A 57,217-nucleotide genomic window follows, 5' to 3' on the forward strand; every position below is an offset into this window, starting at 1 on the left:
GTTTAAATTGTTAAAGAGCGCTAGCGTTTTGTGATTCACATCTCAGTCGCTAGGGGTGCGTACTATACCTGCACCACTTTGAGAGTCAAGGGTTATTTTCAAACTCTTTTTCTCTACCGATTTCGCTGTGTGACTTTCGTCTCACTCCGTGTCGGTGAGGCGGCATTATAGAGAGATTGAGATGGAGCACAAGGGCTTTTTGAAATAAAAGTTTTGTTCGCCTAAAAAGCCACCAGATCCGCATTTTTCGAATAAAAACTAAACATTTGAGACGTATCACAGCAATACATTGGAAAAATGGAAGCCATGAACGTAAGATTCATGTGTCTATTTTGTTAATGGTAGATGCGTCTATTTCGTTTATTAATATGTAGTATTCCGATATGAACTCAAAAAAATCGATGTTGTTAATTGTCGCACTGGCTGTATTAGGCGGCATTGTTTTCTCTCAGGTAGATATATCGCCTGCAATTACCTTTATCCTTGGTGTCTTGGCTTCCGCTTTTGTTGTTAACTTTTCAAGCACCGACTCAAAATCAGATTCAGAACCTAAGGCTTCAACCAAAACACTTTATGTGGGTAACCTTCCATACAAAGCGAACGAATCACATGTACGTGAATTATTCTCAGAGCATGGTGAAGTATTTGCAGTACGCTTAATGAAAGACAAACGTACTGGTAAAAGAAGAGGCTTTGGATTTGTTGTTATGGCAAGTAATGATGTGAATCATGCAATCTCTGCACTTAACGATAAAGATTACATGCAACGCACTTTAAAAGTACGTGTTGCAAATGATCCTAAACATCCTGAAACGGACGAATCTGAACTGAGCTAAACCCTAACTGCTTTAACATACTATTTAGTGCACTTTCTTTTTTAGGAAGTGCACTACAAAAAACCTCACGCACTCCCACTTCTTTATTAATGCTTTCCAAACCCAACAAATCTTGAACTCGCTTCGCTATTGCTTTACCAGAATCTATCAGCATTACACTTTCACCTAGTACTTGTTGAATCTCAGATTTGATAAGTGGGAAATGAGTACATCCTAAAACAGCCACATCAATCGTGTTGATCATCGGTTGAAGGATTTTCTGTAACTCTTCAAGGCTAATTTCCTCACCTCTGAGTTTATCTTCGGCCATATCCACTAGCCGAGTAGAACCCAACAGCTCTACTCTTTTATTACTCGAGAAGTTTTTGATGAGCTCGTGTGTGTATTCACGAGTAATCGTCGCGGGAGTCGCAATAAGGCCAACCGCTTTATTAGCCAGTAACGAAGCAGGTTTGATTGCCGGGACTACGCCGACAATAGGGATAAGGTTATTAGCGCGAAGTGTCGGCAGGACTATCGTACTGGCCGTATTACAAGCTATCACCACGATATCAATAGCGTGACTCGCCACAAAACTGGCGACGATACTTTGGACTCGCTGAATGAGGACTTGCTGATCGAGCTCACCATAAGGGTAAGCCTCGTTATCGAATACATAGATATAGTTGTGATTGGGTAGTAACTGGCTTATCTCTTTATATACAGACAGACCGCCAACTCCAGAATCAAAGACCAATATGTTTTTTTGTATGCTTTCCGACACAACCATTACCTGTAATAAGTTCCGCAGCAATGATACCCCTTCACCTAGTTTTCGCCAATCATCACTCTACATAATGCAAGCTCGGTAGCGTTGATGCCCAAAGCGCTCACCCTGCTCTACATTTTCTAGCTCTATCTTAAGCTTACCTTTAAAGCATGGCGCTGACGTGACTAAGGTATGGAACTCACCATCTTCTCCACATGGGTCGACGTGACTTGGCAAACTGTCTATTAGTTCAGGCGTGTATTCTTTCCCGCAATAGCTCATGTCTAATGCATCGCTATCAACTGTGACGAGAAAGGTTTCGATTCCTCTATTTATGATTTCTTGAGCCAGAGTTTGGCTACTCTCTCCCAGTAGAGGAAATACAAGCTCCCAACCCGCAGGTTCTATATAACTTCTTCGGTAATCAGCAATACCATTGCAAAACATATCGCCGAATGCCACGGCATCAATTGATAAACCCGACCCTTTAAGCGCCGTAACAATCGTACTTTGATAGATCTCGTTACTTGGGAAGACTTCCGGCAGCTCAATCGTTATTAATGGCAAGCCGATCAATGTTGCCTGCATTTTGACAACCTCGATTGGCGTGACTTGGAAAGGAACCTCATCTCCAACATACGTAGTATAGAGAGCAACAACTTCATACTCGGTGCTTTCAAGTAGACGTTCTAGGGTTAATGTAGAGTCTTTGCCTGACGACCAACTTATGACGACTTTCTTTTTCATTGATATATCCAATAAGAAAAAACCGCCCGAAGGCGGTTTAGGTGAAAATTAGAATTGGTAAGTAGCATTTACGTAATATGTACGCTCTGGAGATGGGTATCCACCAGCTGTCTCGTACTCTTCATCAGTAAGGTTCTCGACTCGACCATTTAAAGTAAGATTTTCATTTGCATAGTAGTTAACTGAAACATCAAACAAACTGTATGCAGCCAACTCTTCAGAGAAATCTGGTCGTGCTCCTACGTATTGGTACCCCAATGACAGATCAACATCATCGAAACTAGCTACCGCGTTATACTTATAAATCTTCTTTGCGCGGCGAACTAACTGCTCACCAGATTGATCTTCGGGGTCTTGAAAGTTAGCGCTCACTTCATGATTAATAAAGCTAGTATCAAATCCTACGACCATTTCCACACCACGTAGTTGGCTTTCGCCATCAGTATTGTAGTACTTGCTTGTCGCGTAGTTATAATCTATTAAGTCTTCGACGTTCGTATCATAGCCAGTAATCGACCAATCAACATCCTTGATTAAGCCACCAAAAGTCAGTTCAAATGAATCTGCCTTTTCAGCTTCTAACTGTGCATTACCGTAGTAGCTATATAGTTGATACAAGTTAGGTGCTTTGAAGGATGTGCCATAAGCTGCTTTTACAACAAGCCACTCAGCATAACGATAGCCTAACCCTGTGTTGTAAGTAGTTTCTGTACCAAACTGCTCATTGTCATCAACACGAAGACTCAGTTCTCCGAACACTTTATCCGCATCTGCGTTTAATGCAGCGAAGTACGCAACATTCGTTCTGTCGTATTCAGTATTCGAAGGCTTAACAATATAAGCCTCATCACGCCAATCTACACCACCACTAAGAGTCAGTGACGACGTTAGTTTGTATGAATTCACCCATTGAACATTTAGCTGTTCAAGCTCATCAGATGTTGCTGACGCTGAGTTCTTGCCTAAAGACTGTTCGTAGTTCCAGTTATCTTGATTCTGATAGTTAACTAAGAAATCAGACTTAAGTTCACTGCCACTATATTTAACACCAGTAGCAAAGGTCGAATTTTGAACTTCAGCTTCTTTGTAAGAATGGTCTGTACCAAATGAACCATCGTACTGAGAAATGGTTTCAAACATACGGAAATTCGCGAAGCCACTCCATTGCTGATCAAAATTATGAACATAACCAATTAGAGCATTGCGTGATTCAAAACCATGGCGATCACCATCATTAACACCTGGTAATGGATGAACGTTGTATCCCTCATCGGAATCGTAACCAACAGATACGTTCAAGTGACCATTTTCACCGACCTTAGTACCACTAACAAAGCTCAGCTCTTGGTAATCTAAGCTTCCTAAACCTGCACTAACTGCCGTTTTTTCATTGTCAGAGTTTGCAACAGTAATAATGTTGATAACACCGCCGATAGCTTCTGAGCCATACATAGCGGCACGAGCTCCTCGAACGTATTCCACTCGGTCAACGAATGTAATTGGTAACTGGCTAAAATCGACACCACCCTTTGCAGCTCGCGCAAAACGAATACCATCAATGAGAACAAGCACTTGATCAGAATTAGCACCACGAACAAAGATCGAAGCTTGCTGTCCTCGGCCTCCATTTTGTGAAACCTGAATACCCGTCAATCGTCTAAACACATCTGTTAGAGACTTAGCTTGAATTCGATCGATATCTTGGCGTGTTACTACTTCAACTTGAGCGACAACACTTTCCGTGCTTTGCTCAAAACGGTTAGCCGTAACCACCATGGTTTCGTCGGCAGATGCTTGTTGGGCGTGTAAATTGGAGATAGGTGAAAGCAGCGATGCTACAGCAACCGCTAAAAGGGATTTGTTCATGTTGTGATCCTAAATCGCGTAAATTCCTACCAAACCACATGTCATGGTTTAGCCGCTGGCAGGTATTCGGACTCAAGAGCACAACCTTATGGTTACCTGATATTCGACTTCCCACAAAAAGCTATTTGCAGTGTCTTATGAATACTCGTTCTCTTTTACCGCTGCGCGTCAGTTCTGGATTCACACCAGATTCCCTCTTCAGCCATCTATACATCTAAATGGCACCAGCTTGCCGGAGATAGTATTGACCTCTGAATCATTTGTCTAGTCTAAGATAGTTATAAGCTATAGTTTTCATGGTCGATTTACATTGAATGGCGCTCAACACTGGACAAGCGCCTGTGATTGAATAAAATCTGCGCTCTTGATTTAAAAGCACGACAGCAAAAGGCATAACCATGGCGAATTTAGATGTAAACCCGCAACGCTACCAAGAACAACTGGCAGAAAAGACAGAGCGTCTTACAGAAATGTTCTCAGAATATGATGTGCCTGAACTGGAAGTGTATGAATCTCCAGAACAACACTACCGCATGCGTGCTGAGTTCCGCGTGTGGCATGAAGGTGACGATATGTATTACGTCATGTTCAATCAAGAGACTAAAGAAAAATACCGCGTAGACCAGTTCCCTGCAGCTAGCCGTCTTATCAATGACCTAATGCCTCTATTAACAGATGCAATGAAGGACAACCACTCTCTGCGCCACAAGCTATTCCAAGTAGACTTCCTTTCTACGTTAAGCGGCGAAATTTTGGTGTCATTGCTTTACCACCGTCAATTAGGTGAACAGTGGATTCAAGATGCTAAAGCACTTAAGCAGCAATTAAACGATGAAGGTTTTAACCTAAACCTGATTGGCCGTGCGCGTAAGATGAAAATCGTACTGGACCGCGACTACGTAATTGAAAAGCTAGATGTGAATGGTGATAGCTACATCTACCAACAAGTAGAGAACAGCTTTACTCAACCCAACGGCAAAGTGGCAGAGAAAATGTTGGAATGGGCTGTCGATTGTACTCAAGACAGCAAAGGCGACTTACTTGAGCTTTACTGTGGTAACGGTAACTTCTCATTAGCGCTAGCACAAAACTTCGAGCGTGTACTGGCAACTGAACTGGCGAAACCGTCAGTAGAATCTGCGCAATACAACATCGCTGCGAACAACATTGAAAATGTTCAGATCATCCGTATGTCTGCAGAAGATTTTACTGTAGCAATGGAAGGCAAGCGTGAGTTCCGTCGTCTACAGCAAGCGAACATCGATCTTAAGAGCTACAACTGCAACACTATCTTTGTTGATCCACCGCGTTCAGGTATGGATGTTGATACTTGTAAGATGGTTCAAGGCTACGAGCGTATCATGTACATCTCTTGTAACCCTGAAACATTGAAAGAGAACCTAGACATCCTAAGCGAAACGCACGACATCACTCGTTTTGCTCTGTTTGACCAGTTCCCTTACACGCACCACATGGAAGCTGGCGTATTCCTAGAGCGTAAAGCGTAAGTATCGCTTTCAGGTCTAAGCCAAACAGCAGATACAAAAAAACGAGCCCATTGGCTCGTTTTTTTAATTTCTAAATCAGCTTAAGCAGTTTTGCCGATAAAGCCGAGTTTCTTACCTACCCATGCAAGAAGCAACATCGCGACAATAATCGCAAAGAAGTTTGAGCCAGCATCAGGGTGTTGTGCCTTCACAAAAGCCGAGTGGCCAAATGCACCTACAAAGAAACAAGCCAAACCTACTAGTGGAATATCTTCAGATACTGGGTTAGTTAGGTACTCTTGGTAAAGTGCTTGTACAGCCAAGACTAAAGCAATCAGTGGGAAAATAGAGAAGCCCACTTCGCTCATTGTTACCCAAGATAACAGAGCATCACCACACACACCGGCAATAACAGCAAGTACGAGTGTCTTTCTTTCTGAACCACGGTTTACAGTATTATTTTCATTCGACATTATTCAATCCCGCCTTTTAATCGGTTACGTTCACGTTCTTTACGATACCAAAAAGCCCCTTTGGCCATCATTCGCAATTGCATGATCAAGCGTTCAGCCAGTTCATCTCGCTGACGTCGATCTAAATCTAATGCTTCTGCCCCTGAGTTGAAGACCAAGATAACGGAGGCTTCAGCTTGAGTAAAAGCTTCGTCTCGTGTCATGCCAGTCGTTATCAAATATTCGGTTAACTCAGCAGAGAAGTGCTGTATCTCACGAGCTACCGCTGCACGAAACTCAAATGAAGTTCCTGAGCGCTCTCGCAATAACAGTCTGAATACGTTAGGGCTGCTTTCAATGAATTCCATAAAGGTTTCAACCGATGTACGAATCACACTGCCTTCTTTTACTATGCGTTGCCTAGCTTGACGCATTAACTGGCGCAGCAGTAAGCCACCTTCATCAACCATGGTTAAGCCAAGCTCATCCATGTCTTTGAAGTGACGATAAAAGGAAGTCGGTGCTATTCCAGCCTCACGAGCGACTTCTCTCAAGCTTAGATTGGAAAAACTACGATCGGCGCTGAGTTGGCTAAATGCTGCATCGATTAAGCTGCGACGAGTTTTTTCTTTTTGCTGTGCGCGAATGCCCATTGGTTTCATACTTTATCAATTTCTTCTTTTACAGCCTAAACAGGCATGTCTAATACTCTATTCAATATAACGCGAATCACTTATTTATATAAGGCACTCTGGTTATATAAGACACTAAACATACCTCTTTGTTCACGTACCGAAGTAAATACGTTCGAAGAAAAAATTTCAATATCCACGCTGTCATTTGGAGACATACGACATACCAAATATTATTTTTTCGATAACACTGCGTGATCCCACCGACTCTCTGATGCCCTTTTCATGTACCCGAGAACAGAATCGGTTAAAATCTCGCTAAAGCAATGTTAATCAAATATAACAAGGAAGATATCTATGCCGCACTCCAACCACTTTGATGTAATCGTAATTGGTAGTGGCCCCGGAGGAGAAGGGGCAGCGATGGGATTAACCAAAGCCGGGTTGAACGTTGCAATCATTGAGAAAGAGAGCAGCGTTGGTGGTGGTTGTACTCACTGGGGAACAATTCCTTCAAAAGCACTGCGTCATGCCGTAAGTCGTATTATCGAATTCAACAGTAATCCGCTGTTTTGTCAGAACAACAAAAGCATACACTCAACGTTTTCTAACATTTTGGGGCATGCCAAATCGGTTATCGACAAGCAGACTCGATTACGCCAAGGCTTCTACGACCGCAACCAGTGCACGTTGGTCTTTGGTACTGCACGTTTTATCGATACCAACACTGTCTCGGTAATGCAAAGCGATGGCACTGAAGAACATTACAGTGCAGACAAATTTGTTATCGCGACAGGCTCTCGCCCTTACCAACCAGATAACGTCGACTTCCTGCATGAACGTATCTACGACAGTGACTCGATTCTTTCTCTTAAACACGACCCGCAACACATCATCATCTATGGTGCTGGCGTTATTGGTTGTGAATACGCGTCGATTTTCCGCGGTTTGGGTGTAAAAACCGATCTTATCAATACTCGTGACCGTCTGTTGTCATTCCTAGACAATGAAACCTCAGATGCACTTTCTTATCACTTCTGGAACAGCGGTGTCGTGATTCGCAACGATGAAACCTTTGAGAAAATTGAAGGCACTGATGATGGCGTGATCATTCACCTAGAGTCAGGTAAAAAGATGCGCGCTGATTGCCTACTGTATGCCAATGGCCGAACGGGTAATACCGATAAACTGAACCTTGGTGCTGTTGGCTTAGAAGCGGACTCGCGTGGGCAAGTCTCAGTAAATACCAATTACCAAACCAATGTTGACCATGTTTACGCTGTCGGTGATGTGATTGGCTACCCTAGCCTAGCAAGCGCGGCTTATGACCAAGGTCGATTTGTGGCTCAAGCAATTGTGAAAGGTGAAGCTGAACGCCACCTTATCGAAGACATTCCAACCGGCATCTACACCATCCCGGAGATCAGTTCTGTTGGTAAAACCGAGCAAGAACTTACCGCAGCTAAAGTACCGTATGAAGTAGGACGTTCTTCATTCAAACACCTAGCTCGTGCTCAAATTGCGGGTAAAGACATTGGTAGCTTGAAGATTCTGTTCCATCGCGAAACCAAAGAGATTTTAGGTATCCACGTGTTTGGTGAGCGTGCCGCTGAAATCATCCATATCGGACAAGCGATCATGGAACAGAAAGGTGAAGCAAATACCATCGAGTACTTTGTGAATACAACCTTTAACTATCCAACGATGGCGGAAGCTTATCGTGTTGCAGCACTCAACGGGCTTAACCGTTTATTCTAGATAAAGAACCAATAGGAGTATTTGACCACCCATAGGCCAAATACATAAACAGCAAGCCACGCGCTTGCTGTTTTTATTTAAAACACTGAATATTAAGGCATTGATAGTAATTAGATCATGATGTTCTAAATACCCCTTTACCTGTACAGCCTCATTTACTCTCCACAAACAGAGCCCTCAGAGCTAAGCGAGAAACTCCCCTTTCTTCCACTGAGAAACAAACAACACACCAAGACCAATTCCGCGCATTGCCATAAAGCTCAGCATCGCTAACCACAGTGCATGGTTCTCTAAACCTGATGCTAAATAGAAAATCGCGAAGAAACTACAGGTCGCAACAAACATACTATTGCGCATATCCTTGCCCTTGGTTGCTCCAACAAAAATACCATCCAACAAGAAGCACCACATAGACACCAATGGCATTGCGACTAACCACGGTAAATACACCTCGGCTTGGTTCTTCACGTCAGGAATGGTAGTGATCATATTAATCAAACTCGAGCCAGCGAGTGCGAACGCTATGGTCAGTACCAAACAAATATTAAAGCTCCAGAAGAAAGTACCAATCAATGACTGGTTCAGTTCATCTTTGTCTTTCGCGCCTATCGCCTTACCGACCATCGCTTCCATTGCGTAGGCAAAGCCATCCATCCCATAAGAGATGATCATCAAGAAACTCATCAACACTGCATTGGCCGCAACAACATCATCGCCAAAGCTTGCACCTTGGAAAGTCATGAAAGTGAAAGTCGCTTGTAGATACAATGAACGAAGAAAGATATCGCGATTCAATTTCACGAAACGACTCAAACCTTGGCTGGTTTTCTTAAGCAGATCCCATGGCGATGGTAACTGCTTCTTCGCCCAGATTCGGTAAACACAAATCAAGCCAAATGTTAGACCGGCATAATCAGCCATTACAGATGCCAATGCTGCACCTTCCACTTGCCATCCTAAGCCGATAACAAAAACAATATCCAAAACGATATTGGTGATATTGGTGATGATGACCATCCACATGGGCGCTTTGGCATTTTGAGTCCCGAGTAACCAACCTAGAATCACAAAGTTAGTTAGCGCAGCAGGCGCACTCCAAGCGCGGATTGAGAAATATTGCTGACCATAGTGCTTAACTTGATCACTGGCGCTACTCAATGAGAAAACTAAATCGGCGACTAGACTGTGTAAAAGCAAAAAGACACCAGCAAACCCTAAGGCCATGGTCACGCCTTGCACAAAGACTAAACCAAGTTGCTTGCCATCATTCGCACCATAAGATTGTGCGGCTAGCCCTGTTGTCGACATGCGCAGGAAACCAAGCAACCAAAAGGTCACGCTGATCATTGTGCCGCCCAGCGCCACACCACCTAAATACCAAGAGTGCTCGAGGTGACCGATAACCGCCGCATCGACTAAGCCCAGCAGTGGAACAGTAATATTAGAGAGAACCATCGGGATCGCGAGCAGCAGCACTTTTTTGTGCATCGCCTGATTGGATAGCGTTTGAAAAATAGTTTGGGGATTAAATAGCTTCACGATCACCTCTTAGATTAGAGGCGATAGTTTAACCTAGTGGGTGGGCTTTCACTATGTTGTGGAATTTTACTTATACCGGCTATGTACTCAGTTACTCGAAATACAAAACACCTAGGATTACCACTTAACGAGCACTAACTGCGGCGTTAAACGCTTTTTGACCTGAGAGATCTTACAAAGAAGTCGCTGCCACAATTTCCAACGGTTGCATTTTTGGTCTAGTGGAGAAAACGCTTTTACCCATTGTGCCCATGGCAGCCAATTAAGAACGCTGTCTATTGGTGAAGACAACCCATGAGCATACTTTCCTGAACCAAGCTTTTGTCCCAACGTACTTGAGCTTTTATCTCCAGCTAAGACTAAACACGCATGTGCATGAGTAAAGTAGCGGCTCAAAGACTGAATGAAGTTCGCGGTCTGTTGTTCATTACAATCCAGCAAAGCATGTTCACACACCACCATCACCGAGGCTTGTTCTGGAATATTAAGTTCATCCAACCAAGTTAGGTCATCGACAGAGCCACACTCCAAGCGATAGCGTTCATTTTTGTGGAACAAGCGTTGTCGCCAAAGCAGATTCTCGGTTACATCTAACTCAACCCAATGACAGCGGCCATTATCTAAACGGTAGAAACGGGTATCGAGCCCTGCTCCCACGTTAATAATCCAAGCATCTGGGTTATGAGATAAAAACTGTTGAACTTGAGAATCACAAAGTTGAGTCAGTGTCGCGTAAAGGAGTTGCTGTTGGTCGAGTTCACCGGTAAGACATTCTGGTGCGAGCTGGCAACGCTTGCAGGCTTGAGCTGCGATAGGATCATAAACGAGACCATCATCAGCTAGGCTTTCACGGCTACGAAACCAAAGATGCTGAACGAGGTTCGTCGGAACTTGGAATTCTTGATGTGCAGACCCTTGTTCAGAAGAAGCCTTTTGAACAGAGGAGCGCGGCTTACGAGTAAGCGGCTTCATTTGAGGTTTGGTTGGGTTTGGCATCATCATCTTCCTTGTATCTCGACAAAGAAGATGATAATGAATATCAATTACAATGACAAGTTATTGAGAATAAATATCAATAAGCTGTTTGTACTGACTACATCCAGTCGGTGTTGCGAATAATACCAACCGCAAGCCCTTCAATAGACAAGTGTTGAGATTCTAGATCGACATGGATTGGAGAAAACTCTTCATTTTCAGCATGTAACAGAACCGTTGAACCTTTACGTTCTAGGCGTTTTACCGTTACATCATCATCGACACGAGCCACTACAACCTGACCATCGCGTACATCTTGTGTTTTATGAACAGCTAATAAATCACCATCCATAATACCGATGTCTTTCATACTTTCGCCATTTACACGAAGTAAGAAGTCAGCTTGTGGTTTAAACATGCCTGGATCAACTTGGTAATGCATTTCTACATGCTCTTGAGCCAAGATAGGCTCACCAGCGGCAACCTGACCGATTAATGGTAAACCTTGCTCTTCGTTTGCTGCATCTTCAAGCAAAATACGAATACCGCGAGACGCACCCGGGATAATCTCAATCGCTTCTTTACGAGCAAGAGCTTTCAAATGTTCTTCTGCAGCATTAGCAGAACGGAAGCCTAGTTCACGCGCGATTTCTGCACGTGTCGGTGGCATACCGGAATCTTCGATCTTACCTTTGATAAGGTCAAAGACTTGTTGCTGGCGGGGCGTTAACGGCTTCATGATTCACCTGTCTTTTTATACAGTTGACTGTGAGTATATCCAGTAACTGAACAAAAGCAAAGCAATTGGTTGTTTTTAGTTCATTTTTAGCAAATTACAAAAACAGGATCTCTAGCCACACATAACCTGCGAGTGCCAAACAGATGAAAACTGCTGCCGAACCGACATCTTTAGCCATCCCAGAAAGCTCATGATGTTCACTGCCGATTCGGTCGACAACCGCTTCAATCGCGGTATTGATTAGCTCGACAACCATCACCAATACCACCGATGAGATCATTAAGATTCGTTCAACTTGGCTTACATCTAGGTAAAATGCCAACGGAATAAGCACGACCGCCATGAACACTTCCTGTCGAAATGCAGCCTCATTTTTAAACGAACTCGTAATGCCTTGCCATGAAAAGCCTGCTGCTTTGATGATACGTTTGAATCCGGTGTTTGATTTTTTGGTCATTTTTAACCCTATACTCAATCAGTCGATGAATGATTTTCCACAAACTTAACGGCAATATGACTATTTCCATTAAAAGGTTAGACCAGTTTCTGGTATTCTTGCATCGATTAAATTTACGCCTAGGCTTATCCCTATTTCACTCATAGGATTTATCCTTTTTATCAGAGAAATAGAGATACGCTTCAGCACATTGAAATAACTATTGAGGCAGTGAACCTATATGTCTTCTGGACAATCTTTTTCACGTTCATTAATGAAGCTACCTTTATCCGTATTGGTAAAGGGCACATCAATTCCTTCAAACCCTGTTGAGGATTTGAACATTGATTTGAGCAAACCGATTGTATACGCCTTACCGTTTCGCTCAAGTGTCGACATTCTTACATTGCAAAAACATGCACTTGAATTAGGCCTACCTGATCCGTTGAGCAAGCTTGAAATCAACGGCAAATCACTGCAACGCTACGTTTTCATCTCTTCTCGCAAAACTCTGCTGCAAGACGATGATTATGTACCAAGCTCTTCAATTGAAGTGTTCTCTGAATTGCTTTCACTGCACGCCGACGACTCTGAACTCGATGTTCAAGTTATCCCTGCTACCGTTTTGTGGGGGCGCAAACCTGGTAAAGAGAATAACCAGAAGCCTTACCTACAGGCAATGAACGGCTTAGAGAAATCAAAAGCGGTATTGCTAGCCGGTCGTGACTGCTTGGTTCGCTTTAGTCCTGTGGTTTCTCTGCGTTACATGGCCAACTCACACGGCACCGACAGCACCATCGCGCACAAACTGGCGCGCGTGGCACGTATTCACTTCTCTCGCCAAAAGCTTGCAGCATCAGGCCCTAACCTGCCAAGCCGCCAAGCTCTGTTTGATCGCCTGTTAAAATCAGAAGCGATCAAAAAAGCGATTGAAGACGAAGCACAAGCAAAGAACATCTCGATCGAGAAAGCGAGCAAAGAAGCTCAAGACATCATGGACGAGATTGCTGCGAACTTCTCTTACTCGCTGATCAAGCGTGGTGAAAAGATTCTTGGTTGGCTGTGGAATAAGTTGTACCAAGGCCTGCATATCAGCAACGCTTCAACGGTTCGTAAGTTGGCTCAAGATGGTCACGAGATTGTTTACGTGCCTTGTCACCGTAGCCACATGGACTACTTACTGCTTTCTTATGTGCTTTACCACGAAGGCATGGTGCCTCCGCACATCGCTGCGGGTATCAACCTGAACTTCTTCCCTGCCGGTCCTATTTTCCGTCATGGTGGTGCGTTCTTTATTCGTCGTAGCTTCAAAGGCAACAAGCTGTACTCGACGATTTTCCGTGAATACCTAGCGGAGTTGTTCGCTAAAGGTTACTCAGTAGAGTACTTCAGTGAAGGTGGTCGTTCTCGTACAGGTCGTTTATTGCAAGCGAAGACCGGCATGTTGGCGATGACTATTCAAGCGATGCTGCGCGGCATGAATCGCCCGGTGACTTTGGTTCCTGTGTACATCGGCTACGAGCACGTGATGGAAGTGGCGACTTACGCAAAAGAACTTCGTGGTAAGCGTAAAGAGAAAGAAAACGCGAGCTTAGTGATTCGTACCATTCGTAAGCTGCGTAACTTTGGTAAAGGCTACGTGAACTTCGGTGAGCCAATTCAACTGAACCAATACCTGAATGAACACTCACCTGAGTGGACCAAAGACATCGACCCAATGGGCACTAGCAAACCACAATGGATGAACCCGGTGGTTAATGACTTGGCGACCAAAATGATGACGCACATTAACGATGCGGCAGCGACCAATGCCCTGACCCTTTGTGCAACGGCACTATTGGCTTCAAGACAGCGCGCATTGTCTCGTGACTCTTTGGTTTCTCAGATTAATTGCTACCTGTCTCTGCTTAAGAATGTTCCATATTCGGCAACGTTCACTGTGCCAAAAGACAGCGCTGAAGATTTAGTAAAACATGCTGAATCACTGAACAAGTTCTTGATTGAATCAGACTCAATGGGCGACATCATTTCGCTAGACCGTCACCAGTCAATTCTGATGACCTACTACCGAAACAACATCATTCACTTGTTTGCTCTGCCATCGTTAATTGCACAGATGACTATTCGTCAACGCGGTTTATCAATTGACGCGATCCAAGAGAACGTTGCTGCTATCTACCCGTTCTTGAAGAAAGAGCTGTTCCTAAGCTACGACGAAGACAAGCTTGAAGGCGTGGTTTCTAACATCATTGAAGAGCTGGTTAACCAAGGTATGCTTGTGGTTTCTGATAATGAAGTCACCATCAACCAATCAAACAGCCAAGCACTGATGCTGTTAGGTCGTACGATTTCAGAAACGCTACAACGCTACTCTATTGCTTTGAACCTGTTAGCAGAGAACCCTGATCTGGATAAATCCGATCTTGAACAGAAGAGCCAAGACATTGCACAGCGACTTGGTCGTCTGCAAGGCATCAATGCACCAGAGTTCTTCGATAAAGGCGTGTTTGCGTCGATGTTCGCAACTCTGAAACAACAGCAATATCTGGATAACGATGGTAACTGTGATTTAGACAAGACTCAGCAATTCGCTAAGCTTCTCTACTCAATGCTTTACCCTGAAGTACGTTTGACGATTCAAGAGAGTATCCACCAAGCGGAGTAATCATCAGCTTAGAATCTCTTGAATAGCGAGACCGAACACGATCAAAAAAGGCACCCAATGGGTGCCTTTTTCTTTAGCGTTCGTTAACTCGAAAAGCGGATGCTTACCAGAAGGTAATGAACAAGCCCGCTGTCACTGCCATTCCAACATAGTTGTTGTTTAGAAAGGCTTGGAAGCATAGGTCTCGATCACGGTGGCGCATCAGGTGTTGTTGATACACAAATAAGCTTCCCGCTACCAACAGTGCCCAATAGAAGGTATCTCCTAGTTGGTAATGCATGCCTAACGCAATCAGCATCGCTAGGGTGACGAGTTGCAAAGAGCCAACAATCAGTTTATCGAAGCGACCAAATAAAATAGCCGTCGATTTAATACCAATCTTCAAGTCATCATCTCGGTCAACCATCGCATATTGCGTGTCGTAAGCAATCGTCCACAACGCGTTAATCACGAAGACAAACCACACAATGCTTGGCAGTTCATTGGTTTGTGCCGCCCAAGCCATTGGTATCGCCCAACTAAACGCTAAGCCAAGAAACAACTGTGGAAGATGCGTAAAACGCTTCATGAAAGGGTAAATGAACGCCAGACCCACACCAATAAATGAGAGCTTAATGGTCAGTGGATTCATGGTGAGTACCAGCAAGAATGAAACTACGGCTAGCACTAAAAAGAGCAGAATCGCTTCCTTACTGGAAACCAAACCAGACGGCAGTGGACGCTGCTTGGTACGTTTAACATGACCATCTACTTTACGGTCCGCAAAGTCATTGATCACACAGCCAGCTGAACGCATCAACACCACGCCGAGTACAAAAACAACCAAGACATCAAAATCAGGCATACCTTGTGCGGCGATAATCAGTGACCACAAGGTCGGCCAAAGGAGTAATAGGGTACCAATCGGGCGATTCATTCGCGTTAATTGCCAATACGCCTTCGCTTTGGTGGCAAGCATTTACACACTCTCCTTAGAGTAAATGGGTGATGTTGGTAAAAACAGTTCTGCCACAAGCATCGGTTTATGGTTCATCCATAATCGAGAACGACGCGCGAGTAATCGCTCATCGCCTGCGATAACCCAACCAACTTGCAGCGCATCTCGCTCCACGTTCTCAGCACTAAAAACGGTCAATCCAAGCGGGACATTACCTTGTTGAGAAAGGTCTGAGTGCTGATGATCTTCTAATGTGACTCGGGGAATCAAGGTTCGACCTAACACCCACGGTTCGTCATCACCCTTTAAAATCACTTTACGCAGTAAGCAATCAAACGATGATAAAAGATGTTCCTCGTCTTGTTGCAGCATTGAGCGTTCTACAACTTGATTATGAAGCAACTCAACAGACAGGTGCTGACAGCACTTCCCCAACTTGCGGGAAAGAGAACCTTGCTCCATCAGCCACTCTTTGGTGGTTTCATTAGGAAAATCAAATGTTTCTGTACTTTGCCAATCTACATTCATTAACGAATTAAGATACAGCGATATTGGCTGATTCATACTAGTATTCAATAGGTGACTTTACACGTACAATAAAGCTTCAACTTTCGAACAAAATTAAAGCGTTCTTCGAATTGTAAACGTATTTAGATTTAGACCGCTCATTGTAACAAGACTAATGCGTTTCGAATATCGCGAATAAACTAAAGAAAAGTCACAAATATGCACAAACGTTATGTAGCCCAAATATTTCTTGCGATTACCCTACTCTTTTCAGCATCAAGTTTCGCGGAAGAGGAGTCGGCAGCTAAACTCGCCTACTTCACGCTAGAGCCAGACCTGACCACCAATTTTTACACTAAAGGTAAAAAACTGGGCTACATTCAGGTTCGCCTCGACATCATGGTGGCAAATAGTAGCGACTTGGCCGCTATTGAGCATCACCAACCACTGATTCGCGATGCGGTGATTGAATTGCTTGGCAAACAAAACGAAGAAACCATTAAATCTCTATCTGGCCGTGAAGACTTAAGAAAATCCTTAGTTGAACACCTCAACAAGATTTTGCTTCCAGAGACAGGTAAAACCCTGATTGCTGACTTACTGTTTACCAAATACCTTTATCAGTAATGATGTAAAACGAATCCCAATAAAAAAGCGGCTCATCTGGCCGCTTTTTTTGTCTCTATCGTTTGGCTACTCATTAGAAGATATGAATTAGCTTCTTGCCGAGCTTGGTGCTTTCATCGCATCGATAAAGCCAATAATCACACCAGCGGCTAGACCAGCTAAATGCGCCGTATTGGCGATAGCCATAAATGGCTGCATGTACCCAAGCACCAACCACACCAACATAAAGCCGACAATCTGTCTTGGGATACCTAAACCAAGTTGTGGCGCCTTCGCACCAACCACCCATAAGTAACCAACCAAGGCATACACAACACCAGACAAACCACCGAAGTTCGCCCCTTCAACCCAATACTGCCCAGCACCTGAAAGCGCAGAAGAGACAGCAAAGATCTGAAGTAGCTTGAGGCTGCCAAGTTTCTTCTCAATGTCTCCACCTAGCTGCCACCACCACAAAATATTAAATGCGATGTGCATAACAGAGAAATGTAGAACGGCATGACTCAACCAACGCCACAGCTGCCATTGCTGTCCATCCACCGCTGGGAAATGTAGGGCATTGAAAATAGCTTGGCCAAAACCGATCTGTTGCAGCGCAAAAATCACCACACACACCAACATCAGGCTTAGTGTCACTGGGCCTGCTTTGGCTTTGATCATGCCCATGAAGCTTGGCGTGTGGTAATGGAAGTTGCTCTTTCTGGTCTCTGCCATGTCCCAAGATGCAGCTTGATAGCGCTTATGATTGGGCTCAGCCAGAAAACGATTCAGCTCAGCTTCGGTTTCAACCTGAAATTGGCCATCAAGAAGCCAAAGAGCAAAACGCCCTTCTCCCTCTGGAGACATCTGAATAGGGATCTGACGAGAGGCCATATAATCAATAAATGCTTGAGCAAGACGTGGATTGTCTAACACCATCAATCTAATCATTGTTACTTCCTATTCATCTATGAGGGATGCTTGAGGCGGTTCAGGTGATGAAAGTCATTAACCTGCGATCACTGGAAGTTCAGCACGATGCCAAGCTTCGAAACCACCATCAACACTATATACCTCTTCAAAGCCTTGGTTCACTAAATATTGTGCCGCACCTTGGCTACTGATGCCGTGGTAGCACATCACTAAGATAGGTTGTTCGAACTCAACCTCATCCATGAATGACACCATCGTATCGTTAGTCAGGTGGTAGGCTGTTTTTGGGTGGGCAACCGCAAAAGACTGCGGGTCACGTATATCGACAAGTCGAGCTTCGCCTTGTTCGATGAGGGCTTGAGCGCCTTTAACATCGATATGTTTAAACTGGTCCATGACTTTCTCTTTTTATACTGATTTACTTTGCTGCCATTGTAACCTATCCCAAGGCTAACATTCACATCCACTTAATAAGGTTATCCACCAGCGATCACTTTTACACCATTTGTGGATAAATCTGTGAATTGCGTGAATAAAGTGTCTTTTCAAAAATAGATCCACAACATGTAGTAATGATCCTGATCTAACTGTGGGTTAACTGAAACATATCCCCACTCGAAAAACCCCGTCAAAGCCTTACTACACACTGCTTTTAGATAGCTGACGAATAAACTTCTCACAGAGTTATCCACAAAATCATTTTGCAAATTTCGATCGCAAAAGTTGAGAAATCGATCCAAAACAAAAAGGCCGAGATCTCTCGATCTCGGCCTTTTCAAAATTCAGCTATTTGTTAGCTCTACTAGAAAGTAGAAGCTAATAGAAACTAGATGCTATTAGAAATCACCAACGGCTTGTTTCAATTTCTTCATCGCATTCTTTTCTAACTGGCGAACACGCTCAGCTGATATACTGTAGGTATCCGCTAAGTCTTGCAGGGTTGCCTTGTTGTCGTCTAACCAACGTGAGCGAACAATGTGTTGGCTACGCTCGTCTAAGCTTGCTAGTGCTAGCCCTAGGCGATTATTGGTGTGTGACTCCCAGTTAGCCGCTTCAACCGTCTCAGCAACGTCTGACGCCTTGTCTTCTAGGTAGTAAACTGGAGCAGTGTAAGCAGAACCGCCATCGTCATCGTCCATAGGCGCTTCAAACGTCGCATCTTGTGCTGCTAAGCGAGATTCCATCTCACGAACTTCTGAAGGCTCAACACCCAGTTCACGAGCAACCGTCTCAACTTCACCGTTATTGAACCAACCCAAACGCTTTTTAGACTTACGAAGGTTAAAGAACAGTTTACGCTGTGCCTTAGTGGTCGCAATTTTAACGATACGCCAGTTACGTAGAACGTATTCATGGATTTCAGCTTTGATCCAGTGAACAGCAAACGAGACGAGACGAACACCAACTTCTGGATTGAAGCGCTTAACAGCCTTCATCAAGCCGATGTTACCTTCTTGGACGAGATCAGCCATTGGTAGCCCGTAGCCAGAGTAGCCTCTTGCAACGTGCACCACGAATCTTAGGTGGGAAAGGATCAAGCCTTTCGCAGCGTCGATCTCACCTTTGTAATGTAATCGCTCTGCAAGTCCACGTTCCTCTTCAGGAGTCAGCATAGGGTAGCTGTTCGCTGAGCGGATATAGCTATCTAAACTATCTTGTGTGACTAAAGCCATTTGATACGCTTGGTTTGCCATTCGGTTCCTCATCAATCTCTGATCTGGAGTAATACATCTATTAAAACCCTACAATCTTGAACCTAAAATGAACAGGTTTCAAGGAGGGGGAAGTAATTATGCATAATCAATTCGTCTATACAAGGCAAAAACTGGTTAAGAAGTGCCTATTTTTCGTCTAAATATGACTCTATTCACCTAAACTGGTTCAATTTCTTTTAGGTGACGCTGTGCAGAAAGCTTTGCAGCCACACTACCAAGCAGAGTTCCGACGATCAAAAGCAGTAAAGATTCATCCCAACTCAGGCCAATTAAACGGAAGTGGCTGTCGTATAGCTGAGCCAAATCATCCACCGCGCTGTTCAGCAATACGGTAATCAATGCCGTCATTACCCAAGCGCTAATCGAACCTAAAACGCCAAACCACATCCCAGCATAAAGGTATGGTCGAAGAATGTAGCTGTCGGTCGCACCAATCAGCTTCATGGTTTGAATCTCTTCTTTATGCGCCAACACATTAAATCGTAGTGTATTGCCGATAATCAGAAATACCGCGCCCAGCATCAATACCGTTAAGGTAATCACGATGACAGCCGCTAATGCTTTGATCGCATCTAATCGCGCTAACCAATCTTCGTCTAGGCGAACATCGGTCACTAATTCTTGTTGTTTAACTGTGCCTGCCAGCTCTTTAATTAAGGTATCGCTGTGCACGCTTGGCGTAATCACCAGCACACCTGGCAGTGAATAATCGTCGAGAATGGTTAGGGCGTCTTCAAAACCAGAATACTGGCTGAGGTCTGCAAGCCCTTGCTGCGGAGAAATGTACTCCACGAGCTCAACTTGATCCCAACTTTCGATTTCATCCTTAAGCACCATTACTCGTGGCTCAGGAATACCATCCTCTACATAAGCACTTATTTGTGACGGGCTAGTGACATCTTGCGCCACTTCCCCTACATTTTTACCTAATAGGTACAAACAAGCTGGCATCGCCAACGCCATAGAGATCACCGCAAGGGTCAGTAAGTTGCCTAACGGGCGCTGCCACATTTGCGAGAACGATGACTTGGCTTGTTTCCAGTGAACAACAAAGAAGCCGTCGCTTGAAGCGCGGTTTGCTGCTCGATTAGATTGAGGTTTTTTGATGCGCTTATTCGCGGCCATAGTCTTCAACCTCACTCAAAAATCCTTGGTTTAATTCAAGATGGCGGTACTGAGGGCGAGTGTTCACTAACCCGATATCATGCGTCGCTAGGATGATCGTCACACCTGCGCGGTTGAATTCTTCAAATAATCGCAACACACGGTTAGATAATTCAGGGTCTAGATTACCGGTAGGCTCATCGGCTAAAAGCAGAGTTGGACGGTTAACCACGGCGCGAGCAATACCCACGCGTTGTTGTTCACCACCAGAAAGTTGGCTTGGCAAACAACGGGCTTTATCTAATAAACCGGTTTTATCCAACGCAGCACTGACTCGGCGTTTTATTTCGTTTTCAGAAATAGATTCAATACGCATAGGCAGAGCGACGTTATCGAAAATCGAACGGTCCATCAGCAGGCGATGGTCTTGAAAAACAATCCCAATATTACGGCGTAAGAAAGGAATGTCTTTGGCTGGGATACGAGTGATATCGTGATCGTTGAACCAGACACGTCCATCAGTTGGACGCTCTATCGCGCAGATCAACTTCAGCAAGGTACTTTTACCAGCCCCAGAGTGCCCACCCAAAAAAGCCATCTCTCCACGTTTCAGGTGAAAGTCCACTTTTTGGAGCGCTTGTCTTCCACCTCGGTAGGCTTTACTCACTTGCTGAAATTTGATCACCGAAAATTCCTCTTACGATCACTAATATCAAATTTAAAAACGGTAGCAGATTAAGGATAAACCACTTTGCTACTCGCGTTACTCTTCGCGGCTAAATAGTGCTTCAATGAAGTCTTTAGATTCAAATGGACGCAGGTCATCAATACCTTCACCCACACCAATGTAGCGGATTGGAATCTGGAACTGGTCAGCAATTGAGAAAATTACACCACCTTTCGCCGTACCATCTAGCTTAGTCAGTGTAATACCCGTAACTGGAGCCACTTCACTGAACAACTTCGCTTGGCTGATAGCGTTCTGACCTGTACCTGCATCGAGCGTTAGCATGATTTCGTGTGGCGCAGAGTCATCAATCTTCTTCATTACACGAACGATCTTGCGTAGCTCTTCCATCAGGTTGCTCTTGTTCTGCAAACGACCGGCTGTATCAGCAATCACAACATCAACACCACGAGCCTTCGCTGCTTCAATCGCATCGTAGATAACAGACGCACTGTCCGCACCAGTGTGTTGAGCGATAACTGGCACATCGTTACGCTGACCCCAAACCTGAAGCTGTTCAACGGCTGCAGCACGGAAGGTATCACCCGCTGCTAGCATCACTTTCTTGCCTTCATTTTGGAATTGTTTCGCCAGCTTACCGATCGTAGTTGTCTTACCTACACCGTTCACACCCACCATTAAGATAACGTAAGGTGTTTTAGTGGTATCAACAACCAGTGGCTGTTCCACTTGGCTTAAGATGTCTGCCATCTCTTCTTTGAGCAGACCATAAAGCGCTTCACCGTCTTTTAGGTCATTGCGAGATGCTTTTTCTGTCAGGTTTTCAATGATCTTAACCGTGGTATTCATACCCACGTCAGCAATCAGAAGTTGCTCTTCTAGCTCTTCAAACAGGTCTTCATCGATTTGCTTGCCTTTGAACAGACCAAAGAAACCAGCACCGATGTTTGCTTTAGTGCGGCTTAGGCTGCGCTTAAGACGAGCAAAGAAGCTTTCTGTCGGCTTCTCTTGTACTTCTTCAACCTTAGCTTGAGGAACTGCCACTTCTTCCTGTTCTGCTTCTGCTTCTGCTTCTGCCTCTGCTTCTGCTTCTGCTTCTGCTTCTGCTTCTGCTGCGACAGGTTGCTGCTCTTGTTGAGCTTCTTCAAGCGCTTGCTCAGATTCAGTTGGCTTAACTTGTTCAGCTTCAGGCGCGACCTGTTCAGCCTCAACTTGTGATTCAACTTCAGTTTGATCTTCAACGCTTTCTACGTTCGCTTCATTCTGAGTTTTTGGGCTTTGTTCTTCTTCACCAAAACCAAGCCACGATAATAATCCGCGCTTCTTTTTTTCCGTCATCAGAGGAGTTTCCTAGATCTACTAATTAGCTGTATTGACTTAATACACGTCGACTCTTTGCTATTGTTATACAATACAAGCTTGTACAAACGAATAGTAAAGAAAAATGACAAAGCAGTGATAAGTTTGCTTTTAGCTTGATACACTTTGTCATTGCAAATTTATTTAATACACGAACCCACTTAAATTGGGCTCGGTATAGTATCACTTTATTAGCGGTCAAAAAATCTATGGTAAGACGTCGCCAGCAAAACACATCACAAAAAAAGCCATCCGGAGGCTTTGTTCGAATTATTAGTGGCTCATGGAGAGGTAGAAAGCTGCCTGTTCATGATTTAGAAGGATTACGCCCAACCATTGACCGAGTAAAAGAAACACTCTTTAACTGGGTGGCTCAAGATATCCCACATTCAACTTGCTTGGATGTATTTGCCGGTTCTGGCGGTCTAGGTTTTGAAGCAGCTTCTCGCCAAGCCAAAATGGTGACACTGCTCGAAATGAATCAAAAGGCGGCTAAACAGCTTTCTGATAACGCGAAAGAGCTCAAGGCAGACAACATTAATGTCGTGAATACTGATGCTATCTCTTTCCTTAAGAAACCAGGCACTCCTTACGATATGGTTTTCCTTGATCCACCATTTCGCAAAGGCTTACTGGCAGAAACAGTACAACTGCTTGAGAGTAACGGTTGGCTTGCAGACAATGCCATCATTTACGTCGAGACAGAGAAAGAACTGAAACTCGAAGCTATGCCAGAGAACTGGGAATTGCATCGCGATAAGACCACCGGACAGTCAAGCTACCGACTGTTCAATCGAATTACTGAAGAATAGGAGTTATTGAATGAAGTTCTTGCTTCCACTAGCAAAAGCAGCCATCGCCTTTGTTTGGTTTATCTTGATCGTAAATATTTTCTACCCGTTCCCGGGTAATGCTGCGATTGCGCTTTATATCATGACAGCATTCTTGTTCTTCATGCACGGCCTGCAGATGCTGATTTTCATCGGTGCTTTCGGCGACAAGATCGAGATGTCACGTTGGGAGAAGTGGTCAATATTGATTTTCGGAGTCTTTGCCCTACTCGATATCCGTCGTAAGCACATGATGTAATCGAAATAAAAACCGAAGAAACAGATACAAAAACGCCGCTCAGTAGAGCGGCGTTTTTTTATTGAGTAATGGTAGCAACACTAGCCCATGTAGCCCTTCACGCCATCCAAGAACATTTGAGTCGATAGCATCACAAGTAACAAGCCCATCAAGCGCTCGATGGCTTTAAGCCCTCTCTCACCTAGTACTCGTAGGAAGAAGCCATTAAACATCAGAATGAAGAAGGTAGCGCCCCAAGCCAGCATCACAGCCGCTGAAAGCTCTAACATGTTGTCTGGATGCTGGGTCGACAGCAGAATCAGTGCAGCAATCACTGACGGACCTGCAATCATAGGAATCGCCATCGGCACAATAAACGGCTCTTCACCCGCCGCAAGGCCAGTAATGCTGCCTGCGCTTGGGAAAATCATCTTAATCGCGATGATAAATAGAATGATACCGCCAGAAATACTCAAGGTTTCAGGCTGTACGTGCAGGAAGTTCATGATGCTTTGACCCGCAAATAAGAACAGCAGCAAGATAACCAGTGCGAACATCAGCTCACGAATCAGAACAATACGGCGACGCTTCGGGTCAATATGCTTAAGGATAGAGAGCACGATTGGCAAGTTGCCAAGCGGGTCCATGATAAGAAACAGCATGGTTGCTGCAGATAAGATTTCCATAAGTTTGTCTCGAAAAGCGTAAGTGCGCGGAGTATAGCAGCCTCAACATTGATTTTCGAACGCAGTGATAAGCGGGTTAACTGATGCTTTTAAAAGGGGATGCTATAAGAAGGCAAATTAGCGAAAGCAGATTGAAAGGTAATGAAAAGAGTGGAGCCGAAACATGCACCCACTCTTTATTCACGAATAAAACAAGCCACTAAGAATTAGTGATTACACACACGTTCGCGGTTAGTGCAAAGCTTATCATCGACAACGACAACCTTTTCCATCTTCAAGAAAAACTTCAACAGGCTATCTAAATCCAGACCATTGAGCTTACAAGTATAGAAGCGAGCTTCTTCGCCATAGGTTTGAGCAAGCGCTAATGTTAGCTCTTCGCGAGTCAGTGGCTTTTCACTAAGCAGGTTTAAAACGTTGTGTGCGTGAATTTCAGTCGTCATAACTCAATCTCATGTTTAATGAATTACACGTAGAGTACCGAGTTTTAGCAACGCCGTTTTGATGTAGCTCAGGCTTGAGAGAGCTCTACCCTAAATAGTAATCGATGCGACGATGAATGCGTGTGCGAGAAAGTAACTGCCCGTTACCCAAAAGTAAGCGCCCTTGATTGGGCTGCGGTAACTGTTTAGCGCATAAGCTAAGGCCGAAAGGAGCAGCACGCTACAGCCAGCAAAACCGACCGCGTGTGATAACTGAGGATCCAGCAGCCAAACCTCACCAGAAGCCCATGCTAACTGAATAAGCACAATGCCCATGATGACCACGGGAAAAACGAGTTTGTCTAAGCGTGGCAGCAGTAAAAAGAAAGCAACAACGCAAGCTGCCAATAACAGCGCGAACAACCACCAAACCATTTCACCTGATAGCTGTAACCAAAAAGCTTTGCTGTAACAGAGTTGAGCCAATAAGAAGCAGACAAAATGCAGAGGGCGTTTTTGAGTGAGAGTATGAAGCACATCTGCGATCGCAGAGATAGCCAACCCCGCAACTATCCAATAGGTAAAGTCAGCCACAACCGACTGAGTTAAAGCAATTGTCGCTAATAATACAAAGGTAAATACCTTATACGATAAGGCCTGACCGATATGTCCATGTTTCGTTCCTGCTATTGCTCCGATACCAGATAAGGAAACCGCTAACCAACTCCACATACCACTTGCCCTATTGCTTTAAATCGTCGCCAGTCTAGGCACACGAGTGTTGATGTAAAGCCTCAGCCCCTCAAAATTGGATCTTGATTACGCTTCCACTAAAAAGAGTCTCTTTAGATTGAAGTCGTAACAATTACCACCATGACAATGGCCATTCGTTTAAAACTAGAACGAATCATCATAAAACCCATTCAAACTGGCATTAGAGTCGCCATACTTGAATTTTGGCCAATTCTAACCTATCGACCCCACCAAAACCGGCCTAATTCCGTCAAATACCACACTTAAAAAATTAAAATAACCACATTTAAAGTAAATAATAACAATAACTTAAATAAACAAACTCAAGATTAATAGGAAAATAAAAACGCCAACCAAGCCTAGACTTGTAAAGTAGCCAGTTTTCTTTTTTAATGCCCAGTTTTGTCAGGTTATTTCAAGCCTCCGGTAAAAATCGCCACAAAAACCAAGCCGAAAACTTAAAAAACCAACCAAAACCAACCTAGCCACCACCAACCTCTATTAATACAGTTTAACAACCTTTAACAATATAAATTACACAAAACAACCATTACAAAACAACAAGTTAAATCAAATCAGAACAAACATAAATCACAACGAACAAATTAAGAACACACCATAAAACACAGTTAAACACTGCCAAACAAGCCAAAAACTCATAGTTTTCTACTACTTTTAAAGCTTTCGAAAGTAATTCTTGATCTAAGGCCATAAGTAGTGCTATTCTTTAAAACATAGCGAGAGACAACCAAATTTAGGAGTAGTGTTATGATTTCATCTTCGCAAAGACAAGGACTTGTAATGATCGCGGTAGTTGTAGGTCTAATGACACTACCGATGATGTACTAAGCAAGTTACAGATAAAAAAAGGGACGCCATGAGCGTCCCTTTTTTTGTTCAATTTTTTCACTTCGAAAACAGATGCAGTGTTAGCACATCCCAGTTCGCATAATAGAAACCTGCGGCAGCTAAAGTCATTGCCATCATCAGTAAGATCGCAACTCGCCAGATAAAACGACCACTACGTGGAGTCAGCTCCTTCTCACAGTCGTTACACATCATGATGAACTTATGTTGGTCTTCCAACTTAGCCTCATGTTCATTGACTACCTTATTACGACACGTTGCGATATAGCGCAGCTTGCTCACCATATCGTGCGGTAGCCTTTCTTCACAGCTTGTTACAAGCTCATGCAATCCTTCGCCTTCGGCATGATATTGAAGCCTCAATAATTTCTCTATATTGCGAGTTCTTGTCACCACTTTTTCAATATCGGTCATCTTAGCCCTCCCACTCCACACTATAATTCTAGTCGAGCATTTCCCTATTCTTATACAAAATCACTGTTATTTACGAGAGAAAGAGACAATAAATAACAATGCTTTATCCCAAACTGACCATTAAATGTGATGTCTGCCGAAAAATAATCAGCTTGGCTTACAACAGTTCACGAATAACGGCTTTAAACACATATCCCTATTGCCTGAAAGACTAGAATAACCATCACGACTACATGGAGGTTATATGCCTAATTCACTCTTTTTTGCCATCTTTGCTCTCGCTGCTCTAGCGGCTTGGGTATTTATTGGTTTCTATCGAAAACACATGCAAGGCGAGAACGCACCAGAAAAGAAAGTGAACGTCACGGTATTAGATAAACAATCCATCGACCTTCCTGATGCAGAACCAGGTCAAGAAGACCAAGAGTATTGGATTTATGTTCAACGTGGTGTGGTTGGTCCGAAGCGAGAATTCCAAGTCGGCATCCACTATTTCCACGCCCTTAACCCTGGCGACAAAGGAACCTTAACCTACCAAGGCGATAAGTTCTTACACTTTGCGTTGAAGCGCTAAACGTCAGCCGCTTCAACTGTCGTCCCTAAGCAATCCATCAGAAAGCCTTAGCAATCACCGCTAAGGCAATAACCAACGCGTTTTCTCTGACTTAGACACCAACCAGCTCATCCATAATGCGCCAGCTCCGCTGATCACAATCCATAATGGAATAAACCATGCCGGATGTCCTTGGTACCAACCAAACTCTTTCATCGGCCACAAGAAAATCGGGTGCAGCAGGTAAATACCTAAGCTGTGCTTACTGATAAAGCCAACCACTTGGTTACTCTTCTCAGACAGGCCTTCACCATAGTAACGGCATACCATGAACACCATGCTCGCGGCTAATACGGTATTCAACGTTTTGTAAGATAGCCAGCGCCCTACCGTGTACTCTTCTGCTACCAAGCTTGCATCAACCACCATGTAAACCGTGGTTAGTAACGCTAGCCCACCCAGTAACACACTCACGCCAACGGTCATCTTGTTAAGTGGCACAATCTTATACAGCAAGTAACCCAATGGTAAGTAACCGGTGTACAACCACAATTCGTGACTCCAAGGGCCATCGATTTTCAGTAAGAACAGCAATGTTGTGAACAACCATACCGCCGTAAAGGCATAGACCGATCTATCACCGTACTTTCTAACCATGATCTGCAAGAACGGAATCACAAAATAGAGTGGGATGAAGTAATAGAAGAAACCAAGGTGGTAATAGGTGTAATGATGGTAGCTATTAAGCAACACGTCCCAACTGACGTCGGCATCAAAGCCCATTGCCGACCAGCCCGACAGATAGGTATAGAAAAGCGACCAGACAATGAAAGGTATCAGTACCTTGCCCAAACGACGCTTGAGGTAGTATTTGGCGTCAAACGGGCGCTGATCACTGAGCATCAGTGCGCCAGTAATCAAAATGAACACAGGTACTGCCCAGCGGCTGAAACCGTTTACCGTAATGGCAGTAAGCCATTCACCAAAAGGAATAGTGCCCAACTCATTGCGATAAGGCGCCAAAACATGAATCGCGATAACCGCTACGGCCGCGACACATCGTGCTAAATCAAAAAAGAGAATTCGCTGCTTCATGTAAATGCCTGATTAATATTCAATCATTCTACTATAGCAATAAAAAAGCTGACCGGAATAAATACCAAGTCAGCTTAGTGTTAAAGGAGATACTTATCGCGAATTTAGCTCATACGACTCTAGCTTCTGCGACTTGAGCTCTCACAAATGAGGCTCATGTGGCTGAAGCTTATGCCGCTGAAATTTGCGGCACTTTCGGTAAACGCAGAGAGATCACCGTCGTTATCGCCAAGAATGCGAAGGAAACCCACAGACACGCAGACAAACCTGCCATTTGGAATACCAAGCCCGACAATATCGTGCCAATCAAACGGCCCATCGCGTTTGCCATGTAGTAGAAACCGACATCAAGAGAAACGCCATCGCCTTTCGCATAACTCACAATCAAATATGAGTGAAGTGATGAGTTCACCGCAAAGATGACACCAAACACCATCAAGCCACCGATAATAACTAACTCGGGTTGCCAGCCAATCTGTACCGCATAAGCGATAGCAGCGGTCACTATAGCCAGCGCACCAGCCCATAACAGCGCGGCATGGCCATCTGGCACCTTACCTTGAGCTTTACCAGTAATCTTCGGCGCTATGCCCTGTACAAAGCCATAAGCGATAGTCCAAGCAGCTAAGAAACCGCCAACCCATGAGTGATCCCAACCAAACACACTGCCTAGGTAAATCGGCAAAGCAATCACAAACCACACATCACGAGCGCCAAACAGGAACATACGTGCTGCGGATAGGATGTTGATGGATTCAGACTTAGAGAAGATCTGTTTGAACTTAGGCTTGGTTTTCGCTTTGCCCATGTCCGCTTCTAAGCTCAACACACTGCCAACGAAGACCAATGCCAACACGGCTGCCATCGCGAGCACGGCGTATTGGAAGCCAATCGTTGAAAGCAGTAAACCACCAATAAAGAAGCCTGCCCCTTTAAGCGCATTCTTAGATCCGGTCAGAATCGCAATCCACTTATAAAGCGCGCCTTGTTGTTCATCAGGAACCAGAGTCTTAATTGAGCTCTTGGCACTCATCTTATTGAGGTCTTTAGCGATACCAGACAAGGCTTGCGCCGCCATGACCCAAGGAATGGTCAGCATTGCCGTTGGCACCGCGAGCATACCCAAGGCGACGACTTGCATGCCTAACCCAATGTTCATGGTCTTATTGAGGCCAAGACGCGCCCCTAACCAGCCACCGATTAGGTTAGTCACCACACCAAAGAATTCATAGAAAAGGAACAGTGAGGCGATTTCTAACGAACTGTAGCCAAGGTCGTAAAAATACAGAACCACCAACATGCGAAGTGCACCATCAGTAATGGTGAAGTTCCAGTAGTTAAAAGTCACCAACATGTATTGGCGAACGCTCTTACTTAGATTTGAAAACATAACGCTATCTCTGCAATCTAAACAAAAAGAGCTTTTGGATCATGATAAGTTCAACACTCCAGATACCAAAAGCTCCCTGTCTAACACTGATGACTATTAGCTATTCGCTACGCCATTAATGTATTCAACCTGGATAGGTTTAGTGAAGGCACCTGGACGCAGTGCCTGCACCTCTTGAACTACCTTGCTCAAATCCCAGCCTTTTTCTAACAGTAGGTGAGCTGCGAACAAACCAGTGCGACCAGAGCCGCCCATACAATGCATTGCAACCTTGCCGCCGTTATCGACGATGTTATGTAGCTCAGGGCTAGCTGCTTGCCACTTCGCAGCAAAACCAGCACCCGGTGCACAGTCGTCTTCAATTTCGATCTGGAACCATTGCATACCTAACGCACGTGTTTTTTCACCAAGTGCCGCCACGTCTTTGCTTGCAAGCTCATGGTCATCAAGTGCTGTCACGATAGCTTCAACGCCTTGCTCTTTTAGCTGAGCCAGTGATGCATCAAGCGTTGCTTCTTTTGTGCCTGGGCACGGAGTAAGCACTAGCGCACCTTGCTCTAGGTCTAGTTGCCATGTTGGATGTATCATTATATCTTCTCCAGATTCTTATTAAGCAAGGCCAACGGTACGAACAAGCTCAGCGGTACGTGTTGCGTAACCCATCTCATTGTCGTACCAAGCGTAGATCTTAACCATGCGCTTACCGACCAACATCGTTGATAGTGCATCCACGATTGTTGAGCGTTGGTCGCCTTTGTAATCGATAGAAACCAGTGGACGCTCTTCAAAGCCAAGAATACCTTTTAGTTCATTCTGAGACGCTTCTTTCAGCATCGCGTTAACTTCTTCTGCCGTGGTGTCTTGCTTCACTTCGAAGATGATGTCTGTCAGAGAAGCGTTCGCTAGCGGTACACGAACTGCGTGGCCGTTGATGCGGTTTTCTAGCTCAGGGAAGATCTCAACAATCGCTTTGGCGCTGCCCGTCGTTGTTGGGATAAGACTCATGCCACATGCACGTGCGCGGCGTAAGTCTTTGTGCGGCGCATCAAGAATAGTTTGCGTGTTAGTTAAATCGTGAATAGTGGTGAAGGCTGCGTTCTCGATACCAAGCTTCTCGTTGATCACCTTAACCACTGGCGCGATACAGTTCGTTGTACAAGACGCTGCCGTTACGATTTTGTGTACCGCAGGGTCGAAGATATTGTCATTCACACCAACAACGATGTTTGCGATGCCTTCTTCTTTCACTGGCGCCGATACCACAACACGTTTCACGCCCTGCTCTAGGTATTTGTTTAGGAAAGAGGTCTTACGGTGAACACCTGTCGCTTCGATAACCACATCACAACCAGACCAGTCGATCGCATCGATGTCGCGCTCTTGTGTGGTCTTGATGCGCTGGCCATTAATGATCATCTCATCGCCTTCTGCAGTTACTTCGTGGTGAAAGCGACCTTGAACTGAATCAAATTCTAGAAGGTGGGCCAGTGTTGTTGTGTCGCCAGCAACATCGTTAATTTGAACAAATTCTAGCTCATCCCAATCGAATGCTGCGCGAAGTGCTAGACGGCCGATACGACCAAAACCATTAATACCTACTTTGACTGTCATTTTCTGTTCTCTCAGTTAATTGCCTTCATATTTGAAGCCGCAGCGTTGTTGACTACGTTCACTTACCGGATCGCCAGCCTCCCTAATCACATAGAGCCACTATGCCCATAGGGATAAGTTCACTTGTCGCCTAGCTGCAACTCCAACTATTTCGGCATTAAGTTTTAATGTATTTAAACGCAACATACTGGGCGTGAGTTCATCGACTCTAAGCGCTCAATATCTTGCTGGTATTCAGTTTTCAAACAGTTCGATGCGATAAGGTCGTCAATTAACTTTAGCATCCAACCTGGTAAATCTTGTGACAGGCGGTAAAACACCCACTGCCCCTGGCGAACATCAGTCAAAATGCCATTTGAACGCAACTGCGCAAGATGGCGTGAAACCTTTGGCTGACTTTCTTGCAATGCCTGAGTCAACTCACCAACCGATAAGCACTCATTGCGAACTATCAACATTAAGCAACGCACTCGCGTTTCATCGGACAGTAATTTAAAAAATTGGTGAGGAAGCATAAATACATACTCATATATGGATATGCATATATATTAGATATAAAAAAACGCACGTCAAGGCGTGCGTTATAATTGTCATAAAAGTTTAACGAAGATAAATCAGAGCTGATTGGTTACGTTATGACTCCAGCGTCGAGCTTCGGTGAGCTCAGTTTTAACCTGTTCCACACTCAATCCTAAATGAGCACAGTGCTCATCCATCTGCTGCCAATCGGCATGTTCAAAGCTCTCTTCAAGGGCCAGCAAGGTTCCATATGGCCCTTCTCTACGTAGCAGAGCCACCTTGATACTTTTACACAAAGGCAGTTGCTCAACTAAATTCTCTAACGACAAGTCGAGCAGCGCATCAAGCAACGAGAACAAACCAATCATAAAGGCTTGCTCGGCATGCCCTTCAAATGCCTGATAACGAGACATACGTTGGCAGAACTGAGCTCGCTGAAGCGATAAGCCATACAGCTCTTTAGGCTTTTTATCGGACACATAAGAGGCGACGGCTAACGAGACAAACATTTTCAGTTTCTCTTGACCTAGATATACCAAAGCCTGACGAAAAGAAGAGATGGTAACTTCAAGGCGCGGCGACATAGTATTCACAAAACGCAGCAGCTTATATGAGAGAGCCACATCTTTCGCGACAATGCTCTCCACCCGTTGAAAGTCCACATCGGGCTTACACACTTCTTGAAACAGCTCCATAGCAATCACTTGCTCAGGGCTAATGTATTTACTCTTGATGATTTCCGGTTTATTGAAAAAGTAACCTTGGAAAAACTTAAAGCCAGCCTCTTTGGCTTGCTGGAATTCTTGTTCGGTCTCAACGCGCTCCGCCAAAAAGCTAAACTTTTTCCCTTGATGCGCCCTAACCAAATCACACGCTTCATCCAAACCCATCTGCATAATATCGAGCTTTACGATATGCGTGTATTTAAGGAAACGTTCCCATTCTGGGGTCGAAGTAAAATCATCTAGGGCAATCATGTAACCCGCTTGGTAAAGGTCTTTAACCGCTTCCAACAATTCATCTGTTGGTTTACAGGTTTCCAGAATCTCTACCACCACCTTATCTTTCGGCAAACTTAAGGGCAGTCGACGAATCAAACTTTGATAAGGGAAGTTGATAAAGCAGCGTGAAGATGGAATAGAAGGGTTAAGACCAACAGACAAGAAGTTCTCAACAATCAGACGATACGTTGCTCGATTAGACTCAATATGCGCTGGGTACGCATTCTTTTCTCCATCGCGAAATAACAACTCATAGCCGAGTGTATTCCTCTTGCGATTTAAGATAGGTTGTCGAGCAACGTATGTAGCGGTCATTTCTTGATAACTCTGATTGGTTTAACTATAACTCAGTCGCTTAATCTAAGCTTTCGCGGCAGCTAGCAAAGCACCGCAGCCCATGAACATACCACCAAATATTTTATTTATCTTACCCATTATGCGATCAGAGCGAATAAAACGTCCCATTTGTGACGCTAATGAGGTGTAACCCAACATAACAACGCTATCAATGAATACTGTCGTCACACCTAGCACTAATAACTGAGGTGCTTGAGGTTGTGTAGGGTCAATAAACTGAGGAAACAAAGCCACCAAAAACACGATTGATTTCGGGTTAGTTAGGTTGATAAGCACAGCGTTTCTCAGCAGTTTGCCACTCGACAGAGTAGAGCTTTCTTCAGATGCTACTAGGCTCGAGCTATCACGCCACTTTTGAATACCTAACCAAAGTAAGTACACCACGCCGACCCACTTAATGATGGTGAACGCCAACGCAGACTTAGCAACGAGTGCACCGATACCCGCGCCCACCAGCATAATGTGAAACGCAAGACCAAGCTGTAAGCCAACAATTGATGCGAGTGACTTTTTAGTGCCATAGCTAAGCCCATTACTGATTGAGTTAACGGTACCCGAGCCCGGAGCCAAGCTAAACAAAATCGCTGTGACAACATAAGCAAGCCAAACATGAGTATCCATTTGCATTTCCTTACTAGTTCTTTAATCTAACAACATTAGTAGCAATAAAGCTCTCACACGCATCAGTTCAGGTAATTTCCCATGGAAAACCACAGCAAAGCCACCTTCCCTTACACTCAAGAACCTCAGTTCGATCATGCGATTAAACACCCGATCAACGCTCTTTGGCAACAAAGAAAAGAGGGGTTTTTAACATCGTCTGGTAAAAAGAAACTGTACTGGTGCAGCCTCACCTCAGAAAAGCACAGCAAAGCTATTGTGATTTCAAATGGCCGTATCGAATGCTGCCAAAAATACCAAGAAATCTTTTATGATTTTTATCAACAAGGCTATGACGTTTATTCATTTGACCACCAAGGTCAAGGCCAGTCTGAACGTATGGTAACAGACTCTGACATTGGTCACATTCATGAGTTTGATGATTATGAATCTGACATGTCTGACGTCATTGCCAGTTTTGATCTCAGTAAGTATTCCAATCGCTACCTGCTCGCACACTCAATGGGCAGCACCATAGCCACTCGCTACCTACAAACCCATCCAGACCACCCGTTTGATAAGGTGACTCTGTGCGCTCCGATGTTTGGTATCAATACCGAGTGGTACCTGAAACCTATCGCGATGATCGTTGGACAAGTGCTTACCGCTTTTTATGCCAAGCCAACTTACGCGCCGGGCCAGCAAGCATATTATTCGAAGCCTTTTGAAAACAACTTACTGAGCCACAGTAAGGTTCGCTATCAGTGGTTCCGCCGCTTATATGACGAGTCTCCATCTTTGCAGGTGGGTGGACCAAGCACGCGTTGGGTGTGGCAAGGGTTAATGGCCGCCAAGCAAGCAATTCAACAAACTCGTCAAATCAAGATCCCTCTGCTATTGATTCAAGCTGGGGATGAAAAGATTGTCAGTAACAGTGCTCAAGTAAAGTTCATCTCTAAGCTGAAGAAAACCAACTCTGATTGTCAGTTTAAGTTGATTGAGGGTTCTAGGCATGAGGTGTTGTTTGAGCAGGATGAATATCGCAATCAAACACTGGATGCGATCAATCAGTTTTTCGCCTAGAGCTAATAGGCTAAGCAACCTACCAAGAAAATAAGCGCTAAAGAGGAAGAGAAGTAAGTGAGCTTTGCCCTCTTTTCTTGCATGAATTTGGCATACAATTTCTACCTAGAGATATTGTAGTTAAAACGATTCTAGCGCTGGCTAGCGTCAATATTGGTTAAGCATTTTGCAATGAGGGTTAAATGAGTATTCCTGCACTAAAAGATTCCGTGAAAATTGTTGCTTCTGATTTAGATGGTACGCTTTTGGCTCCCAACCATCAGCTAAGCGACTTTACCAAGCTAACGCTTAAGAAATTACACGACCAAGGTTATACCTTCATCTTCGCTACGGGTCGTCACCACGTCGATGTGGCGGGTATTCGTCAGATAGCAGGTATTCCGGCGTACATGATCACTTCAAACGGTGCACGCGTGCATGACCAAAACGATCAACTGATGTATAGCCAGAACGTACCTCAGGAACTCGTTCAGCCAGTTATTGATATTGTGCGCCAAGATCCAAACCTCTTTATTCACATGTACCAGAATGAAGATTGGTTACTAGACCGTGAAGATGAAATGTTGGCTAAATTCCACAGTGAGTCTGGCTTTAGCTACAAGCGCTTTGAAGCTGAAAACGCACCAAGCGAAGGCATCGCGAAAGTCTTCTTCACACATCCAGAACAAGACCACGAATATCTCGTCACGTTTGAACAAAAGCTAAGAGATGCTTTTGGCGACAAACTGAACATCGCCTTCTCTACACCTTGGTGTCTGGAAGTGATGGCAGCTGAAGTCTCTAAAGGCCACGCTCTAGACGCTGTTGCAAAATCACTAAACCTGACTCTGGATAACTGTGTTGCCTTTGGTGATGGCATGAACGACGCTGAAATGCTGGCTATGGCGGGTAAAGGTCTAATCATGGGTACATCACATGAGAAAGTGATGAAAGCACTACCTGACAATGAAGTGATTGGCAGTAACGCAGACGATGCCGTTGCTCACTACCTAGAAAAGCATCTGCTCTAATCTCGCTCGTTGAACAGATCTGAATAAATAAAAAGGCAGCCAACTGGCTGCCTTTTTTGAACCTTACGTAAAAAGCTCTCTCTAACGCTATCGAGAACCTAACACTTCTTTGCTTAAGATTGCCTGCCACTCTTGTTCGGTAACCGGCATGATCGATAAGCGATTACCGCGTTTCACCAAGGGCATTTCGGAGAGTTCAGGCATGGCTTTAAGCGTAACCAAAGGAATCAAGCGCTCAGTCACTCGCACAAACTCGACATCCACCATGATCCAGCGTGGGTTATCGGGTGAAGACTTAGGATCGTAGTAATCACTCTCAGGGTCGAACTGAAAGTGGTCTGGGTAGGCTTCTCTGGTTACTTTAGCGATCCCCGCTACGCCAACTTTTTTACATGATGAGTGGTATATCATCACCAGATCGCCAAGCTTGACGTCATCACGCATCATGTTTCGAGCCTGATAGTTGCGTACACCCTCCCAACAAGAGGTTTTTTGTACTCTAAGAGTCTGAATAGAGAAGGTGTCGGGTTCTGTTTTAAATAACCAATATGCCATAATAAATCCAATTAACGGTTGCTCCGAGGAAGATATAACATGAAGGTAATGAAAAACCCAGTGACATGGCTAGTCGCGTTCGCTCTACAAGGCTGTGTTACGGCACCTGATACGCCGCAACAACCTGAACAGCCCCCAGCAAACTTGGATGAGCCACTGAGCATTCAACCGCAAACCTTCATCATGCGTGGTCAGGTGGTGGTTGGCCATGAAAGCCGAACCTTCACTCCTTGCGGTAGCCAACAACAATACTGGTTAGACTTATCTCCAGAGTTAGCGTTAGAAGCACAAGGGCTCTCAACGAGACCTTACCAAGCCTTATATGGCGAGCTGATTGGTCACCTAACCGTGCCGAGCCAAACGGGTTATAACGCAGATTTCACAGCGCGTTTCGTGGTTGACCAAGTGAACATCCTAACCGCAGAGAACCCAGATCGCTGCGTCCAACCGCTGCGCTCAACACGAGTATTTGGTAATGAACCCTTCTGGTCAGCAACCTTCGATAAAGACCAGCTGAAATACACCAAGATGGGCGAACAGCCACAGACCCTCGATATTGAATCAAGCCGCACCACATCGAGCAGCCGTGACTACCAATTAGAAGGTAAAGCTGCACAAGGCAAACTCAACCTTACGAAAGAGAGCTGTAGCGACGGCATGAGCGATTCTATCTATGGATGGCATGCCAAGCTTAACCTCAATGACAGTAACTACAATGGCTGTGCGACGGTCTCTAACCAAGATCCAACGCTGGACTGGAGCGGACTCTACTTCGCTAGCTCAACGCAAAACTCAGGGTTCTCTATCAACCTTGAACTCAACAATGACCACAGTGCTATCACGACTTATTCATACAGCAATGGAGACCCTTCTATTGTTGAACAAGGCTTCTGGCAGCAACTGAACCAAAATCAGGTACAAGTGGTTATGACTCGCCACCAGCAACAATATTTGATCTCCGAGCGCATCTTCACACTCGATAATGGCAAGCTAATCGCTGAAAAAGAGAAAGTGGGCAACGTGGTGTATCCGATTGCCAATGGCGGTCTGGTGCTATTCGAAGCTAAGAGTGCGCAAGCACAAGTAAACACCACCACTAACGTTGATCTAACCGCAAAGCAGGTGAACTCCAGCGATCAACTTGATCCAAAAGTCGACCAAGCGATCCGCGAATACTTTAAGATCAACAACAGCTCACCTGACGACACTAAATACCGCTGGTTAACCTACGACCTCAACGGCGACGGTAAAGAAGAGCTGTTCGCCCAACTCGATTGGTGTGGTTCTGGTGGCTGTACACTGCTAATTTTCGAAAACCATCAAGATAACTGGCGCTTCAATAGCCGAGTGACACTGGTTAAGGGCGACATACGCTTAGGTAAATCGCAAAACCACGGCTGGCAGGATCTGATCTTCAATGTCAGTGGCGGCGGTGCAACACCGGCGAAACACACACTTTCATACTCTGGTGTCAGCTACCCGCTAAACCCAAGTGTCGCTCCAGTTGCAGATGATGCTGATATCAGCGACGTGGTTTTGTTTGCTGATGGTATCTCACCCGCACAAAGTGGAGTTAAGTTGTAAACATGAGTAACCAACAAGCTTGCCATGGTTGTAGCTTCACTCACCAATGTATTTGTCACCTGATACCTAGTGTCGCAAGCCAAATCGATCTTGTACTGCTCACTCATGAGAATGAACTGTCACGCGATACCAATACAGGGAAGCTGCTTCAGCAATCCCTTGATCAGTGTCAGTCCGTTGTATGGCAAAGGAAAACACCACCAGCGGAGCTCATCGCACTGCTTGACGATGAAACACGACAACCGTTTCTTTTATTCCCAAGTGATCAAAGTGTCGAGTGCCAGCAAGCTGTAATGACCCAAGCCCAGAGCCGTAAGCCGCTATTCATCATCTTGGATGGCACATGGCAAGAAGCGAAGAAGATGCTTAACAAGAGCTCGTGGTTACAAGCCGTTCCGCAAGTTCACCTCGATATTACCAGCGAATCTTCATACACCTTGCGCCGCAACCAAGACAGTGGCCATTTGTGTACTTGTGAAGTGGGTATTGAGTTACTCAAATCTTTAGGTGAAAGTGAATCTGCCAAGCTCATTGATGACTACTACCAGCATTATCTAAAAGTGTTCCACGCCGACAAGTGTGGCCACGCCCTCAAATAGACCAAGCAGGCGCGCGGGAAGGTAAAAACACATTTCGGGACGAGACAGACACTAAAAACAAAAAGGGTGAGCCATAAGCTCACCCTTTTTACATCGTATTTTCGTTATTGAGCCAACCAGTGTTTCACGTGAAACGCTCGCTCCATCAAAACAAACGCTGAGGTTGACCAAAGTAATACCCTTGCAAGTAATCGACCCCCATGTCTTCAGCAATACGGCACACCTGCTCATTATGAACGAACTCCGCCACCGTCTTAGCATTCAGAATCTGGCATAAGCTCACCAACTGCTGAGCGATCTTGCGCTGCTTTTTATCTTTATCAATATTGCGAATCAAACTGCCATCAAGCTTGATCACCTGTGGTTCTAGCTTCAATATCTCATCAATGTTCGAATAGCCCGAACCAAAGTCATCAACAATAATATTCACACCAAGATCGCGGAAGTGATTACACACCTCAATCAAGCGACCGTAATCCTGAATTTGTTCCGTTTCTAACACCTCCAAGCCAATACGCTGTGGGTGACTGATTTTCTTGATCGCTTGTTCAAGGTGAAGAATGGTTTTCTCATTGCTGAAATCTTGTGGCGCTAAATTAATTGAGAACGAATCGGTTCGCTGACTCATAAAATCGAAGGTGCGCGTTATCATCTGACGACTGAGGCGTGTATAGAGATGGGTTCCTTCAATGATTGGCAAGAACTTACCCGGTGCAATTAACTGACCGTCCTCTTCAATTCGAACCAAACACTCGTAGCTCTCTACCTGATGACTGTGTGCTGAAACTATGGGCTGAGAGCACGCCACAATATTCTGATTAAGCACCGCGCGACTCACGCACGACAGCCAACCAAGTTGCTCTTGGCGATGCTTCTCCAATTGAATGAGTGCCTTGGCGCTCACTAGGTGCTTGTTCTGGCTGACAGCGCTGCGCCTCGCATCAATCGCCTTCAACAATAAGTCATCAATAGAGGTAGTCGGGAAATCTCGACGGCTGGCGATACCCGCACAGATAGACACCGACAAGTAATCAATATCGGGTAAACCGGTAGGCTCAAAATTCACATGCTCGGTTTGATCGGCAAATTCCGAGAATCGCTGATGAATATGTTCTTGGCTCGCCCAGCTATCGAACACCACTGCCCACTCACCAATACCGATACTGTAGAGCTGACATCCCTCATCAAAGAACTGCCACAGCGCCTTTTGAAAATACTCACTCAAGTCATGCAGAAGCTTGTCACCCACTCGATAGCCGTACTTTTCATTGATCTGACCAAAGGTCGTGACCTTCAAAGCTAACAAGTGGCTATCACTGCTCATCTTCGACAGCTTCTCACGCAATACACTTCGATTAGGCAAGCCAGTACGGTGATCAATTCGGCAGCTCGCAGTTAACGCGGTGGCTTGTTGCTGAATCTTACTCGCCATGCTGTTGTTCATGTCATCGACATCAAGCAGTGCATTTCGGATCAATGAAAACAGAGGGGATATATTGGTCGCGGGTTGTGTATCTAATGGCAATACTACCTTACCCTCGCCTTCTCTTAATGCGAGGTAAGTAAGGCTATGGTGCAAGATTCGCTGTTGGTCATTCTCTTGATAGAGTTCTCCCATGCAGTACACGCCATAGCTGTCGGCCAGCTTCTGGAAAACCTCAACCTCTTGGTTGCCATCAATAAAGTCGATGCGAGAGATACAGTTATAGATAAAAAACTGTTCCGGCTTATGAGAGGCAAGCTGTTGAACCCCCAGTCGGACCTGCTCCAGGGTCAATGAGGGATGGTCATAACAAAACCGGACCTCATCACCCACTTGGAATTGGCCACTGAACTCTATCTCTCCATATTCCGTCACCTTGAGCGGTAAGTGAATCCTTTGCTCTTTCGGATCACCAACCATCAAAGGAAAATTATGCAGTTGCTCAAAAGGCAATTCAAGGCCATCAGCGAGGTAACGATTGTAGAGCTCACGAACAGGTATACCATCCAATTCAACCAACCAGTTATCTTGGGCTCCTGTCACTCTGAAAGTCCGGCCAATAGGGTTCCATTCAGTGAAATAACCTTTAGTGATGGATAGCTCTGCACTGTGCAGCGCCAACATCACATAGGCATTTTCATAGCAAATACCGTTTAGCATCACCCATCGTCCATTATCTGTGATGGTCGATGCACCGCCACAGATAGGTAATAAATATCTCGACTGCTCAAACGCTGAAAATAGAACTCGGTTATTTATCTGCAAGCGGTCTGCGAAACAGATGATGCTTTGAGTATTATCATTGCACTCAAGCTGTTGCCACATAGCGTGGCTATCGACCAATGGTTGCTCGCTATATTCGACAACACCACAAGAGTAAGACGTCGCGTCAAAGCGGGTAACAATCAGATAAAGACCTTGGTGCAGGATGACGCCTTGGCTGATGTAGTGGTTAGCACTGCAACCAATCAGTTTGGCATTGGGGAAAGTCGATTGAATCACTTGGCAGGCAGCCGCAACAGAACCTTTCTCGAAAGACGAAAACACCTGAATTAGTAGGTTTTCGTGTTGATGAAAATCTATCTTTTCCAATTCACGTTGGGTTTGCTCAATGTCTTGTATCAGGAGAGAAGTCGACTGCATATTCACATTAATCGCTAGGTTAATGATTTATTATTGTGCTTATTATAGATAAGGCTTGCACGGAATACTTACAATCGTCTTATAAATAATGTGACGTTAGTTAGACATCACTTATTCCACCACAAAGCAGACATCAATGGTGATTGAGCATTTTCGAAACCAGCCGGCATGATAATCCATGAGTTTTAATAACTAAAACAATCGCTTAGGCTCACCAAAGTAATAACCCTGCAGATAATCGACACCCATTTGTTCTGCTATCTCACAAACCTGTTGGTTATGGACAAATTCAGCAACCGTCTTAGCATTGAACACTTGGCATAAGCGAACCAACTGAGAAGCGATATTTCTTTGTTTTTGGTCTTTGTCGATATTACGAATCAAGCTACCGTCGAGCTTAATAATCTGTGGCTCAAGCTTAATGATCTCATCAATATTGGAGTAACCAGAGCCAAAATCATCAACAATGATTCTCGCCCCGAGTGCACGGAAGTGATCACACACCTCTATCATGCGGCCATAATCCTTGATTTGCTCAGATTCCAAAACCTCTAAGCCAAGTCGAGTGGGATCGTTCATACCACTGATCGCAGCCTCGAGTACCTCAAGCGTCTTGTCACTCAACAAATCTTGTGGGGATAGATTGATAGAGAACGAACTCTGTTTATCCGCCATATAACCGATAGTGCTCTTAATCATATGTCGACTAAGGCGTGTGTAGAGGTGCGTGTCGGCAATGATAGGTAAGAACTTTCCTGGTGCCACAATAGTACCGTCCGACTCCATGATTCTGACTAAACACTCTTGGCCAATCATTTCGTGAGTGCCCGATTCCACAATCGGCTGAGAGTAGGTAATGATGTTCTGATCTAAAATCGCACGGCTCACACAGCTCAACCAACCGAGCTGCTCTTTGCGGTCCTCTTCGCTCACCTGAATGTCTTTGGCATTGGTGATGTGGGTATTGTTCCGCACCCCATAACGTCGAGCTTCGATCGCTTTCAATAAGATCTCGTCACCGCTGTCGGTTAAGAAATCACAACGACTAGCAAAGCCGCCACACAGAGAAACTGACAGGTAATCAATATCAGCCAAACCATACGGCTCAAAATTTATGTGTTCGATGTCATCGGCAAACTCAACGAAACCTTCTTTTATTTTTGTACTACCAACACTGGCGTTAAAGATAATCGCCCACTCTCCGACCCCAATACTGAACAGCTCAACCTTCACGCGAGGCTCCTTCACGACACGAAGCTGCAATCGCTCAATAAAGTGATTAGACAGGTCAAGCAGTAACTGGTCACCCACCTGATAGCCGTATTTTTCGTTAACTTGATGGAAATTCGTGAGCTTTAACGTGAGTAAGTGTTCACTAAATAGAATCGTATTGAGGCGCTCCTTCAGTACAATACGGTTCGGTAAGCCAGTGCGTGAGTCAATGCGATAGCTCTCGGTTAAGCGACGCGCTTGTTGATGGAGTTTTTTCTCCATCTGGGTATTCATACTGTCAAGATCAGCGACTGCATTTCTGACCAAGTTAAGCAATGGCGACACTGTTGAGCCACACTGAAAATCTTCACAACGAAACTCTTTAACCTCGTCAGACTCGCGCATAGCGATATAAGTCAGGCTGTGGTGCAGTATCTCTTGGCGGTCTTCATTGCGGTATAGCTCACCCATGCAGTAGGCACCACATGTATTCACTATCCCTTCAAATGGCTTAAGCTCAAGTTTACTGTCGATAAACTCAAGTCGAGATACACAGTTATAAATGATCACCGACTCAGGCTGATGCATGGCTAGCATCTCGGCACCGTGACGCACCTTTTCAGCGCTCAAAGAGGGGTGGTTATAACAAAACTGCGCCTCTTCACCGACATGCCAAGGGCTATCAAACTCGATACTGCCATCATCATTAATGCGTAGAGGTGTTGAAATACCCTTCTTTCTGCCAAGTTCTCGATAAAGTGGAAAGCTCATCAGTTGGCTAAAAGGAAGGTCTTTGCCATCCGCAAGGTAATGTTTGAATACTTCAATCGCCGGCTTGTCATTCAACGCGTATAAGCGATTTCCGACCGCATGTGTGACTCGCAGTTTCATCCCAATCGGGTTCCACTCAGAGTACGCATCCGACCAAACCTTCAATCTTGGGTTAGTCAGAGCCACAGCAACACAGGCATGCTGGTAGGTTTGCTCGTTATACATAACCCAACGGCCAAATTCATTCTCATGGCACAGTCCACCAGCAATCGGCAATGCGTAAGGCAGGTTTTCAAAAGCGCTATAGATAGGGTAATCACGCCCTTCGACCTGATCGCACAAACTGATGACCGTTTTGGTGCCTTCGGTAAGGTGCAGTTGCAAAGCTAAGTCTTGGCTATCTTGATTTGGATTCCCCGTAAAAGGCTGGACTGCCGAGGTTAGATGGGTTTCGTTGAACTCACTGATGATGACTAAGGTACATGCACTTTCAAGGCAATTATCACAGATAACATGACGAGCACTCTGGCCAATTAGGGTGGCATTGCTTAGGCGATTGAGAGCAACACTCGCGATTCGACGAGCCACATCAGAAGATTGGGCAGAGAAAAGTTGAATAAGATATTGTTTGCTGTCACACCACTCTCGCTGATCAAATTGAGATTTAAATAGCTCCTCAGTATTTGCGAGAAATGTAAATGTTTGCATGCCAACCCTTGATCGAAATAGAGTGAAGTGAAGAACCCGCAACCACTGCTATGACTGAAATGAATCGATAAAAAGTAGTCGCCAATTATCCTAGCCTAAACAGGCATTTAATTGCGACTAATGTAACAATTCAATATCATAAATGCGACACAATAAGCTTACAGAAGTCTTTAAATTAGTCGCATAAGATCGCTAAGTTGCTCTATTTCAACATCAGGCAGCACACTCGCCTTCGAAGAGAGGTATAAATTGGAACCAATGTCATTAAACCAGCATGCTTGGAAGCCATTTTGCTTAGCTCCGTAAACATCCGTTCTAAGATGATCGCCGACATGAAGAATGTTGATGGCATCAACACCTAAGTATTGCTGCGCTTTATCAAACATATCTGGGTAGGGTTTTGCTCTACCGTTTGGGCCAGCTTTAAGAATTCGTTGAAAATACTGCCCTAAGCCAATTTTATGTGGATCGACATTGCCATTGGTAATCGCAACCAAAGGAATGCGTTGGCTAAGTTCTGCCATCACTCGATGCGTTTCTTGAGGAACATCGACTTGATTGCGCAACCACAAAGCATGTTCTATCCCCTCACGAGCCGCCTGTTCAGCTTGCTGCTGAGAGTAGCCCAACTGCAGTAAGCCACTCTTAATCTGTGTTTCACGCCAAACGGTAACATCATGCTTTAAAGCTGGGTTTTCAGAGGCGACTTGCTGCTTAATGCCCTGCCACTCTTCAAGCGATAAAGAAGCCGACACTGGGTGCTTTTGGTAAAGCCACTGCGCCATCTCTTTTTCTACCTTCATGATCACAGGCCAGTTGTCATACAGGGTGTCATCCAAGTCAAAGGTCATGGCTTTGATGGGCTTCAACCCTCGATAAATTCGCATAGTAAAACCTTTAATCTAATCTTTATTCTTCTTACGCGCTCGAGGGTGAGCCTCATCGTACGCTTGAGCTAAGTGTTGGAAGTCCAAGTGAGTATAAATTTGGGTTGTCGAGATGTTTTCATGCCCCAACAACTCTTGGACAGCACGAAGATTCTGGCTCGATTCAAGCACGTGAGTTGCAAAGGAGTGACGCAGTTTATGCGGGCTAATATGACTCGCGACGGATTGCTTCTTACCCCACTCTTCCATGCGCTTTTGCACACTGCGATGAGAGATACGAGTCCCGAGCTTAGAGACAAACAGCGCGGTTTCACCCGGTGAAGCCAATTCACCACGAACTTTGAGCCATTTATCGACCCACTCTTTAGCTAAACCAGAAAAAGGCGCTTTGCGTTCTTTGTCGCCTTTACCAATCACTCGGATTTCGCCTTGTCGACCCAACACATCTTTCAGATTGATGCCGACCAGTTCTGCCAGTCGTAATCCAGCACCATACATCACCTCCATCATCGCTCGATCACGAATCGACAATGGATCGTCCTCATTCACATCAAGCAGTTGACCCACTTCATCAACATCGAGGTTTTTAGGCAAAGGGCGTTGTTTGCGAGGTGCAGAGACACCTTTGGCTGGATTGGCGGTCATTTCGCCACGCAACACAAGGAAATCAAAGAAGCTGCGCAGTGACGATAAGCGCGTTGCAATGCTGCTCGCTTTCATTCCCTCACGCATGCCTTTACTGGCCAGTTGTCTGACCCACGCCGCATCGACTTGACCCCAATCCTTTAGCCCTAGAGTGACTAAATGACCGGCCATGGTTTCAAGTTGTTGTTTGTAATTACGTTGGGTGTGTAGGCTGAGTCCCTTCTCGCTTCGGAGATATTCATAGAAGCGAGAAAGTGGCTTTTGAAGGCTGTTAGGAAGAGGTATTTTGGGCTCTAGGCTCATTATTTATCTGCCAAGGTAAGGTGTCCGCCAAATGAGCGACAACAAGTGCTAAATGGCGTAAAAAGAGCGTATCCATATGGGGTTGGAAATGTCCGCCATCTTCACTAGAAAAGGCGAGCAAACCCAATGGAGACTGCTTAGCAAGCGGTAGTACTACATAAGAGCCTAGCTCTGGAACTGGATAATCACCAAACAAATCGTGTCTGTCGGCTTTTCTCAAGCGTCCAAGATAAGCATCTTTGCCATTGAAATGGTTAAGCGAAAACTTAGAGTAACCCTCAGCACTCAACTGATAAAAGCCAGATTGCGAAAGAATACGAACATGAGCCTTAAGCCCAAGATCTAACGCTTTTTGTTCAACGGCTTTTATCACCTGCATGAAGTCACTGCATTTCAGCACTTGCGCTTGCAGATCCATAAACTCATAGAAGGTTTTATCGTTATTTGCTGCCAACGACATCAAGCCAGTGATCTCTTCTTCAAGCTCTTCGATTCGATGACGTTGGCGTTTAAGCTGAACCTCAACCAGAGAAACAGCGCCCTGCTCAACGTTATTGATAGCAAGGCGATCAACCAAATCTTTTCGGTCTTGGAAAAAATCTGGGTTATCACGTAAATATTCCGCGACCACTTCTGCGGTGAGTGCGCCGGCTTCAACGTAAGACAAAACCTATCCTTTATTTTTATGAATATATTTGTTTTGGGTCGTTATTAGCAAGAAAGTTGACCATCAAACACATGCGTTGCAGGGCCGGTCATAAACAGAGGTTTACCCGGGCCTTGCCAGCTAATGTGTAAGTCACCGCCTGGTAGACGAACCTTCACATTCTCAGCCAGTAAGCCTTGAGTGATACCCACTGCAACTGCGCCACACGCTCCGCTGCCACATGCCTGAGTTTCACCCGCGCCGCGTTCGTAAACACGTAGACGAACTTCTTCACGGTTAACGACCTGCATAAAGCCAGCATTAACACGCTCAGGGAAACGTTCATGTGATTCAAGTAGTGGGCCTAAGGTGTCCACATCAGCCGTGTCGACGTCATCAACCACGGTAACCACATGTGGGTTACCCATGCTTACCGCACCACAGAATAAGGTGTGTACATCCGTTCTTAGGATATACGTCTTCTCTGGCTGCTTGGCCTTGAATGGAATCTTGCCGGGTTCGAACTCAGGAATGCCCATGTTCACCGTGATCAGGTCATTCTCTTCAATCTTGAGAACCATTTTACCTTTCTTGGTACTCACGTTGATGCTGTACTTATTCGTTAAGCCTTTCATGCGAACGAATCGTGCAAAACAACGTGCACCATTGCCACACTGCTCCACTTCACTGCCATCCGCATTGAATATGCGGTAATGGAAATCAGTTTCTGGATCATAGGGAGCCTCAACCACAAGTAGCTGATCAAAGCCCACACCAGTGTGACGATCCGCCAAACGACGGATCAAATCTGGAGAAAAGAAAATATTTTGAGTAATGCAGTCCACGACCATGAAATCATTGCCCAAACCATGCATTTTAGAAAAGTGGAAGTGCATAACGCTTAAAATTACTCCGGAAGAATGTTTTCAAGTTCCCACAGACTCGTAAGCTCTTCACGCTGACGAACCAAGTGAGTTTTATCGCCATCCACCATCACTTCAGCCGCACGCGAACGAGTGTTGTAGTTAGATGACATCGCGAAGCCATAAGCACCCGCTGAACGAACTGCTAGCAGATCACCTTCTTCAAGAACAAGGTCACGATCTTTACCTAGGAAATCGCCTGTCTCACAGATTGGGCCAACCAAATCGTAAGTCACAGCTTCACCCTGACGAGGGCTAACAGGAACAATATCCTGCCAAGCTTGATAAAGTGCTGGGCGCATTAGGTCGTTCATTGCTGCATCGATGATGGCAAAGTTCTTGTGCTCTGTTGGCTTGAGGAACTCGACTTTCGTTAATAATACACCAGCGTTAGCAGCAATCGCTCTTCCAGGCTCGAAAATCAGCTCTAGATCAGAATGATTGTCTAGGCGAGCCAATAAGGCTTTCGCGTAGTCAGAAGGCTGTGGTGGTAATTCATCACGATAAACCACACCCAAACCGCCACCGACATCAAGGTGTTTGATGTTGATACCGTTAGCACGTAGCTGGTCGATCAGCGCAAGCAGGCGATCGGTTGCATCGATGAAAGGTTCGATATCCGTTAACTGAGAACCAATGTGGCAATCAATACCATGGATAGACAAGTTATCGAGTGTTTTTGCAAACTCATAGACAGCAGGAGCACGGTCGAAAGCGATACCAAACTTGTTATCACGCAGACCAGTAGAGATATAAGGGTGAGTGTTCGCATCAACGTCTGGGTTGATACGCAGTGAAATCGGCGCTTTAACACCAAGCTCACCAGCTACTTTATTCAGTCGCTCTAGTTCTGGTTCAGACTCTACGTTGAAACACTTAATGTTCAACTCAAGCGCACGCTTCATTTCAGCGGCTGTTTTACCGACACCAGAGAATACAACTTTTGCTGGATCGCCACCGGCAGCAACCACACGCTCTAGCTCACCGCCAGAAACGATATCGAAGCCAGAGCCCAAACGAGCCAAAGTATTCAACACGCCAAGGTTTGAGTTAGCTTTAACGGCATAACACACCAAGTGCGGATGCTCACCAACCGATGAATCAAACGCATTCCAGTGGCGTTCTAATGTTGCACGAGAATATACATACAGCGGTGTACCATATTGCTCTGCTAGTTGTGAAAGTGCGACGTCCTCAGCCCAAAGCTGGCCATCTTCCTGATAGTTGAAGTAATCCAAAGTTCTTATCCCTTATAAATAACGATTTCTGCGTGTTTTCACTTATTGTGATTGTTCGGTTTGCTGAACTTCATCAGGATCGTACAAAGGACCCGTTTGACCACAACCAGAAAGTCCAATAACGGACATCATAAATAGAGCAGCAATTAATTTTTTCATTTTGCATATCGTGATTATTAACTCAATGCCCCCTATAATCGCACCACACTCAGGAAAAGCAATAGGATAGAAAGGATGAACGAGACTGAATTTCATCAGCTGGTCGATATACAGATGCAAAACATCGAAGAAGCTATCGATGAATCAGAGGCAGATATTGATTACGAAGTGACTGGTAACGTGATGACGCTGGAGTTTGAGAACCGCAGCCAAATCATCATTAACCGCCAAGAACCAATGAAAGAAATCTGGTTAGCGTCTAAATCTGGTGGCTTTCACTTCAAGCTAGTTGACGACAAGTGGACATGTTCAAAGACGGGCATGGAGCTGTTTGAGATGGTTAAAGAAGAATGCGTGAAGCACGCAGGTGAAGCGATCGATTGGGTCTAATCATTTGTAAGCAAAACTAAAAAGGAGTGAATCAATCACTCCTTTTTCAATATCAATCGGGCTTAGTAAGACTAGATGTTGACTATCTTTGAGCTCCGAGAAGCTAAAGTTGCATCGTTACGATAAGGCACAACGTAAGAATTGCCTTCTTCAGGATGAACGATTTGGTAGTACTGAGGTAGGTTAAAGTTAATCAACTTAGACGACATCTTCGACTCATCTTTTACCGATGTGTAGAAAGAATTCACGCTCGCGATCATCTCATCTTTTTCACCGCTGTACTGGTGGTAGACCTCAACTTGGTTCGACTCGTCCAATACATAAATATTGAAGCCTTTGTCGGTATCTTCGAAAAAGAACTGAATCAAGCCCTCACTCGCAAAACCATCCACCACTTCTGGTAGCTGATACTCTTGCTCTTTATCGAGCATCAGTAAAGGTGAGCCTTTGAGCTTATTGGTTGAGATGCTACGGTAGAAATCGACCGAGTTTTCCAACATCTGTACCGACACACCACGACGTTCGAAGAACAGACCAAACATCTTATTAGCTAAACGAATAGCCTTAAAGCGGCGGCGCTTCTCGGGTTCAATCGGTTTCAATCGTAAATCGATACACTCAGCAAGCAGTTGATACACCATGTTACGCATCACACCACGCAGGTTTTTGCTGTAACAGAACACATCAACCGATTCTGGCGGTAAAGCATCTTGGTGCATTTTGCCAAGTACCGTCTTCAGCGCATCCAGCATTGCCGTATCACCTTGGAAATGCAGCGTACGTACTTCATGCCAAGAGTTACGATAAACTAAGTCGACACTGCCGACTAAGCTCTTACCTTCCTCACCAAAGCTGAAGATATCGGCGTTCTTGAGGTCCACTTTTAATGCACGACCACTTAATTCAGACGTCGGGTCATTTTCAAAGTTGATGAACATCGCTAGCTGGCTTATCTCACACGGGCTCGCCAGTGCTTGCATACTTGGGCGACGCTTACGCAAAGAAAACGTATTACGCAGGTCGCTCACCATTTGATAGAACTTATCGATATCGATGTGAGCGTCACGTACCACAGAGTGCAAACGTGTCGACTCGGTAATCAAGCCATTAAAAAACGACCATGCTACCAACTTACTCAAGTACTCATGGTGCTCTAGAGAAGGCTGACCAAGAATGCGGTGTGCAACCAGTGGCTGCTTATACAAGTACCAACCTGCTTTATTCGACTGACCCTGACGAACTTCGATGAAGCTCAAGTCGGGTTCATGCAGATCCGGAGAGATTTGTGGGTTCAGCAGTGTCACTTTACCTGGCAATACCTCAAACGCAGCGTAAAGCTTACGTGCCAAGATACTGATATCTTGTGGGCTGATTGCCGAAGTGATGTCGTTACGACGCGCAAATTGAATCAGATTACGGTAGCTCAGCATCAAGGCATCAAGCAGTGCATGGTGCACCACTTTAACCTGCTCAACCTTCCAGTTACGGCGGTTATCGAGCTCAGCAATGGTTTCATGTCCCCAATTCCAAGACTTAGTCATCTCAGTCAAGGCTTCACGACGCCACGCAACAGAACCAATGCCCGCATCTCGTGACAGCTTCTCGTGGGTCTTAAGATAAAAACAGCGTCTTACCAAGTCCAATCGAGTATGGTCGTTAATACGCTCTAGGTAGCGCGTTACCTTCTCAAGCATCAGATAGTAACTATCCATGCCATACAGATCCGGTTCATCCGCGAAGAAGCGACGCTTGGTATCAATACTCAGCAGTTGGGTGTTTGGGTATTCCCATGAATAGGCTTCTAACAGGATCGCCTTCAAAACCGATTTATACGGTGAGTCGATACTCTTATAGAGCTGCCACAGGTTTGAACCAAAGTACTCTTCAGCGGGAATGCGATTCAGCTTGCCGAAATCGATCCACTGCGAGCAATCAAGATAGCCATCCTGACACAAACCTTGAACATACTCGTCGTAACACTCTTCCATTTCTGGCGGAATGATTTGCCACAACAAACGCTGACCAGCCAAACGAACCGCAGAGCGATAAAACTCATCAAGCAATAATAAGTGCTGTGAAGAACCACAGTTATCGCCGGTCATCTCTTCTGAATGGTTCGAACGGAAACGCTCTTCATCCATCAAGAAGAAGTTCGCTTCTACTCCCAAGGTTTCAGCCCAATCGGTAATCAAGAGACACTTGTTGGTTAGGCTATCGCGAGAGGCGCCATCCATATCCGGGGAAACACACACCCAGATATCAAGATCACTTGAAGTGCTTTGACCAATAGAAGAAGTACTACCCATGGTGTACAAGCCAAGGATTGCTGGTTCATCCGTCTCGGTGAGTTTGCCACCCAGCGTTAATTCGGTATCAGAGACAAATTGCTTTTGGAATTCATTAAGCGTGAAGCTACGAATTCCAAAAGGAACTTGTTGGTCATAATAACCAGGCATCATCGGGTGATTGAAGTGAAGCAGTGCGGGAATAAGGTTGAATACTCGCTGGCCTTGCACATTCATCAACGCCAACGCACGATCAATGCGCTGCTGATTTAGATTGTCTAATCGTTGAATCAAAGTTTGAGTGTAAGCCTGCAAGGTAAGTCCTTGGTTTGAGGTTAAGTGCAGTTCTGTTTAGTTACTGAACGAAAGGAGCAACAAAACGTGATCAATTTAACACTTTTACCCTTAATGGTAAAGCAAAGGAACCCGTCATACTGGTCAATTCCTTGATGACAGAAAGTTAAACTCACGGCGCCGTAGTGTCCTCTTTATTGACTATTTCTAATAATAGCCCATGTTTCAAATGAGATACTAATCACACTATTTTGGTGAACTCATGAAAATCTCTCAGCTATCAAAGTATGGAATGATCAAACAGTAAGAATTCTCGCCTCATAATGGTAGGATTAGGCTATTACAGAACCTATATCGGAAACACCATGACAAATTCAGCACCAATCCGTATCGCGACCAGAAAAAGCCCTCTTGCCCTTTGGCAGGCATACTTTGTAAGGGATGCACTGCAAGCTGCTCACCCTGGTTTAGAGGTTGAGTTGGTAACTATGGTGACCAAAGGTGACATCATCCTAGACACTCCGCTTGCTAAAGTGGGTGGTAAAGGACTGTTCGTTAAAGAACTTGAAGTAGCCATGCTAGAAGGTCGTGCTGACCTAGCGGTTCACTCAATGAAAGATGTACCTGTCGACTTCCCTGAAGGTCTAGGTCTGGTAACAATTTGTGAGCGCGAAGATCCGCGTGACGCTTTCGTATCAAACACTTACAACAACATCGACGAACTCCCACAAGGTGCTGTCGTGGGTACGTGCAGTCTGCGTCGCCAATGCCAACTGTTAGAATACCGCCCAGATCTGATCATCAAAGAGCTGCGCGGCAACGTTGGTACTCGTCTAGGTAAACTCGATGATGGTCAATACGATGCGATCGTACTGGCTGCTGCAGGTCTTAAACGTCTAGAGCTAGAAGAGCGTATTCGTAGCTTCATCGAACCAGAGCAGTCTCTCCCTGCTGTTGGCCAAGGCGCTGTTGGTATTGAGTGTCGCCTTGATGACGAGCGTCTGATTAAACTCCTTGAACCACTGAATCATAAAGACACGGCTGATCGTGTACTGTGCGAACGTGCAATGAACCTTACCCTAGAAGGTGGCTGTCAGGTTCCTATCGGCAGCTACTCATTATTAGATGGCGAAAACATCTGGCTACGTGCATTAGTTGGTGAACCGGACGGTTCTAAGATGGTTCGTGGTGAGATCTCTGGCCCTCGCAAAGATGCAGAAGCACTTGGCGTGACTCTGGCAAATCAATTGCTGGATGATGGCGCGAGAGAAATCTTAACCAAGCTCTACGTTGACCAAGAATAATCATGACAGTGTTGGTGACTCGTCCCGGTTCAGAGGGACAATCGCTTTGCCAACAACTAGCGGATGAAGGGGTTCAAGCAATCCATCATCCGCTGATTCGTATCGTGGATAATCCCAACTCTGCGGATTTAAGCACCCAGCTTAATAACAGCGATATCATTATTGCAGTCAGTCACCACGCCGTGGCGGCTGCCCAAAGCATCCTTTCAAAAACCTCATCCATTTGGCCTACTTCGCCGCTTTATCTTGGCGTTGGTCAAAAAACTGCGCACGTTTTAAGCAAAGTCTGTAAACAAAAAGTAAACTATCCTCAAGTTAGTGATAGTGAACATCTTCTTAAACTTACTGAACTTAATGGCGTAGAAAATAAGTCCATTTTGATACTACGTGGCAATGGTGGGCGTGAGCTCATTAGGGATTCTCTACTCAATCGAGGTGCACAAGTCTCTTATTGTGAGACCTACCGTAGAGAATATATTCCTATTAGCGACCACAATACCTATCAAACATGGATAAACAAAAAAACGTCCAAAGTTGTCATCACTAGTCAGGAACAATTGGAGTATCTCTGCTCAATTACCCCTGATGAGTATTTGGCTTGGCTTTCAACAAGACATCTATTTGTCCCAAGCCAGCGCATTGTAGAACGAGCACAACAACTCGGCTTCTCGAATGTGACCAATACTCACAGTGCTACGAACCAAATATTACTGGCTGCTCTCCGGCCCTAGCTAGAAACAGGAAATAAGCATGACAAGCAAAAAAAATAATGAGCATATTGAACCTGAAAAGAAACAAGATACTCAGCCAGTAGTTGTTGAAAACGAAAAAGCTGACTCTACAGAGACAAAACAACCTGAACAGAAGCTTGATGCCTCTGCTTCAAATACCGCTAAAAATGAGCAGCCTCAAGCTGAGCATAAAGAGCAAATAGAGAAAGCAGAAAAGCAAGGTAAGCGCGGTGTCAAACTAGGCGCTATTGCGATCGCTATTTCAATTATCTTCAGTGGCGGTATCGCATTTCAAATGCAGCAAAAGAGCGCTGAATACTCGGCTCAAATAGCCGCTCTTCAAGCACAACTTCAAAATACCCAATCTGCGGTAAATAAAGACCTACAAACCATCAAGCAAGAGACTATCCAAGAAGCCTCACACGCGGTGGAGAAAACTCAGGTCGTGCAATCTCAACAGCAGAAGAGCATTCAAAGCCTGCAGTTAGCAGTGGCTGACGTGAAAGGTCGCCGCCCGAATGACTGGTTGCTTGCTGAAGCTGATTACCTTGTGAAACTAGCAGGACGTAAACTGTTCCTCGAGCATGATGCCGTTAGTGCAACCAAACTAATGGAAAGCGCCGATCAACGTATCGCCGCACTGAATGACCCGAGCTTAGTGTCACTGCGTCAATCAATGACCAATGACATTACCAAGCTTCGCACTATTCCTCTGATCGACCGTGACGGCTTAGTTCTGCGTATCACAAGCTTGCAACAGCAAGTCGATACACTGCCGCTTGCCAATGCGATTCTTCCGGAAGCTGCGGTTGTTGAGAAAAAAGCGGTATCGCAAGATATTAATGATTGGCAGAACAACCTGATGACGTCGATGAAAGACTTCTCAGAAAACTTCATTACCTTCCGTAGTCGTGATGGCGAAGTTATCCCTCTACTCTCTCCTGAACAACACTTCTACCTGCGTGAAAACATCAAAGGTAAATTAGAAACCGCGATTCGCGCCGTCTACAAAGAACAAGGTGAACTCTATAGCGCAGCTCTTAATACCGCTAGCGAGTGGTCGAAAGCTTATCTAAACCAAGATAACAACTCAGTGATTGAATTTGAGAAAGCGATTAAACAGCTAAGTGAACAGAACATCTCTGTGAAATACCCTGTAAAGCTTGAATCTCAAAATGAGTTGTCAGATGTGATACGTGAGCGCCTACGTCGTGAAGTCACCGTTATGACCACGGAGGAAAAATAATGATTCGTTGGATTTTTCTTTTTCTCGTTCTAGGTGCTGGGTTAATTGTTGGTACTCAGTTCTCTGGTCAACAAGGCTACGTTCTGATCTCAATTGCGAATAAGACTATTGAGATGAGCGTGACAACACTGGTTATCTTTGTCATTGCTCTTCTAGCGGCTCTATTCGGCTTAGAGTACCTATTTAAAAAGCTTATGTACGCAAGCTCGACAACTTGGAACTGGTTCAGTGTTCGTAAGCTGAAACGTTCTCGTCGTTATACCAATGAAGGCATTATCAAGCTACTTGAAGGTGACTGGAAAGGCGCTGAGAAGAAAGTAACTCGTTGGGCTAACCATCACGACATGCCTCTACTTTGTTATTTAGTCGCTTCTCAAGCGGCACACGAACAAGGTAATACAAGTGAGCGAGATAAGTACATCGAGCTTGCTAGCCAACAGGACGACTCTCTACTAGCGGTTGAGCTAACTAAAGCTAAACAGCAAATCAGCGAGTCAAACTACGAAGCTGCATTCGATACACTTTCGACCCTAAAAGGCACATACCCTAATAACACTGCTGTACTTGGCCTGTTAAAAGCCACTTACTTGCAACTGAAGTTATGGCAGCCATTGCTAGAGTTAACTCCTAAATTAGTTAAGAACAAACTTCTAACAGCTGATGAGCAACGTGAATTAGAACAGAAAGCACAATGTGGGCTACTTCATGATGTGGCACAACAGCAAGGTAGCGAAGGTTTAATCAGCCATTGGAACAAGCTTTCAAGAAAACAGAAACAAAGTTCGCACCTTGTATCCTGCTTTGTGAAGCAACTTATCGCTCGCAAAGCTGACTCAGAAGCCTTCACTGTGATCAAAGAGAACATTGCAAAGAGTGGGTCAAATGAACTCTACATGTTGCTTCCAGAGCTGAACTTATCCGATCACCACCCAGTAGTGGTCATGCTAGAACGTGCAATTAGTAAAGACAGTGGTAATGCCGAAGCACACAGCGCGCTGGCTCAGTTCTACTTAAGAGAGCAGAAGTGGGCGGAAGCACAAAGCCACTTCGAAAAAGCCCTAGCACTTCGCTCAAATGTTTCAGATTACGGATACCTATCTGACGCACTAGAGAAGCAAAACTTAACGAAAGCAGCTCACGAGGTTTCTCGTAAAGCGCTCGCTCTAGTTCAACCCGCTTAACTCTAAGCGACTCAAACTAAGCCGATGTCTAGCATCGGCTTTTTTGTATCTGCTATTTAACCCTAGATAACTTCTACAATAGCTATAAACCAAGCTCATCAAACACTTACCTGCCCAATACCAACTAACCATGAAATTGCTCAACTGGGCTTCTCAAACACACGGAGAACGACTTTAGTTGTGTCTGTACGTAGTTTTACCATTCTTATAAACAAGTCCTTATAAGAGGTTCGAGAGGAGTCATAGAGAAAAGTGATACCTTGAAGTTCAAGAACAAATGGAGATCAGCTTGAGAGTAGGCGCTTAAAGATATTTACCCGCAGACAGATGCCCACTTAAAGTCACGTTGAATTAACAATTAAATAGCCATCAACGTTCCAACTATAAACCGTTATAACCGGGGAGTTCACGTAACTGCCTGTAGATTAATCTATTAAGTAGAGGGAGATAGCAAGAGTTACCGACGAACAAAACCTTGTTATTAGAAACGAGGCATCTTTATCAGCCAGTTCAAATTAGTAGGAGATAGAGCTCTCAAGACGCTCAGGAAAAGTTAATCAACGAACCAATAGCCACAAGTATAAACTTACGTAATCAAGCGCTGCTAGAGAGAGCAGAGCTTAATAATAAGTGTCGGAATATCAGAGCTCGTGATCAACGTAAAGCGCCTCTACAAACTCTGAGACGAATAATAAGACTCATACCAATCCGGAAAATTAACTGATCAGGTCAATCCAATCTCTTGTACACACTTTTGTGACGCGATCTTTGC

General features: G+C 44.9%; 55 protein-coding genes and 1 riboswitch. Of the genes, 17 read left to right on the forward strand and 38 right to left on the reverse strand.

The features are described 5' to 3' along the window. Positions 1–383: 383 nt before the first annotated feature. Complete coding sequence (locus tag AB4585_RS19875) at positions 384–836, forward strand: RNA-binding protein (RefSeq protein WP_171733428.1); 453 nt, start codon at positions 384–386, stop codon at positions 834–836. Here AB4585_RS19875 and murI read toward each other — a convergent pair. Genes murI through btuB form a run of 3 tightly spaced genes read right to left on the reverse strand, consistent with a single transcriptional unit; the run spans position 799 to position 4,197 of the window. Then, positions 799–1,605: a glutamate racemase gene (gene murI / locus AB4585_RS19880; RefSeq protein ID WP_372170718.1), complete on the reverse strand. Its 807-nt coding sequence runs from the start codon at positions 1,603–1,605 to the stop codon at positions 799–801. The genes AB4585_RS19875 and murI overlap by 38 nt on opposite strands. Before the next feature lie 60 nt (positions 1,606–1,665). After that, positions 1,666–2,331, reverse strand: coding sequence for an ATPase (locus AB4585_RS19885; RefSeq protein ID WP_372170700.1), 666 nt, complete (start codon positions 2,329–2,331; stop codon positions 1,666–1,668). 48 nt (positions 2,332–2,379) lie between these two features. Continuing rightward, positions 2,380–4,197, reverse strand: coding sequence for a TonB-dependent vitamin B12 receptor (gene btuB / locus AB4585_RS19890; protein ID WP_372118567.1), 1,818 nt, complete (start codon positions 4,195–4,197; stop codon positions 2,380–2,382). Between the two features lie 39 nt (positions 4,198–4,236). Continuing rightward, a riboswitch (cobalamin riboswitch) is annotated at positions 4,237–4,441 on the reverse strand. A 154-nt stretch (positions 4,442–4,595) separates the two neighbouring features. Here btuB and trmA point away from each other — a divergent pair. Next, on the forward strand, positions 4,596–5,705 hold the full coding sequence (trmA, locus tag AB4585_RS19895) for a tRNA (uridine(54)-C5)-methyltransferase TrmA (protein WP_017061050.1): 1,110 nt from the start codon (positions 4,596–4,598) through the stop codon (positions 5,703–5,705). A gap of 80 nt (positions 5,706–5,785) precedes the next feature. On the opposite strand, the gene AB4585_RS19900 is transcribed toward trmA, so the two are convergent. Further along, positions 5,786–6,157 carry a YijD family membrane protein gene (locus tag AB4585_RS19900; protein ID WP_017061049.1) on the reverse strand — a complete coding sequence of 124 codons (372 nt, stop codon included), beginning with the start codon at positions 6,155–6,157 and terminating at the stop codon, positions 5,786–5,788. Next, the gene (gene fabR / locus AB4585_RS19905; protein WP_010438693.1) at positions 6,157–6,798 is read right to left on the reverse strand and encodes an HTH-type transcriptional repressor FabR; all 642 of its coding nucleotides are present in this window, start codon (positions 6,796–6,798) and stop codon (positions 6,157–6,159) included. Before fabR ends, AB4585_RS19900 begins: the two co-directional genes overlap by 1 nt. 327 nt (positions 6,799–7,125) lie before the next feature. Here fabR and sthA point away from each other — a divergent pair, with 327 nt between their 5' ends. Further along, positions 7,126–8,526: a Si-specific NAD(P)(+) transhydrogenase gene (gene sthA / locus AB4585_RS19910; RefSeq protein WP_017061048.1), complete on the forward strand. Its 1,401-nt coding sequence runs from the start codon at positions 7,126–7,128 to the stop codon at positions 8,524–8,526. A 183-nt stretch (positions 8,527–8,709) separates the two neighbouring features. Here the strand turns inward: sthA and dinF are convergent, their stop codons facing one another. The 4 genes from dinF to AB4585_RS19930 all read right to left on the reverse strand — a co-directional run bounded on the left by dinF (position 8,710) and on the right by AB4585_RS19930 (position 12,236). Beyond that, a complete protein-coding gene (gene dinF, locus AB4585_RS19915) occupies positions 8,710–10,065 on the reverse strand; it encodes an MATE family efflux transporter DinF (RefSeq protein WP_017067882.1) in 1,356 nt (451 codons plus the stop codon). 117 nt (positions 10,066–10,182) lie between these two features. After that, positions 10,183–11,061: a class I SAM-dependent methyltransferase gene (locus tag AB4585_RS19920; protein WP_372098466.1), complete on the reverse strand. Its 879-nt coding sequence runs from the start codon at positions 11,059–11,061 to the stop codon at positions 10,183–10,185. 97 nt (positions 11,062–11,158) lie between these two features. Next, entirely contained in the window at positions 11,159–11,779 is a 621-nt protein-coding gene (lexA, locus tag AB4585_RS19925) for a transcriptional repressor LexA (protein ID WP_019820514.1), read from the reverse strand. A 94-nt stretch (positions 11,780–11,873) separates the two neighbouring features. After that, the gene (locus AB4585_RS19930) at positions 11,874–12,236 is read right to left on the reverse strand and encodes a diacylglycerol kinase (RefSeq protein WP_017061045.1); all 363 of its coding nucleotides are present in this window, start codon (positions 12,234–12,236) and stop codon (positions 11,874–11,876) included. Positions 12,237–12,456: 220 nt separating this feature from the next. Here AB4585_RS19930 and plsB point away from each other — a divergent pair, with 220 nt between their 5' ends. Then, complete coding sequence (gene plsB / locus AB4585_RS19935; protein WP_017071790.1) at positions 12,457–14,880, forward strand: glycerol-3-phosphate 1-O-acyltransferase PlsB; 2,424 nt, start codon at positions 12,457–12,459, stop codon at positions 14,878–14,880. A gap of 103 nt (positions 14,881–14,983) precedes the next feature. Here plsB and ubiA read toward each other — a convergent pair whose 3' ends face one another. Next, entirely contained in the window at positions 14,984–15,838 is an 855-nt protein-coding gene (ubiA, locus tag AB4585_RS19940) for a 4-hydroxybenzoate octaprenyltransferase (RefSeq protein WP_017061043.1), read from the reverse strand. Continuing rightward, positions 15,839–16,381, reverse strand: coding sequence for a chorismate lyase (locus AB4585_RS19945; RefSeq protein ID WP_164091128.1), 543 nt, complete (start codon positions 16,379–16,381; stop codon positions 15,839–15,841). It abuts the gene before it with no gap. Between the two features lie 162 nt (positions 16,382–16,543). On the opposite strand from AB4585_RS19945, the gene AB4585_RS19950 reads away from it, so the two are divergent. Beyond that, the gene (locus AB4585_RS19950; RefSeq protein WP_017063771.1) at positions 16,544–16,951 is read left to right on the forward strand and encodes a flagellar basal body-associated protein FliL; all 408 of its coding nucleotides are present in this window, start codon (positions 16,544–16,546) and stop codon (positions 16,949–16,951) included. Between the two features lie 87 nt (positions 16,952–17,038). Here AB4585_RS19950 and glpG read toward each other — a convergent pair whose 3' ends face one another. The 6 genes from glpG to ftsY form a co-directional block, all read right to left on the reverse strand. Next, a complete protein-coding gene (gene glpG / locus AB4585_RS19955) occupies positions 17,039–17,881 on the reverse strand; it encodes a rhomboid family intramembrane serine protease GlpG (RefSeq protein ID WP_017063770.1) in 843 nt (280 codons plus the stop codon). A gap of 57 nt (positions 17,882–17,938) precedes the next feature. Next, positions 17,939–18,259, reverse strand: a complete 321-nt coding sequence (glpE, locus tag AB4585_RS19960) for a thiosulfate sulfurtransferase GlpE (protein ID WP_017061039.1) — start codon at positions 18,257–18,259, stop codon at positions 17,939–17,941. 440 nt (positions 18,260–18,699) lie between these two features. After that, positions 18,700–19,557: an RNA polymerase sigma factor RpoH gene (gene rpoH, locus AB4585_RS19965; protein WP_017055518.1), complete on the reverse strand. Its 858-nt coding sequence runs from the start codon at positions 19,555–19,557 to the stop codon at positions 18,700–18,702. Between the two features lie 177 nt (positions 19,558–19,734). Further along, positions 19,735–20,703: a permease-like cell division protein FtsX gene (ftsX, locus tag AB4585_RS19970; protein WP_017061038.1), complete on the reverse strand. Its 969-nt coding sequence runs from the start codon at positions 20,701–20,703 to the stop codon at positions 19,735–19,737. After that, positions 20,690–21,367 carry a cell division ATP-binding protein FtsE gene (gene ftsE / locus AB4585_RS19975; RefSeq protein WP_004736585.1) on the reverse strand — a complete coding sequence of 226 codons (678 nt, stop codon included), beginning with the start codon at positions 21,365–21,367 and terminating at the stop codon, positions 20,690–20,692. The genes ftsX and ftsE overlap by 14 nt, the downstream gene beginning before the upstream one ends. 78 nt (positions 21,368–21,445) lie before the next feature. Continuing rightward, positions 21,446–22,708, reverse strand: coding sequence for a signal recognition particle-docking protein FtsY (gene ftsY, locus AB4585_RS19980; protein WP_104216375.1), 1,263 nt, complete (start codon positions 22,706–22,708; stop codon positions 21,446–21,448). A gap of 230 nt (positions 22,709–22,938) precedes the next feature. Between ftsY and rsmD the strand changes: the two genes are divergently transcribed. Together rsmD and AB4585_RS19990 are read left to right on the forward strand one after the other, a co-directional pair. Next, on the forward strand, positions 22,939–23,541 hold the full coding sequence (rsmD, locus tag AB4585_RS19985; protein ID WP_017061036.1) for a 16S rRNA (guanine(966)-N(2))-methyltransferase RsmD: 603 nt from the start codon (positions 22,939–22,941) through the stop codon (positions 23,539–23,541). A 10-nt stretch (positions 23,542–23,551) separates the two neighbouring features. After that, positions 23,552–23,818: a DUF1145 domain-containing protein gene (locus AB4585_RS19990; protein ID WP_016784000.1), complete on the forward strand. Its 267-nt coding sequence runs from the start codon at positions 23,552–23,554 to the stop codon at positions 23,816–23,818. Positions 23,819–23,898: 80 nt separating this feature from the next. Here AB4585_RS19990 and AB4585_RS19995 read toward each other — a convergent pair whose 3' ends face one another. From AB4585_RS19995 to AB4585_RS20010, 4 genes are all read right to left on the reverse strand, one after another. Continuing rightward, positions 23,899–24,483 carry a YhgN family NAAT transporter gene (locus AB4585_RS19995; RefSeq protein ID WP_017061035.1) on the reverse strand — a complete coding sequence of 195 codons (585 nt, stop codon included), beginning with the start codon at positions 24,481–24,483 and terminating at the stop codon, positions 23,899–23,901. Between the two features lie 206 nt (positions 24,484–24,689). Further along, the gene (locus tag AB4585_RS20000; RefSeq protein WP_372155529.1) at positions 24,690–24,926 is read right to left on the reverse strand and encodes a YecH family metal-binding protein; all 237 of its coding nucleotides are present in this window, start codon (positions 24,924–24,926) and stop codon (positions 24,690–24,692) included. A 90-nt stretch (positions 24,927–25,016) separates the two neighbouring features. Next, entirely contained in the window at positions 25,017–25,637 is a 621-nt protein-coding gene (locus AB4585_RS20005; RefSeq protein ID WP_017061033.1) for a lysoplasmalogenase, read from the reverse strand. Between the two features lie 927 nt (positions 25,638–26,564). After that, positions 26,565–26,939, reverse strand: coding sequence for a hypothetical protein (locus AB4585_RS20010; RefSeq protein WP_004736595.1), 375 nt, complete (start codon positions 26,937–26,939; stop codon positions 26,565–26,567). 244 nt (positions 26,940–27,183) lie between these two features. Between AB4585_RS20010 and AB4585_RS20015 the strand changes: the two genes are divergently transcribed. Continuing rightward, a complete protein-coding gene (locus AB4585_RS20015; protein WP_372155528.1) occupies positions 27,184–27,513 on the forward strand; it encodes a DUF2500 domain-containing protein in 330 nt (109 codons plus the stop codon). Positions 27,514–27,573: 60 nt separating this feature from the next. Here the strand turns inward: AB4585_RS20015 and AB4585_RS20020 are convergent, their stop codons facing one another. From AB4585_RS20020 to rhtB, 7 genes are all read right to left on the reverse strand, one after another. Further along, positions 27,574–28,587 (reverse strand): acyltransferase, encoded by a 1,014-nt coding sequence (locus tag AB4585_RS20020; RefSeq protein WP_372155527.1) that lies wholly within the window; start codon positions 28,585–28,587, stop codon positions 27,574–27,576. Between the two features lie 169 nt (positions 28,588–28,756). Then, entirely contained in the window at positions 28,757–29,977 is a 1,221-nt protein-coding gene (gene arsJ, locus AB4585_RS20025; protein ID WP_029235838.1) for an organoarsenical effux MFS transporter ArsJ, read from the reverse strand. Between the two features lie 96 nt (positions 29,978–30,073). Further along, the gene (locus AB4585_RS20030) at positions 30,074–30,565 is read right to left on the reverse strand and encodes a cyclin-dependent kinase inhibitor 3 family protein (protein WP_017061028.1); all 492 of its coding nucleotides are present in this window, start codon (positions 30,563–30,565) and stop codon (positions 30,074–30,076) included. A 21-nt stretch (positions 30,566–30,586) separates the two neighbouring features. Further along, positions 30,587–31,588: an ArsJ-associated glyceraldehyde-3-phosphate dehydrogenase gene (locus AB4585_RS20035; protein WP_017061027.1), complete on the reverse strand. Its 1,002-nt coding sequence runs from the start codon at positions 31,586–31,588 to the stop codon at positions 30,587–30,589. 173 nt (positions 31,589–31,761) lie between these two features. Then, positions 31,762–32,103 (reverse strand): metalloregulator ArsR/SmtB family transcription factor, encoded by a 342-nt coding sequence (locus AB4585_RS20040; protein WP_004736602.1) that lies wholly within the window; start codon positions 32,101–32,103, stop codon positions 31,762–31,764. 99 nt (positions 32,104–32,202) lie between these two features. Then, a complete protein-coding gene (locus tag AB4585_RS20045; protein WP_372155526.1) occupies positions 32,203–33,423 on the reverse strand; it encodes an EAL and HDOD domain-containing protein in 1,221 nt (406 codons plus the stop codon). 45 nt (positions 33,424–33,468) lie between these two features. Then, a complete protein-coding gene (gene rhtB / locus AB4585_RS20050) occupies positions 33,469–34,086 on the reverse strand; it encodes a homoserine/homoserine lactone efflux protein (RefSeq protein WP_017061024.1) in 618 nt (205 codons plus the stop codon). 81 nt (positions 34,087–34,167) lie between these two features. On the opposite strand from rhtB, the gene AB4585_RS20055 reads away from it, so the two are divergent. Then, positions 34,168–35,148 (forward strand): alpha/beta fold hydrolase, encoded by a 981-nt coding sequence (locus AB4585_RS20055; protein ID WP_372170708.1) that lies wholly within the window; start codon positions 34,168–34,170, stop codon positions 35,146–35,148. Positions 35,149–35,330: 182 nt separating this feature from the next. Beyond that, on the forward strand, positions 35,331–36,158 hold the full coding sequence (locus tag AB4585_RS20060) for a Cof-type HAD-IIB family hydrolase (protein WP_017061022.1): 828 nt from the start codon (positions 35,331–35,333) through the stop codon (positions 36,156–36,158). An 87-nt stretch (positions 36,159–36,245) separates the two neighbouring features. On the opposite strand, the gene AB4585_RS20065 is transcribed toward AB4585_RS20060, so the two are convergent. Beyond that, positions 36,246–36,713: an EVE domain-containing protein gene (locus tag AB4585_RS20065; RefSeq protein WP_017061021.1), complete on the reverse strand. Its 468-nt coding sequence runs from the start codon at positions 36,711–36,713 to the stop codon at positions 36,246–36,248. 39 nt (positions 36,714–36,752) lie between these two features. On the opposite strand from AB4585_RS20065, the gene AB4585_RS20070 reads away from it, so the two are divergent. Together AB4585_RS20070 and AB4585_RS20075 are read left to right on the forward strand one after the other, a co-directional pair. Beyond that, positions 36,753–38,297 carry a COG3650 family protein gene (locus tag AB4585_RS20070; RefSeq protein WP_017061020.1) on the forward strand — a complete coding sequence of 515 codons (1,545 nt, stop codon included), beginning with the start codon at positions 36,753–36,755 and terminating at the stop codon, positions 38,295–38,297. Positions 38,298–38,299: 2 nt separating this feature from the next. Next, positions 38,300–38,896: a tRNA-uridine aminocarboxypropyltransferase gene (locus AB4585_RS20075; protein ID WP_136974433.1), complete on the forward strand. Its 597-nt coding sequence runs from the start codon at positions 38,300–38,302 to the stop codon at positions 38,894–38,896. Between the two features lie 145 nt (positions 38,897–39,041). Here the strand turns inward: AB4585_RS20075 and AB4585_RS20080 are convergent, their stop codons facing one another. From AB4585_RS20080 to lptM, 8 genes are all read right to left on the reverse strand, one after another. Beyond that, positions 39,042–41,522 carry an EAL domain-containing protein gene (locus AB4585_RS20080; protein WP_372170711.1) on the reverse strand — a complete coding sequence of 827 codons (2,481 nt, stop codon included), beginning with the start codon at positions 41,520–41,522 and terminating at the stop codon, positions 39,042–39,044. A gap of 192 nt (positions 41,523–41,714) precedes the next feature. After that, positions 41,715–44,213, reverse strand: coding sequence for an EAL domain-containing protein (locus tag AB4585_RS20085; protein WP_372155524.1), 2,499 nt, complete (start codon positions 44,211–44,213; stop codon positions 41,715–41,717). Positions 44,214–44,383: 170 nt separating this feature from the next. Continuing rightward, the gene (yigB, locus tag AB4585_RS20090; RefSeq protein WP_017096074.1) at positions 44,384–45,100 is read right to left on the reverse strand and encodes a 5-amino-6-(5-phospho-D-ribitylamino)uracil phosphatase YigB; all 717 of its coding nucleotides are present in this window, start codon (positions 45,098–45,100) and stop codon (positions 44,384–44,386) included. 15 nt (positions 45,101–45,115) lie between these two features. Then, a complete protein-coding gene (gene xerC / locus AB4585_RS20095; protein ID WP_136974431.1) occupies positions 45,116–46,048 on the reverse strand; it encodes a tyrosine recombinase XerC in 933 nt (310 codons plus the stop codon). Then, entirely contained in the window at positions 46,017–46,715 is a 699-nt protein-coding gene (locus tag AB4585_RS20100) for a DUF484 family protein (RefSeq protein ID WP_372170716.1), read from the reverse strand. The genes xerC and AB4585_RS20100 overlap by 32 nt, the downstream gene beginning before the upstream one ends. A 44-nt stretch (positions 46,716–46,759) precedes the next feature. Then, complete coding sequence (dapF, locus tag AB4585_RS20105; RefSeq protein WP_017061013.1) at positions 46,760–47,590, reverse strand: diaminopimelate epimerase; 831 nt, start codon at positions 47,588–47,590, stop codon at positions 46,760–46,762. An 11-nt stretch (positions 47,591–47,601) separates the two neighbouring features. Further along, positions 47,602–48,855: a diaminopimelate decarboxylase gene (gene lysA, locus AB4585_RS20110; protein ID WP_017061012.1), complete on the reverse strand. Its 1,254-nt coding sequence runs from the start codon at positions 48,853–48,855 to the stop codon at positions 47,602–47,604. Between the two features lie 42 nt (positions 48,856–48,897). Continuing rightward, entirely contained in the window at positions 48,898–49,014 is a 117-nt protein-coding gene (gene lptM / locus AB4585_RS29780; protein ID WP_017063757.1) for an LPS translocon maturation chaperone LptM, read from the reverse strand. A 75-nt stretch (positions 49,015–49,089) separates the two neighbouring features. Between lptM and cyaY the strand changes: the two genes are divergently transcribed. Then, positions 49,090–49,404, forward strand: a complete 315-nt coding sequence (gene cyaY, locus AB4585_RS20120) for an iron donor protein CyaY (RefSeq protein ID WP_017061010.1) — start codon at positions 49,090–49,092, stop codon at positions 49,402–49,404. Between the two features lie 71 nt (positions 49,405–49,475). On the opposite strand, the gene AB4585_RS20125 is transcribed toward cyaY, so the two are convergent. Next, positions 49,476–52,004 (reverse strand): class I adenylate cyclase, encoded by a 2,529-nt coding sequence (locus AB4585_RS20125; RefSeq protein ID WP_017066755.1) that lies wholly within the window; start codon positions 52,002–52,004, stop codon positions 49,476–49,478. A 344-nt stretch (positions 52,005–52,348) separates the two neighbouring features. Between AB4585_RS20125 and hemC the strand changes: the two genes are divergently transcribed. The 4 genes from hemC to AB4585_RS20145 are packed head-to-tail and all read left to right on the forward strand — an operon-like array spanning position 52,349 to position 56,445. Beyond that, positions 52,349–53,287, forward strand: a complete 939-nt coding sequence (gene hemC, locus AB4585_RS20130) for a hydroxymethylbilane synthase (RefSeq protein ID WP_017061008.1) — start codon at positions 52,349–52,351, stop codon at positions 53,285–53,287. Between the two features lie 2 nt (positions 53,288–53,289). Continuing rightward, complete coding sequence (locus AB4585_RS20135; protein ID WP_017061007.1) at positions 53,290–54,018, forward strand: uroporphyrinogen-III synthase; 729 nt, start codon at positions 53,290–53,292, stop codon at positions 54,016–54,018. Positions 54,019–54,037: 19 nt separating this feature from the next. Continuing rightward, complete coding sequence (locus AB4585_RS20140; RefSeq protein ID WP_017061006.1) at positions 54,038–55,264, forward strand: uroporphyrinogen-III C-methyltransferase; 1,227 nt, start codon at positions 54,038–54,040, stop codon at positions 55,262–55,264. After that, on the forward strand, positions 55,264–56,445 hold the full coding sequence (locus AB4585_RS20145; RefSeq protein ID WP_017061005.1) for a heme biosynthesis protein HemY: 1,182 nt from the start codon (positions 55,264–55,266) through the stop codon (positions 56,443–56,445). The genes AB4585_RS20140 and AB4585_RS20145 overlap by 1 nt, the downstream gene beginning before the upstream one ends. Positions 56,446–57,217: the final 772 nt, after the last annotated feature.

This window comes from Vibrio sp. 10N.222.49.C9 (assembly GCF_041474985.1).
GTDB classification, from domain to species: domain Bacteria; phylum Pseudomonadota; class Gammaproteobacteria; order Enterobacterales; family Vibrionaceae; genus Vibrio; species Vibrio crassostreae_C.

Bases quoted from the DNA above. Each gene is read 5' to 3' on its own strand.
- btuB (WP_372118567.1), bottom strand. From the start codon at position 4,197: ATGAACAAATCCCTTTTAGCGGTTGCTGTAGCATCGCTGCTTTCACCT.
- rsmD (WP_017061036.1), top strand. From the start codon at position 22,939: ATGGTAAGACGTCGCCAGCAAAACACATCACAAAAAAAGCCATCCGGA.
- rpoH (WP_017055518.1), bottom strand. From the start codon at position 19,557: ATGGCAAACCAAGCGTATCAAATGGCTTTAGTCACACAAGATAGTTTA.
- AB4585_RS19885 (WP_372170700.1), bottom strand. From the start codon at position 2,331: ATGAAAAAGAAAGTCGTCATAAGTTGGTCGTCAGGCAAAGACTCTACA.
- AB4585_RS20065 (WP_017061021.1), bottom strand. From the start codon at position 36,713: ATGGCATATTGGTTATTTAAAACAGAACCCGACACCTTCTCTATTCAG.
- trmA (WP_017061050.1), top strand. From the start codon at position 4,596: ATGGCGAATTTAGATGTAAACCCGCAACGCTACCAAGAACAACTGGCA.
- AB4585_RS20035 (WP_017061027.1), bottom strand. From the start codon at position 31,588: ATGACAGTCAAAGTAGGTATTAATGGTTTTGGTCGTATCGGCCGTCTA.
- AB4585_RS19995 (WP_017061035.1), bottom strand. From the start codon at position 24,483: ATGGAAATCTTATCTGCAGCAACCATGCTGTTTCTTATCATGGACCCG.
- ftsY (WP_104216375.1), bottom strand. From the start codon at position 22,708: ATGACGGAAAAAAAGAAGCGCGGATTATTATCGTGGCTTGGTTTTGGT.
- glpE (WP_017061039.1), bottom strand. From the start codon at position 18,259: ATGGACCAGTTTAAACATATCGATGTTAAAGGCGCTCAAGCCCTCATC.
- AB4585_RS19950 (WP_017063771.1), top strand. From the start codon at position 16,544: ATGCACAAACGTTATGTAGCCCAAATATTTCTTGCGATTACCCTACTC.
- AB4585_RS20045 (WP_372155526.1), bottom strand. From the start codon at position 33,423: ATGACCGCTACATACGTTGCTCGACAACCTATCTTAAATCGCAAGAGG.
- AB4585_RS20135 (WP_017061007.1), top strand. From the start codon at position 53,290: ATGACAGTGTTGGTGACTCGTCCCGGTTCAGAGGGACAATCGCTTTGC.
- AB4585_RS20075 (WP_136974433.1), top strand. From the start codon at position 38,300: ATGAGTAACCAACAAGCTTGCCATGGTTGTAGCTTCACTCACCAATGT.
- ftsX (WP_017061038.1), bottom strand. From the start codon at position 20,703: ATGGCCGCGAATAAGCGCATCAAAAAACCTCAATCTAATCGAGCAGCA.
- arsJ (WP_029235838.1), bottom strand. From the start codon at position 29,977: ATGTTTTCAAATCTAAGTAAGAGCGTTCGCCAATACATGTTGGTGACT.
- AB4585_RS20000 (WP_372155529.1), bottom strand. From the start codon at position 24,926: ATGACGACTGAAATTCACGCACACAACGTTTTAAACCTGCTTAGTGAA.
- AB4585_RS20040 (WP_004736602.1), bottom strand. From the start codon at position 32,103: ATGCTTCCTCACCAATTTTTTAAATTACTGTCCGATGAAACGCGAGTG.
- yigB (WP_017096074.1), bottom strand. From the start codon at position 45,100: ATGCGAATTTATCGAGGGTTGAAGCCCATCAAAGCCATGACCTTTGAC.
- AB4585_RS20080 (WP_372170711.1), bottom strand. From the start codon at position 41,522: ATGCAGTCGACTTCTCTCCTGATACAAGACATTGAGCAAACCCAACGT.
- AB4585_RS20060 (WP_017061022.1), top strand. From the start codon at position 35,331: ATGAGTATTCCTGCACTAAAAGATTCCGTGAAAATTGTTGCTTCTGAT.
- murI (WP_372170718.1), bottom strand. From the start codon at position 1,605: ATGGTTGTGTCGGAAAGCATACAAAAAAACATATTGGTCTTTGATTCT.
- plsB (WP_017071790.1), top strand. From the start codon at position 12,457: ATGTCTTCTGGACAATCTTTTTCACGTTCATTAATGAAGCTACCTTTA.
- lptM (WP_017063757.1), bottom strand. From the start codon at position 49,014: ATGAAAAAATTAATTGCTGCTCTATTTATGATGTCCGTTATTGGACTT.
- AB4585_RS19875 (WP_171733428.1), top strand. From the start codon at position 384: ATGAACTCAAAAAAATCGATGTTGTTAATTGTCGCACTGGCTGTATTA.
- rhtB (WP_017061024.1), bottom strand. From the start codon at position 34,086: ATGGATACTCATGTTTGGCTTGCTTATGTTGTCACAGCGATTTTGTTT.
- dapF (WP_017061013.1), bottom strand. From the start codon at position 47,590: ATGCACTTCCACTTTTCTAAAATGCATGGTTTGGGCAATGATTTCATG.
- xerC (WP_136974431.1), bottom strand. From the start codon at position 46,048: ATGAGCCTAGAGCCCAAAATACCTCTTCCTAACAGCCTTCAAAAGCCA.
- AB4585_RS19990 (WP_016784000.1), top strand. From the start codon at position 23,552: ATGAAGTTCTTGCTTCCACTAGCAAAAGCAGCCATCGCCTTTGTTTGG.
- hemC (WP_017061008.1), top strand. From the start codon at position 52,349: ATGACAAATTCAGCACCAATCCGTATCGCGACCAGAAAAAGCCCTCTT.
- AB4585_RS20055 (WP_372170708.1), top strand. From the start codon at position 34,168: ATGGAAAACCACAGCAAAGCCACCTTCCCTTACACTCAAGAACCTCAG.
- AB4585_RS20010 (WP_004736595.1), bottom strand. From the start codon at position 26,939: ATGACCGATATTGAAAAAGTGGTGACAAGAACTCGCAATATAGAGAAA.
- AB4585_RS20070 (WP_017061020.1), top strand. From the start codon at position 36,753: ATGAAGGTAATGAAAAACCCAGTGACATGGCTAGTCGCGTTCGCTCTA.
- AB4585_RS19945 (WP_164091128.1), bottom strand. From the start codon at position 16,381: ATGAATCAGCCAATATCGCTGTATCTTAATTCGTTAATGAATGTAGAT.
- lexA (WP_019820514.1), bottom strand. From the start codon at position 11,779: ATGAAGCCGTTAACGCCCCGCCAGCAACAAGTCTTTGACCTTATCAAA.
- AB4585_RS20005 (WP_017061033.1), bottom strand. From the start codon at position 25,637: ATGTGGAGTTGGTTAGCGGTTTCCTTATCTGGTATCGGAGCAATAGCA.
- cyaY (WP_017061010.1), top strand. From the start codon at position 49,090: ATGAACGAGACTGAATTTCATCAGCTGGTCGATATACAGATGCAAAAC.
- ubiA (WP_017061043.1), bottom strand. From the start codon at position 15,838: ATGCTTGCCACCAAAGCGAAGGCGTATTGGCAATTAACGCGAATGAAT.
- AB4585_RS20030 (WP_017061028.1), bottom strand. From the start codon at position 30,565: ATGATACATCCAACATGGCAACTAGACCTAGAGCAAGGTGCGCTAGTG.
- AB4585_RS19920 (WP_372098466.1), bottom strand. From the start codon at position 11,061: ATGCCAAACCCAACCAAACCTCAAATGAAGCCGCTTACTCGTAAGCCG.
- AB4585_RS19900 (WP_017061049.1), bottom strand. From the start codon at position 6,157: ATGTCGAATGAAAATAATACTGTAAACCGTGGTTCAGAAAGAAAGACA.
- AB4585_RS20020 (WP_372155527.1), bottom strand. From the start codon at position 28,587: ATGAAGCAGCGAATTCTCTTTTTTGATTTAGCACGATGTGTCGCGGCC.
- AB4585_RS20140 (WP_017061006.1), top strand. From the start codon at position 54,038: ATGACAAGCAAAAAAAATAATGAGCATATTGAACCTGAAAAGAAACAA.
- AB4585_RS20085 (WP_372155524.1), bottom strand. From the start codon at position 44,213: ATGCAAACATTTACATTTCTCGCAAATACTGAGGAGCTATTTAAATCT.
- AB4585_RS20015 (WP_372155528.1), top strand. From the start codon at position 27,184: ATGCCTAATTCACTCTTTTTTGCCATCTTTGCTCTCGCTGCTCTAGCG.
- sthA (WP_017061048.1), top strand. From the start codon at position 7,126: ATGCCGCACTCCAACCACTTTGATGTAATCGTAATTGGTAGTGGCCCC.
- AB4585_RS20145 (WP_017061005.1), top strand. From the start codon at position 55,264: ATGATTCGTTGGATTTTTCTTTTTCTCGTTCTAGGTGCTGGGTTAATT.
- AB4585_RS19930 (WP_017061045.1), bottom strand. From the start codon at position 12,236: ATGACCAAAAAATCAAACACCGGATTCAAACGTATCATCAAAGCAGCA.
- glpG (WP_017063770.1), bottom strand. From the start codon at position 17,881: ATGATTAGATTGATGGTGTTAGACAATCCACGTCTTGCTCAAGCATTT.
- fabR (WP_010438693.1), bottom strand. From the start codon at position 6,798: ATGAAACCAATGGGCATTCGCGCACAGCAAAAAGAAAAAACTCGTCGC.